This window comes from Marinobacter sp. S0848L (assembly GCF_023016065.1).
Classification (GTDB): domain Bacteria; phylum Pseudomonadota; class Gammaproteobacteria; order Pseudomonadales; family Oleiphilaceae; genus Marinobacter.
On sequence record NZ_JALKAQ010000002.1, the window covers coordinates 1 to 57,308 of the forward strand.

At 54.4% G+C, this 57,308-nt stretch carries 52 protein-coding genes and 2 tRNA genes (1 of these 54 running past the window's edge); 31 read left to right on the top strand and 23 right to left on the bottom strand.

Translation table 11 applies throughout. The features are described from left to right. Positions 1-108: 108 nt before the first annotated feature. The gene (locus tag MWU64_RS03075) at positions 109-390 is read left to right on the top strand and encodes a DUF3427 domain-containing protein (RefSeq protein WP_247062009.1); all 282 of its coding nucleotides are present in this window, start codon (positions 109-111) and stop codon (positions 388-390) included. A gap of 42 nt (positions 391-432) precedes the next feature. On the opposite strand, the gene MWU64_RS03080 is transcribed toward MWU64_RS03075, so the two are convergent. The 3 genes from MWU64_RS03080 to MWU64_RS03090 form a co-directional block, all read right to left on the bottom strand. Next, on the bottom strand, positions 433-1,164 hold the full coding sequence (locus tag MWU64_RS03080) for a transporter substrate-binding domain-containing protein (protein WP_247060798.1): 732 nt from the start codon (positions 1,162-1,164) through the stop codon (positions 433-435). A 64-nt stretch (positions 1,165-1,228) separates the two neighbouring features. Then, the gene (locus tag MWU64_RS03085) at positions 1,229-2,050 is read right to left on the bottom strand and encodes a transporter substrate-binding domain-containing protein (RefSeq protein WP_247060800.1); all 822 of its coding nucleotides are present in this window, start codon (positions 2,048-2,050) and stop codon (positions 1,229-1,231) included. 116 nt (positions 2,051-2,166) lie between these two features. Further along, positions 2,167-3,351 carry an aminotransferase class I/II-fold pyridoxal phosphate-dependent enzyme gene (locus MWU64_RS03090; RefSeq protein WP_247060809.1) on the bottom strand — a complete coding sequence of 395 codons (1,185 nt, stop codon included), beginning with the start codon at positions 3,349-3,351 and terminating at the stop codon, positions 2,167-2,169. 109 nt (positions 3,352-3,460) lie between these two features. On the opposite strand from MWU64_RS03090, the gene selD reads away from it, so the two are divergent. Next, on the top strand, positions 3,461-4,498 hold the full coding sequence (gene selD, locus MWU64_RS03095; RefSeq protein ID WP_247060819.1) for a selenide, water dikinase SelD: 1,038 nt from the start codon (positions 3,461-3,463) through the stop codon (positions 4,496-4,498). 53 nt (positions 4,499-4,551) lie between these two features. Here selD and rnk read toward each other — a convergent pair whose 3' ends face one another. Beyond that, positions 4,552-4,938 carry a nucleoside diphosphate kinase regulator gene (rnk, locus tag MWU64_RS03100; protein WP_247060829.1) on the bottom strand — a complete coding sequence of 129 codons (387 nt, stop codon included), beginning with the start codon at positions 4,936-4,938 and terminating at the stop codon, positions 4,552-4,554. Positions 4,939-5,197: 259 nt separating this feature from the next. On the opposite strand from rnk, the gene MWU64_RS03105 reads away from it, so the two are divergent. Next, a complete protein-coding gene (locus MWU64_RS03105; protein ID WP_247060831.1) occupies positions 5,198-6,112 on the top strand; it encodes an AEC family transporter in 915 nt (304 codons plus the stop codon). Here the strand turns inward: MWU64_RS03105 and MWU64_RS03110 are convergent. Continuing rightward, complete coding sequence (locus tag MWU64_RS03110; protein WP_247060840.1) at positions 6,101-6,994, bottom strand: zinc ABC transporter substrate-binding protein; 894 nt, start codon at positions 6,992-6,994, stop codon at positions 6,101-6,103. The two genes, MWU64_RS03105 and MWU64_RS03110, sit on opposite strands and share 12 nt — an antisense overlap. 139 nt (positions 6,995-7,133) lie before the next feature. Between MWU64_RS03110 and gltX the strand changes: the two genes are divergently transcribed. The 3 genes from gltX to MWU64_RS03125 all read left to right on the top strand — a co-directional run bounded on the left by gltX (position 7,134) and on the right by MWU64_RS03125 (position 8,890). Then, complete coding sequence (gene gltX, locus MWU64_RS03115; RefSeq protein ID WP_247060842.1) at positions 7,134-8,615, top strand: glutamate--tRNA ligase; 1,482 nt, start codon at positions 7,134-7,136, stop codon at positions 8,613-8,615. Positions 8,616-8,731: 116 nt separating this feature from the next. After that, positions 8,732-8,807 (top strand) — tRNA-Ala (locus tag MWU64_RS03120). 7 nt (positions 8,808-8,814) lie between these two features. After that, a tRNA-Glu gene (locus tag MWU64_RS03125) sits at positions 8,815-8,890 on the top strand. A 131-nt stretch (positions 8,891-9,021) separates the two neighbouring features. On the opposite strand, the gene MWU64_RS03130 is transcribed toward MWU64_RS03125, so the two are convergent. Next, entirely contained in the window at positions 9,022-9,873 is an 852-nt protein-coding gene (locus MWU64_RS03130) for a 6-carboxytetrahydropterin synthase (RefSeq protein ID WP_247060844.1), read from the bottom strand. A 99-nt stretch (positions 9,874-9,972) separates the two neighbouring features. Here MWU64_RS03130 and MWU64_RS03135 point away from each other — a divergent pair, with 99 nt between their 5' ends. Then, positions 9,973-10,581, top strand: a complete 609-nt coding sequence (locus tag MWU64_RS03135) for a nucleotidyltransferase family protein (protein WP_348645544.1) — start codon at positions 9,973-9,975, stop codon at positions 10,579-10,581. On the opposite strand, the gene MWU64_RS03140 is transcribed toward MWU64_RS03135, so the two are convergent. From MWU64_RS03140 to MWU64_RS03150, 3 genes are all read right to left on the bottom strand, one after another. Further along, positions 10,570-11,637 carry a response regulator gene (locus MWU64_RS03140; protein ID WP_247060848.1) on the bottom strand — a complete coding sequence of 356 codons (1,068 nt, stop codon included), beginning with the start codon at positions 11,635-11,637 and terminating at the stop codon, positions 10,570-10,572. The two genes, MWU64_RS03135 and MWU64_RS03140, sit on opposite strands and share 12 nt — an antisense overlap. 54 nt (positions 11,638-11,691) lie before the next feature. Beyond that, positions 11,692-12,972: a PEGA domain-containing protein gene (locus MWU64_RS03145; RefSeq protein ID WP_247060850.1), complete on the bottom strand. Its 1,281-nt coding sequence runs from the start codon at positions 12,970-12,972 to the stop codon at positions 11,692-11,694. Between the two features lie 114 nt (positions 12,973-13,086). After that, positions 13,087-13,548: a hypothetical protein gene (locus MWU64_RS03150; RefSeq protein WP_247060852.1), complete on the bottom strand. Its 462-nt coding sequence runs from the start codon at positions 13,546-13,548 to the stop codon at positions 13,087-13,089. Between the two features lie 100 nt (positions 13,549-13,648). Between MWU64_RS03150 and MWU64_RS03155 the strand changes: the two genes are divergently transcribed. Beyond that, entirely contained in the window at positions 13,649-16,573 is a 2,925-nt protein-coding gene (locus tag MWU64_RS03155) for an insulinase family protein (protein ID WP_247060854.1), read from the top strand. 64 nt (positions 16,574-16,637) lie between these two features. On the opposite strand, the gene MWU64_RS03160 is transcribed toward MWU64_RS03155, so the two are convergent. Beyond that, a complete protein-coding gene (locus tag MWU64_RS03160; RefSeq protein WP_247060856.1) occupies positions 16,638-17,453 on the bottom strand; it encodes a pyruvate, water dikinase regulatory protein in 816 nt (271 codons plus the stop codon). 114 nt (positions 17,454-17,567) lie between these two features. Here MWU64_RS03160 and ppsA point away from each other — a divergent pair, with 114 nt between their 5' ends. Both ppsA and rraA read left to right on the top strand, forming a co-directional pair. Next, the gene (ppsA, locus tag MWU64_RS03165; RefSeq protein ID WP_247060865.1) at positions 17,568-19,940 is read left to right on the top strand and encodes a phosphoenolpyruvate synthase; all 2,373 of its coding nucleotides are present in this window, start codon (positions 17,568-17,570) and stop codon (positions 19,938-19,940) included. 28 nt (positions 19,941-19,968) lie between these two features. Next, positions 19,969-20,448 carry a ribonuclease E activity regulator RraA gene (gene rraA, locus MWU64_RS03170; RefSeq protein WP_114333427.1) on the top strand — a complete coding sequence of 160 codons (480 nt, stop codon included), beginning with the start codon at positions 19,969-19,971 and terminating at the stop codon, positions 20,446-20,448. 69 nt (positions 20,449-20,517) lie between these two features. Here rraA and MWU64_RS03175 read toward each other — a convergent pair whose 3' ends face one another. The 3 genes from MWU64_RS03175 to MWU64_RS03185 form a co-directional block, all read right to left on the bottom strand. Continuing rightward, complete coding sequence (locus tag MWU64_RS03175) at positions 20,518-20,805, bottom strand: PilZ domain-containing protein (protein ID WP_247060867.1); 288 nt, start codon at positions 20,803-20,805, stop codon at positions 20,518-20,520. Between the two features lie 3 nt (positions 20,806-20,808). After that, the gene (locus tag MWU64_RS03180) at positions 20,809-21,477 is read right to left on the bottom strand and encodes a TIGR04211 family SH3 domain-containing protein (RefSeq protein WP_247060869.1); all 669 of its coding nucleotides are present in this window, start codon (positions 21,475-21,477) and stop codon (positions 20,809-20,811) included. Between the two features lie 141 nt (positions 21,478-21,618). Continuing rightward, a complete protein-coding gene (locus MWU64_RS03185; RefSeq protein ID WP_247060871.1) occupies positions 21,619-21,918 on the bottom strand; it encodes a YciI family protein in 300 nt (99 codons plus the stop codon). A gap of 88 nt (positions 21,919-22,006) precedes the next feature. Between MWU64_RS03185 and MWU64_RS03190 the strand changes: the two genes are divergently transcribed. Then, a complete protein-coding gene (locus MWU64_RS03190; RefSeq protein ID WP_247060873.1) occupies positions 22,007-22,873 on the top strand; it encodes a PHP domain-containing protein in 867 nt (288 codons plus the stop codon). 1 nt (position 22,874) lies between these two features. Here the strand turns inward: MWU64_RS03190 and MWU64_RS03195 are convergent, their stop codons facing one another. Next, on the bottom strand, positions 22,875-23,417 hold the full coding sequence (locus tag MWU64_RS03195; RefSeq protein WP_247060875.1) for a YecA family protein: 543 nt from the start codon (positions 23,415-23,417) through the stop codon (positions 22,875-22,877). Positions 23,418-23,419: 2 nt separating this feature from the next. After that, a complete protein-coding gene (rne, locus tag MWU64_RS03200) occupies positions 23,420-26,395 on the bottom strand; it encodes a ribonuclease E (RefSeq protein ID WP_247060877.1) in 2,976 nt (991 codons plus the stop codon). A 605-nt stretch (positions 26,396-27,000) separates the two neighbouring features. Here rne and rluC point away from each other — a divergent pair. The 3 genes from rluC (at position 27,001) to MWU64_RS03215 (ending at position 29,750) form a co-directional block, all read left to right on the top strand. Beyond that, positions 27,001-28,059, top strand: a complete 1,059-nt coding sequence (gene rluC / locus MWU64_RS03205; protein WP_247060879.1) for a 23S rRNA pseudouridine(955/2504/2580) synthase RluC — start codon at positions 27,001-27,003, stop codon at positions 28,057-28,059. Between the two features lie 5 nt (positions 28,060-28,064). After that, a complete protein-coding gene (locus MWU64_RS03210; protein WP_247060881.1) occupies positions 28,065-28,712 on the top strand; it encodes an HAD-IA family hydrolase in 648 nt (215 codons plus the stop codon). 93 nt (positions 28,713-28,805) lie between these two features. Further along, positions 28,806-29,750, top strand: a complete 945-nt coding sequence (locus MWU64_RS03215) for a S49 family peptidase (protein ID WP_247062011.1) — start codon at positions 28,806-28,808, stop codon at positions 29,748-29,750. A 19-nt stretch (positions 29,751-29,769) separates the two neighbouring features. On the opposite strand, the gene MWU64_RS03220 is transcribed toward MWU64_RS03215, so the two are convergent. Then, on the bottom strand, positions 29,770-30,366 hold the full coding sequence (locus MWU64_RS03220; protein WP_348645545.1) for a Maf family nucleotide pyrophosphatase: 597 nt from the start codon (positions 30,364-30,366) through the stop codon (positions 29,770-29,772). 134 nt (positions 30,367-30,500) lie between these two features. Here MWU64_RS03220 and MWU64_RS03225 point away from each other — a divergent pair, with 134 nt between their 5' ends. From MWU64_RS03225 to putP, 12 genes are all read left to right on the top strand, one after another. Further along, positions 30,501-31,058 carry a YceD family protein gene (locus tag MWU64_RS03225; RefSeq protein WP_247060886.1) on the top strand — a complete coding sequence of 186 codons (558 nt, stop codon included), beginning with the start codon at positions 30,501-30,503 and terminating at the stop codon, positions 31,056-31,058. A 30-nt stretch (positions 31,059-31,088) separates the two neighbouring features. Further along, positions 31,089-31,268: a 50S ribosomal protein L32 gene (gene rpmF / locus MWU64_RS03230; RefSeq protein WP_114333439.1), complete on the top strand. Its 180-nt coding sequence runs from the start codon at positions 31,089-31,091 to the stop codon at positions 31,266-31,268. A 43-nt stretch (positions 31,269-31,311) separates the two neighbouring features. Beyond that, entirely contained in the window at positions 31,312-32,316 is a 1,005-nt protein-coding gene (gene plsX / locus MWU64_RS03235; RefSeq protein WP_348645540.1) for a phosphate acyltransferase PlsX, read from the top strand. Positions 32,317-32,428: 112 nt separating this feature from the next. Next, positions 32,429-33,367 carry an ACP S-malonyltransferase gene (fabD, locus tag MWU64_RS03240; RefSeq protein WP_247060888.1) on the top strand — a complete coding sequence of 313 codons (939 nt, stop codon included), beginning with the start codon at positions 32,429-32,431 and terminating at the stop codon, positions 33,365-33,367. Positions 33,368-33,382: 15 nt separating this feature from the next. Then, a complete protein-coding gene (gene fabG, locus MWU64_RS03245; RefSeq protein WP_247060898.1) occupies positions 33,383-34,126 on the top strand; it encodes a 3-oxoacyl-ACP reductase FabG in 744 nt (247 codons plus the stop codon). 133 nt (positions 34,127-34,259) lie between these two features. After that, on the top strand, positions 34,260-34,493 hold the full coding sequence (gene acpP / locus MWU64_RS03250; protein WP_114333443.1) for an acyl carrier protein: 234 nt from the start codon (positions 34,260-34,262) through the stop codon (positions 34,491-34,493). Positions 34,494-34,618: 125 nt separating this feature from the next. Further along, positions 34,619-35,866, top strand: coding sequence for a beta-ketoacyl-ACP synthase II (gene fabF / locus MWU64_RS03255; RefSeq protein ID WP_247060900.1), 1,248 nt, complete (start codon positions 34,619-34,621; stop codon positions 35,864-35,866). Positions 35,867-35,873: 7 nt separating this feature from the next. Then, positions 35,874-36,692: an aminodeoxychorismate lyase gene (gene pabC, locus MWU64_RS03260; RefSeq protein WP_247060902.1), complete on the top strand. Its 819-nt coding sequence runs from the start codon at positions 35,874-35,876 to the stop codon at positions 36,690-36,692. Further along, complete coding sequence (gene mltG, locus MWU64_RS03265) at positions 36,692-37,762, top strand: endolytic transglycosylase MltG (protein ID WP_247060905.1); 1,071 nt, start codon at positions 36,692-36,694, stop codon at positions 37,760-37,762. Before pabC ends, mltG begins: the two co-directional genes overlap by 1 nt. After that, positions 37,762-38,406, top strand: a complete 645-nt coding sequence (gene tmk, locus MWU64_RS03270) for a dTMP kinase (RefSeq protein ID WP_247060907.1) — start codon at positions 37,762-37,764, stop codon at positions 38,404-38,406. The genes mltG and tmk overlap by 1 nt, the downstream gene beginning before the upstream one ends. Positions 38,407-38,408: 2 nt before the next feature. After that, positions 38,409-39,188, top strand: coding sequence for a helix-turn-helix domain-containing protein (locus tag MWU64_RS03275; protein WP_247060909.1), 780 nt, complete (start codon positions 38,409-38,411; stop codon positions 39,186-39,188). Between the two features lie 302 nt (positions 39,189-39,490). Then, a complete protein-coding gene (gene putP, locus MWU64_RS03280; RefSeq protein WP_247060911.1) occupies positions 39,491-40,981 on the top strand; it encodes a sodium/proline symporter PutP in 1,491 nt (496 codons plus the stop codon). 274 nt (positions 40,982-41,255) lie between these two features. Here putP and MWU64_RS03285 read toward each other — a convergent pair whose 3' ends face one another. After that, positions 41,256-43,850, bottom strand: coding sequence for a bifunctional aconitate hydratase 2/2-methylisocitrate dehydratase (locus tag MWU64_RS03285; protein ID WP_247062015.1), 2,595 nt, complete (start codon positions 43,848-43,850; stop codon positions 41,256-41,258). A gap of 258 nt (positions 43,851-44,108) precedes the next feature. Between MWU64_RS03285 and MWU64_RS03290 the strand changes: the two genes are divergently transcribed. Further along, a complete protein-coding gene (locus tag MWU64_RS03290; protein ID WP_247060913.1) occupies positions 44,109-44,717 on the top strand; it encodes a tRNA-(ms[2]io[6]A)-hydroxylase in 609 nt (202 codons plus the stop codon). Between the two features lie 46 nt (positions 44,718-44,763). Here MWU64_RS03290 and MWU64_RS03295 read toward each other — a convergent pair whose 3' ends face one another. Next, positions 44,764-45,645: a LysR family transcriptional regulator gene (locus tag MWU64_RS03295; RefSeq protein WP_247060915.1), complete on the bottom strand. Its 882-nt coding sequence runs from the start codon at positions 45,643-45,645 to the stop codon at positions 44,764-44,766. Between the two features lie 139 nt (positions 45,646-45,784). On the opposite strand from MWU64_RS03295, the gene MWU64_RS03300 reads away from it, so the two are divergent. Both MWU64_RS03300 and MWU64_RS03305 read left to right on the top strand, forming a co-directional pair. Further along, positions 45,785-46,555: a ferredoxin--NADP reductase gene (locus tag MWU64_RS03300; protein ID WP_247060916.1), complete on the top strand. Its 771-nt coding sequence runs from the start codon at positions 45,785-45,787 to the stop codon at positions 46,553-46,555. Positions 46,556-46,733: 178 nt separating this feature from the next. Next, a complete protein-coding gene (locus tag MWU64_RS03305; protein ID WP_247060918.1) occupies positions 46,734-47,381 on the top strand; it encodes a hypothetical protein in 648 nt (215 codons plus the stop codon). Positions 47,382-47,405: 24 nt separating this feature from the next. Here the strand turns inward: MWU64_RS03305 and MWU64_RS03310 are convergent, their stop codons facing one another. Then, positions 47,406-49,211, bottom strand: a complete 1,806-nt coding sequence (locus tag MWU64_RS03310) for a glycerophosphodiester phosphodiesterase family protein (protein ID WP_247060923.1) — start codon at positions 49,209-49,211, stop codon at positions 47,406-47,408. Between the two features lies 1 nt (position 49,212). Beyond that, complete coding sequence (locus tag MWU64_RS03315; RefSeq protein ID WP_247060926.1) at positions 49,213-51,069, bottom strand: sulfatase-like hydrolase/transferase; 1,857 nt, start codon at positions 51,067-51,069, stop codon at positions 49,213-49,215. Between the two features lie 150 nt (positions 51,070-51,219). On the opposite strand from MWU64_RS03315, the gene MWU64_RS03320 reads away from it, so the two are divergent. Then, the gene (locus tag MWU64_RS03320; RefSeq protein WP_247060928.1) at positions 51,220-52,086 is read left to right on the top strand and encodes a hypothetical protein; all 867 of its coding nucleotides are present in this window, start codon (positions 51,220-51,222) and stop codon (positions 52,084-52,086) included. A gap of 2 nt (positions 52,087-52,088) precedes the next feature. Here MWU64_RS03320 and MWU64_RS03325 read toward each other — a convergent pair whose 3' ends face one another. Genes MWU64_RS03325 through MWU64_RS03335 form a run of 3 tightly spaced genes read right to left on the bottom strand, consistent with a single transcriptional unit; the run spans position 52,089 to position 56,029 of the window. Next, the gene (locus MWU64_RS03325) at positions 52,089-54,773 is read right to left on the bottom strand and encodes a mechanosensitive ion channel domain-containing protein (protein ID WP_247060938.1); all 2,685 of its coding nucleotides are present in this window, start codon (positions 54,771-54,773) and stop codon (positions 52,089-52,091) included. 24 nt (positions 54,774-54,797) lie between these two features. Then, positions 54,798-55,532: a UDP-2,3-diacylglucosamine diphosphatase gene (lpxH, locus tag MWU64_RS03330; protein ID WP_247060940.1), complete on the bottom strand. Its 735-nt coding sequence runs from the start codon at positions 55,530-55,532 to the stop codon at positions 54,798-54,800. After that, complete coding sequence (locus MWU64_RS03335; RefSeq protein ID WP_247060949.1) at positions 55,529-56,029, bottom strand: peptidylprolyl isomerase; 501 nt, start codon at positions 56,027-56,029, stop codon at positions 55,529-55,531. The genes lpxH and MWU64_RS03335 overlap by 4 nt, the downstream gene beginning before the upstream one ends. A gap of 160 nt (positions 56,030-56,189) precedes the next feature. On the opposite strand from MWU64_RS03335, the gene MWU64_RS03340 reads away from it, so the two are divergent. Beyond that, on the top strand, positions 56,190-57,308 hold the 5' portion of the coding sequence (locus MWU64_RS03340; protein ID WP_247060951.1) for a glutamine--tRNA ligase/YqeY domain fusion protein. 561 nt of this gene lie beyond the right edge of the window; the window shows 1,119 of its 1,680 coding nt (coding positions 1-1,119); its start codon is at positions 56,190-56,192; its stop codon lies beyond the right edge, outside the window.

The window sequence follows — 57,308 nt, forward strand, 5'->3', positions numbered from 1 at the left end:
GTCGGAAAAACGTGACTTCTTCATGCAGAATCTCCCTGCGTGTAGCTTACGGAAAATTCTACTTTTAAACACCGCTGTTTTTCGGGGGGATTACCTCGCGATTACGCGATCAATGAAGGACTTTTTCATTGGCAATCTCAGAATGCCTCTCGGCCTGATAAAGGGTTGGGGAAACGCTATCTTCATCATCGCGAGACCAAACAGCGAATATTTCTGTTTGTAAGAGAACAAGTAAAAGACCAATATGGTCGAACTGAAGGTTACGTTAACTACGGTGAGGTTAGCTATTTGTCTCACACGGGTTCTCAGCCCATGAGCATCACATGGAAGCTGCGCACACCTATGCCACATTTTATGTGGCAGCAGGCGGCAAAACTGGCAGTAGCATGATCGCCGTTCCTTGTTATAAATGAAGTTAGTAAGTTGAGGTATCTACTTATTCTGCGTTCGCGCCCGAAAACCCTCCAAAATCTCGTCCTTGATACCTTCGTCTTCAATTTGCTTAAGAACCTCTGGCAGTATCTGCGCTAATTTCCAATGGCGCCGGTTCAAATAATGGTAAAGGTCAAAAGCCTCCAGCGCCTCTGTAATAATATGGAAGTTTGCCAGCTCTTCGGGTTTTAGTGGTGAAAACTGGGCAACAAAGGTAAACAAAGCAACGTCCACCCGTTTCGATTCAAGCAGACTAAGCGCTTGTTCATTGCTATTGGCGTACACCGGCATCATACCCATGTTTTGGGCCGTCAATTCGGAGATGATAATGCCGCGGCGAACGGCTACGGCACGTGAGCGTTCCGGGGGCAGGGCCAGTAAATGTTCGTCGTTTTTGCGAACAACCGCTTGTAAGGTGCCATGAAATAACGCGTGGTCAACGCGCACAAGATTCGGGAACAGTTCGGCCACGCGTTTAATCCGGAATAGGTCGCCGTCTGCCAGCCCGGTATCGGCCATCATCAAGGCTCTGCGTGATGGTGTGATCAGTATTGAAACATCTACGCCTAATCGTTGATAGGCCTCTTTGAGTATTGCAGAACCTACGGCTGTTGTTGGCTCATCATAAATTGCTGTGATTTGGAGCCGATCGAACTGTTCGGCAATCGAGCCGGCAGGGGCGCATATAAATGCGGCCAGAATCCAAGCGTAATAGCTTTTGAAGGTGAGCATGGCTGCGTCACTTATTTAGCTCGATCGGCTGTCCCGGAAAGACAGATTGGGCTGGTCAGTAGGGCTACAAAAAGTATAGCAGGTGGTTTCGCAGCGATTGCGAGTTATTCGGTGCAGAATGAGCATTGGTGGTATCAGCTGAATACTCGTCGTACCATTTTTCTTGTTTGTTGCGGTAGTTGCTGAAAATTTTGGTTCTAGTACCGTTTGTTTCAATATCCTTGAGGATTTTGGGCAGCGCTTGGGCCAATCGTGCATGGCTTTGGTTGAGGTAGTGATAAAGCTTATAGGTTGCAACGGGTTTCGGAAGTACTTCAAATGCCTGCCAGCTCTCGAGTGCAAGTGGACCAAAACCTTCGATGTCGGATACTAAGGCCATATCTACCCGGCCAGATTCCAGCAGTGTGCGAGCTTGTTCGTAGCTGTTGGCCCGGATGGGTTTCAGGCCCATGGCTTTAGCGGTTTTTTCGGCAATGATGACCCCCAGTCGAACCACGGCGGTTTTTGGTTTAGCGCTGGCGCGGTTTAACACGTCGGCATCACCCGGGCGAACGACCGCACGTAACTCGCCGTACAGTAAGGGGTAATCAACTCGAATAAGATTCGGGTAGTCGAAGGCTACTTGCGCGATACGGAATAAATCGCCATCCAGTAATCCTTTGTCGGCCATCATCAGGGCACGGCGAGAAGGCGTGTCGAGGGTTTTCATGTTTACGCCCAAGCGCTGATAGGCGTGTTGCATGAGGTGTGCGGTTGCAGCGGTGATAGGCACATCGATGATGGCTGCGATACGGATATGTTCGGGGTGCTCGGTACTGTGGCTATTGGATGTGATGCACAGGGTCATCAGTATCCATGCGAGAACGTATTTTCTTCCGTGGATCATGGTGCCCCCTCGAGTCCTGTGAAGGGTCGACTTTACTGGTTTGCGTGGGTTAGCAATCAGGCTATTTATAATGTAGTGCGACTTCCCCTTTATTAAAAGGAAGCCGCCACAAACTTCTATCCTAGCGCTTGTGTCAGGTCTGCAATCAGGTCAGCAGTATCTTCCAGTCCAACCGACAGGCGCAGCATGCCATCGCCGATTCCGCGTTTGAGGCGCTCTTCGCGGCTGAGGCCGTGGTGGCTGGTGGCGCTGGGTTGGCTGACCAGGCTTTCAACGCCGCCGAGGCTGGTTGCAAGCAGAAACACTTTGAGGCTGTCGGCAACCCGCGCTGCCGCTGCTTGGCCGCCTTCCACTTCAATGCTGAGCATGCCGCCAAAGCCGGTCATTTGTTTGTTGGCCAAGTCATGGCCTTCGAATGATGGCAACCCCGGGTAGAACACGTGGGTCACTTTAGGGTGGGCTTCCATGGCCTGGGCCACAGCCATTGCATTTTCATTGTGCTGGCGGATTCTGACGGGCAGCGTGCGCAGGCTTCGTGAGAGCAGGGCGGCGGTTTCCGGAGCAATGAGCTGGCCCAGATTTTTGCGCCAGGTGCCTACCGGTTTTGCGAGCTCGGCAGAGGTCATCAGTGCACCCGCGGTAATGTCGCTGTGCCCGCCCAGGTATTTGCTGGCGCTGTGCAGTACCAAATCGGCACCAAGCCCCAGCGGTTTTTGATTGATCGGGCTGGCAAAAGTGTTGTCTACAGCAACCAACGCACCGTGTTTGTGGGCGGTTTCAGCGATGGCATGAATATCCAGAATCGCCATATTGGGGTTGGCGGGTGTTTCGAAATACACCAGTTTTCCGGGCTGTTTCAGGTGATCGGCCAGCTGGTGCTGTTCTTCTCGAAACAGGAAGGTCACCGGAATGCCCAGAGCCTGGCACTGGTCGATTAAAAAAGCCTGAGTACCGCCATAAAGGTCACCGACACAAACAATGCCGTTGCGCCCGTGGGTAAGTAAGGTTGCGGAGATTGCGGCCATGCCAGAGGCAAACGCAAGTGCAGCTTCAGCTTGTTCCAGTCCCGCTAAACCCTGTTCCAGCTCTTGAATGCTGGGGTTGGTGCCCCATCGCGTGTATAAGCAGCCTTCACGTCGGCCTTCAATCATATCGAGCAAAGCAGCGGTGTTATTGAACCGGTAGGTCGTGGTGTTGTAAATCGGTGAGTAGGGACTGCCAAAGCTGTCCTGATGGCGCCGGTTGTGGATGATGCGAGTGGCAGGGCCGTGTTGATCTGGCTTGCTGGCTGGATTGCTCATTGACGTTCCTATGTGGTGGCTGCAGAGTGTACTGAGCTGTAAACTTATGGGCTCTGGGTATACTAGCAAAAACCCAAGCACACTCCGTAACGCGTAGAAGGAAGAAACCTTGTCTATCAAATTGACCGAGTTCAGCCATGGTGCTGGCTGTGGCTGCAAGATTGCTCCAGACGTTCTTGACCGAATTCTTCACACGGACATGCCGGATTTTCATGACCCGAAATTGTTGGTAGGCAACGACAGCCGGGACGATGCAGCGGTTGCAGATATCGGCAACGGTGTGGGCGTTATCAGTACCACAGATTTCTTCATGCCGGTGGTAGATGATCCGTTCGATTTCGGGCGTATTGCAGCGGCGAATGCGATCAGCGATGTGTATGCCATGGGCGGTAAGCCGGTGATGGCGATTGCGATTCTGGGGTGGCCGGTAAACGAGCTGGAACCGGAAGTTGCCGCCAAGGTGATTGATGGTGGTCGTGCGGTGTGTGCCGAGGCGGGCATTGCGTTGGCGGGTGGTCATAGTATTGATTCCCCGGAGCCAATCTTCGGGTTGGCGGTTACCGGTACGGTGAATGTCGAACGCATTATCCGCAACGATACCGCCAAAGCGGGTGATCTTCTGTATCTGACCAAGCCGTTGGGTGTGGGTATTCTGACCAGTGCGTCGAAGAAGGGTAAGGTGTCGCCTGACGATTTGACGGTTGCAGTTGAAAACATGTCTACCCTGAACAAGGTGGGTGAGGTGTTCTCCCAGATCGAAGGCGTCAGTGCCATGACTGATGTCACCGGTTTCGGGCTAGCGGGTCACTTGCTGGAGATTTGCCGCGGTAGTGGCGTGAAGGCCGCGGTTAGCCGTAAAGCTATTCCGACATTGCCGAACTTGCAGCCTTACATTGATGCCGATTGCATTCCGGGTGGTACGCACCGTAATGCGGCGGCGTTCGGCAAGGCTATTTCCGGTATGACCGAGGCAGACAAGCTGTTGTTCTGTGATCCGCAAACCAGCGGCGGATTGATGGTGAGTGTGGCGGAAAGTAGTCGCGAAGCATTCGAAGCAGCAGCCCGTGAGCAAGGCTTGGAGCTTCAGCCGATGGGGCGTTTGGAAGCGGCGGGATCTGAAGAGAGTCTGGTGTTCATCGAAGACTGAATGCCGCATTAAAAAGCCGCGCCGGGTTTGAGCCTGACGCGGCTTTTTTGTGATTATGCGCTGCGGGTGACGCTAACCACCTTCAGGTGAATCGGTTTGCGACCCGCCATGGGCCATTCGATGCTGTCGCCAATACTCAAGCCCAGCATGGCAGCACCGGCCGGAGCAAGAATGGAGACGTTGTTTTCGCTTTCACCCACTTCGTGCGGGTACACCAGCCTCATCTCGTGCTCTTTATTGGCGTCTTCGTCCACGAAGCGGATAATCGAGTTCATGGTAACCACGCCTTCCGGCATTTCGCTCAGAGGCTTTAAGTCTGCGCGGCTAAGTTCGTCTTCCAGGCCGTCTATCACAACGGACTGCCCAGCCATGCGCTCAATCAGTGTGCTCAAGCGGTTGTAATCTTCTTCTGCTACTACGATTGAAGGTAATTCAGCCATAGGAATCTCCTGAAAAGTCTTTTTAAAAACAAGTGTGGTTTAAGCGCTGAATCCGGAGGGAAGTGAGTGTGGATTCAGCGAAATCAGAGGCGTACAACAGCCCTGCCGGTGTTCTCGAAGGAAGACCGCAGTGCGATGATTGGTGTTTGAATGCCGTAAATCGTGGTGTTCACGTTGTTCACATTACGCCGTTTTGGAAAGCAGTACCCTGAATCTAACCCTCGGGGGACAAAATGGCAACGGTTATAAGGTCTATAGCATGCAGGTAGTTGTTCAGGCGCTGGTGCCGGTGTTTGTTTTGATCATGTTGGGGCATGTACTCAGGCGGATTAATTTCCCCGGCGGGGACTTCTGGCCCCAAGCTGAGCGCTTCACCTACTACATTCTTTTCCCGGCTATGCTGGTGTTTAAATTGGGGCAGGCACGGCTTCCCGTGTCGGCCTACGCAGATACCGCAATGCTGATCGTTGCCATGCTGCTGGTTATGACCCTGGCGTTGGTTGTGGTGCAGTTGTTCTGGCGATGGAGTGGGCCGGTCTTCTCGTCTGTTTATCAGGGGGCGATTCGCTTTAACTCCTACGTGGGGCTGGCCGCTGGCGGAATGCTGTTGGGCGACGACGGGTTGTCTCTTACCGCCATCGCCGTTGCCATCATGGTGCCGTTGCTGAACCTGTTATGCATTCTTATGTTTTCTCTGGTGGCCGGCCAAGACAAAGTCAGCGTGAAGCAGGTCTTGCGCGCAATTGTTACCAATCCACTGATTGTGGGTTCGGTGTTGGGGGTGTTGTGGAGCTTCTTCGAAATTGGTTTTCATCCACTGCTGGCGGGCACGCTGGAGCCGCTAAGTAATCTGGCCTTGCCCATGGGCTTGATGACGGTTGGTGCCGGTTTGCAGCTGAGCGCGTTGCGTGGTGCGTCTGCACCGTTTTTGGTGTCGTCCGCTTTGAAACTGCTTGTGTTTCCGATGATGGCGGTTGGATTGGCCTGGATGTTGGGACTGAGCGGATTGCTGGTGCAAGTGGCGGTGCTGCTCGCCACTCTTCCGACCGCCACTTCTGCCTATATTCTGGCGCGCCAACTGGGTGGTGATGCACCCTTGATGGCGGGAATTATCAGCGGGCAGACGTTGCTGGCGATGGTGTCTATCCCGCTGATGCTCAGCTTACTTTGGTAGGCATTCGAGTACCGCGTCAGCAATGGATTGCTGAAATTCGATGTAGCCATTGGCGGTTGATGCAATGTCAGTCGCCAATGGGTCCCAGGTGCTGACGGTTACGTTCAGGCCTTCCGTGATAGAGCGCCACCACTGGCGGTTAAATTGTGGTTCTGTCAGCAGGCAGGGTTGGTTGGATGCGCGCAGTTTATTTTGCACGTCTGCAATGTGCCGGGCTCCGGGCGACAGTTCCGGGTTGAGAGTGAGTACGCCGGCCAGATCGAGGTCATAGTGTTCGGAAAACCGCTCCAGCGCGCTGTGGTAAGCGAATAGACTGGTGCCATCGAGTTGGCCCAAACTTGCTTTGATGCGTTGTTCGGTCGCGTTAAGACGTTGTTCAAAGCGTTCCAAATTGGCATCCAGTTCCGCGGTGTTGATGCCGTCGAGCGTGCTGAGCTTGGCGTGAACGGTCCTTGCCATATCGAGCGCCATGCGCGGATCGACCCATAGGTGCGGATCTTCACCTTCACCGTGATTGTGATGGTGGTGATCATGCTCATGGTGCGCTTCCGTTTCTTCTGAGCTGGCCTCCGTGAAGGCTACCACTTTGCCCGCGAACTCCTCGCCACCAAGCAGACGGTTTAAGAAAGTTTCCATGTCTGGCCCCACCCGGAAAATTGCATCGGCTTGTTCCAGTGCCCGGCGCTGCGACGGCTTCATGCTGTAATTGTGTGGGCTGGAGCCGGGAGGCACGATGGTAGATACGTTCATGTCATCCCCGGCAATCGCTTTGACGACAAGTTCAATGGGTTTTATGGAGGTGACAATGTTGGTGGCGGATACCGGGGTGGTGGAAACCAAGGCGGCCAAGCCCAGGGCAAGGGTGGTTTTGCTGAAACTCATGGTAGGATCCTGGAATTCGGTTGATACGTTATAATATAACATCAACTAGGAGGTTCGTAAAACCGAATCATGCGAAACCGGGGCAGGCCCGTTATAATGCCTAACTTATTTATCGGCCACTTATTTTCAGGATGGTTTCATGACAGTACGTACTCGAATTGCTCCGTCGCCCACGGGTGACCCTCACGTTGGTACCGCCTACGTGGCCTTGTTCAACCTGTGCTTTGCGCGCCAGCACGGTGGCCAGTTTATTTTGCGGATTGAAGATACCGATCAGGTGCGCAGTACGGCTGAATCTGAACAGGACATTCTCAAGGCTCTGCGCTGGTTGGGCCTGAATTGGGATGAAGGTCCCGATGTGGGCGGCCCTCACGGCCCCTATCGTCAGTCTGAGCGTAAGCACATGTACGCCCAGTACGCTGAAGATCTGGTTACCGCAGGTCATGCTTTTTACTGCTTCCGTACTCCGGAAGAATTGGACGCTATTCGTGAAGAACGTAAAGCGAACGGCCAGAACCCGGGGATCAAGGGTGATCTTGAGCTGCCTCAGGAAGAAGTTAAGCGTCGTCTGGACGCGGGTGAGTCCTATGTGATTCGTATGAAGGTGCCTGATGAAGGTGTGTGCGAAATTCAGGACATGCTCCGGGGCACCATCGAGATTGACTGGGCGCAGGTGGATTGCCAGATTCTGTTGAAGTCGGATGGTATGCCTACGTATCACTTAGCCAACGTGGTGGATGACCATCTGATGGAAATCACCCACGTACTTCGGGGTGAAGAGTGGATCAACTCTGCGCCTAAGCACAAATTGCTGTACGAGTACTTTGGCTGGGATATGCCGGAGCTGTGCCACTTGCCGCTGCTGCGTAACCCGGACAAGAGCAAGCTGTCCAAGCGCAAGAACCCCACCAGCATCAACTTCTATGAGCGCATGGGCTTCATGCCGGAAGCGGTGACCAACTACCTGGGCCGTATGGGTTGGTCCATGCCGGACGAGCGAGAGAAGTTTTCTCTGGACGAGATGATTGAAAACTTCGATATCCAGCGTGTGTCGCTGGGTGGACCGGTATTTGATGTTGAGAAGTTGCGTTGGTTGAACGGCCAGTGGGTTCGTGACGACCTGAGCGACGATCAGTTTATGGCCCGCCTGCGCGACTGGTGGTTCAACGAAGATGCGCTCAAGGCTCTGGTGCCGCACATCAAGGGCAGGGCAGAGGTGTTTTCGGATGTCGCCCCGATGGCTCAGTTCATGTTCAGCGGTATGCTGGACTTGAAGCCGGAAGACTTCGAGCATAAGAAGCTGGAAGAAGCGCAGGTGAAGCGTGTGTTGCAGTTTACCCTCTGGCGTTTGGAAGCTCAGCGCCATTGGAGCAAGGACACGATCTTTGCCGACATCAAAGCGCTGGTGAAGGCGATGGATTTGAAGATGGGGGATTTTATGTTCCCAATTTTCGTCGCGATTGCCGGAACACCGAATTCCTGGTCGGTGATGGATTCAATGGCGGTATTGGGTCCGGACATGACTCGCGCTCGTTTGCGCAGTGCGTTGGATGTTTTAGGTGGTTTTTCCAAGAAAGAAACCAAGAAAGTCGAGAAAGAATACGCCGCTTTGGACGTTTGATAAGCGGTTTGTTTGTTAATTGAACGATGGCGACAAGGAAGTCGAAAAAACTTTAAAAAAAGAGGATTTGGGTGTTGACGGCCTAGGGGCGGATCCTTAATATACGCATCCGTTGAGGGGCCATAGCTCAGCTGGGAGAGCGCAACACTGGCAGTGTTGAGGTCGGCGGTTCGATCCCGCCTGGCTCCACCAATTTCTAGTCCCCTTCGTCTAGTGGCCTAGGACTCCGCCCTTTCACGGCGGCAACAGGGGTTCGAACCCCCTAGGGGACGCCAATACGGCTTCACGGTTTAGTCCACCGGGAAGCCATCAAAAAAACCGCCTTCGGGCGGTTTTTTTGTGTCTGAAGGAAAATGGATTCGGGGTCAGGCCCCACGGGTCTGCCCCCATACTCCGAAGCCAAATGTCAGCGAACCGAGATGGCCCCCTTACCAACCCCCTCGTAAGCCTTCACGCGAATCTCGTCGTCAGCAAATTCTGCTTTCAGCACGTCTGCCATGTGGGCCGCAATCAACTCGACAGTGGTGTCTGTCTCCAGCATGTAAACGCGGCTCTCTGGCAGGGTAAGGGCAAACTCGCCCTGATTGGCTTCGTACTCGAAGCTGATGTAATGCTGGCCATCGTCGCCTACAAAGCGCCGGGTAACGTCTTCTTCGGTGCCTACGTAGATGTCTTCCCACAGCTTGGCCCAGCGCTTCTCCAGTTCGGTGTCGCGCTGGCCGTTGCGGTCAATGCGGATGGGGGAGCGGTGTCCGTGTGCGATGCGCTGACAGTTGCCGAGATGTTTCTTCAGGCCATGCACATAGTGGTAGTACGCACCTTCGATGACGTCTTCCCGAAGATTGATCTCAACGGTGGTGACGTTGCCGGGCAGAACGGCTTTTAGCTCTTTTTCCAGCAAGGCTGCTACAGCAAGCCTCTCCACGCGCTCGGAGGATAGCCAGACAACGGCTTCATCCGGTGAGGTGTGGATTATGTGGCTACCGTCTGTCAGATCCCAGCGAAAGGTGTGTGGCTGATCTTCATGCCAGTGCAGGCCTTCGTAGCCTCTGGGGATGACCAGCCGGTGATCAACTCGTTCGTCAATAACGCGCTTTATGGTGCGTTTCACATTGCTGAAGTCAAAGACCATGCCTTGGTCATCGAGTTCGCCGCCGAGGACCACGTCGGCAATCCAGCTTTCGCCTACCAGCCCTCGTGCCGGGTCCAGGTATGCGAAGTCAATCACGGTGAGGTTGTCGACGAAAAGATGGTTCATGAATGGCCTGACTATATTGGTTGCATGGTGGCGTGATTCTAGCAAAAATCGTTCTCATCAGCAGTTTTCAAATGAGAGCGTCTAACAGGAGGTCGCATCATAGCCACGAACAGCTCGCAGCTCGATCAGCAGTTTCCGGCATTGGTGTTGGCGGCGGGCCGGAGTGCGCGCATGGGGCGAGCCAAGCAAATCCTTAATGTCCCTGGCCAAGGTACGTTGCTAGGGCATGCGATCGGCCAGGCGAGGGTGTTATCGGATAGCGTCTCGGTGGTTGTCGGTGCGCGCTATCCTTTGATTCGGTACCGAACCAGGCAGCCGCCTTCTCGCTGGATCTACTGTGCTGATTGGCAGCAGGGCATGTCGGCCTCTTTGGCTGCAGGAATCAATTCCTTGAGCCCAAGGGCGCGAGGTGTCTATGTGCTGGTTGGTGATCAGCCGTTACTGAGCGAGCAGGGGCTTTTTCGGCTTCGCCAAGGCGTTCTGCGGGCACCTGAGGAAGTGTGGGCAGCGGATTATGGCTTACGTGTGGGTGTGCCGGCCTGGATTCCCCGCCGGCTGTGGTCTGACGTGCTCAGCTTGAAGGGGGATGCGGGGGCAGGGCGTGTGCTGAATCAGGTCGAGGCTAATCCGGTGCAGATTGCGGGAGTGGAGCTGGATGTAGACACTCCCGCGCACTGGCAACGAATAAAGCGGGCGTTAGCCGAATAAGCCCGAAAGCCACGCAATTCCAACGCTGAAAATGCCCAAACTGACAGCCAGGCCGAGCGTGTAAATGCGGGAGTGAGCGGATTTTTGCTGGGCGACGTAAAGATCGATGGTGCGCTGGGCAATGTCTTCGGCCGTTTCACGGGAAATTTCGTGGGCTTGCTGAACGGCTTCTGACTGAAGGGTTTGCCAGAACTCGGTATCAATCGTTTGTACGCTGGTGATGTGGTCTTTCAGCTCGGCCATGTGCTCGGCGGTGAACCCCGAGTTTTTCGCCATTTCCTTACGCGAGATCGCCAGCTCACGACTCAGGTTCATGTTGATTTCGGCGGCCACTTCGTCGCGAAGGTTTTTGGTGCGTTCGTCCACCAGCGCCGTCAACGTGTTCAGGTGCTCTTCAATCCGCGCTTCTTGTTTCTTCTCGTTGTCTTCGAATGCCCGTTTTACGTGCACGTATTGCTCGTCAAACATGTCATTGAGCAGCTCGTGCAAGCGATTGTTTATGTGGGTCTTTACGGCGGATCGTGAAATTTGCTCGATCAGATCTGCGGTTAAAGGCACAGAGCTTGCGTCAGCTGCACCGTTGGTGCTTCCCGCTGCACTGGTTGTGGGTAGTGTGATGGCATCTTCATCGTCTTCGGCCGGCGATGAGAGGCTTTCTGGCATGGGCAGCGTGCCGCGTTCAATGTCCGTTGCCAGTTGCTCCAGCATAATGGTCAGCCCCTCGCTTTGGGGGGGCTTGGTAAGAATGCTGTATATACCGAAGTTCTTCGCTTCATCCGTGAACGAAGAGGACTTCTTCGATGTGCACATGATGATCGGGATGCCGGCGGTGTCGGGATTGCTCTTGATCGCCTTTGCAGCTTCGACGCCGCTCATGCCCGGCATCAAGTGGTCCATGAAGATCACGTCCGGCGCTGTGTTTTTACTCAGGAAATCCAGAGCTTCCTCGGCAGAGCTTGCCATGTTTACGTCCATGTCTCGACTCTCAAGGATTTTGCTCAGGGCGAACCTGGCAACCTTGGAATCGTCAACCAGCAAAGCATTTTTGATTGCCATCTCACTACCTCAACCTGTTACTGCAAACTCGTTGGTGTGGCGACCGGGGGTTTACTACCAGCCTTCCAGTTGCGGGCATTGCGTTGCCCGATAGCTTTTGTCCCGATAGCACACGCCGGGCTCAGTGGTGCGGGCGGTGAACACTTCGCCGGCCGCTGTCGTCAGGCGTACCTTTCCATAGGGTTCGCCGTGGCGGAAAGTCGCTTCAATGGAGCTACCATTGGGATTGCGTAGCAGTCCTGCGCCATGAAATTTGCCTTCCATATATTGGCCATCGTATTTTTTGCCGTCGGCAAAGATTTCCGAGCCTTGGCCGTGGAAGCTGCCGTTCGAGAACTGACCCTCGTAGGAGCGGCCATCCGGGTAGGTCAATGTTCCCTCGCCATGAAATTCGCCATTCCGGAAGGTGCCGACATACAAGAGGCCGTCTGCGGTGGTCAGAGAGCCCGGCCCCTGCATTTTGCCTTGCGCCCAGTTACCCGTGAGTATGTCGCCATTGGCTTTGGTCAGTGTGCCCTGGCCATGAAATTCGTTGCGTTCAAAGCGGCCGGTGTATTGAGCGTTATCGGCACCACGCCACTGGCCTTCACCATGTTGCTGGCCCTTTTTCCAGTCGCCGTCATAGCGGCTGCCGTCTGGGTACCACGCTGTGCCTGAGCCATCAAACAGACCATTTATGAAATGGCCCTCATAGCGTAGACCAGTTTCATCGACCCAGCTGCCGTCTCCGGTTTTTATGCCACCCACCCAGCGGCCGTTGGCAAAATTGACCGTGGTGTATTGCTCAAGCTGCCCGACCAAGGTCAGTTCCTGGCCAGCTTTCAGTGCAATCGTTTTCTCCCACGGTTTATGCCCCGGCTTTTGGATGCTGATGTCGTAGCGGCCGGGGTCCAGTTCTAAATCAAGCCGGGTAGCTCCGTAGTTATTGCCATTGATCGTGACTTGGTCGCCCACAACGTTAGAACGAAGCACCAATTTTCCGGTTGTAGCTGGCTTCTGTTTTTTGGCTGGTGGAGCGATTTCAGTTTGGGTTGGCAATACAGACGGCTCTGCGAACGCGACTGTTTCAAGGCTGTCAGGAAGTGGTTCAACTTCGAACGCTTCGGCCGTGATGGAGGGTTCCGGCGGCTGAGTGACGGGGGTTGGCTGCGCTGGTGGTTTCTTGGGAGCTGCGGCTGGCGGTGGTAAAGAATCCACCTTTGGTTGCTGTATGGCGACGGATGGCTTTCCGCTACCTTCCAGTACCGGACCCTTTTGCACTGAGGCAAAGCCCGCTGTTACAAGTAACATCAGCGCAAGCGCATTGACGAACATCAGCGGTCTGAAATCGACCATGGTTGAACCTCTTATCCCAACTTCCTGGATACTTTTATTATGGAATCATCTTAACCACTGTCCGCTACGTTATGTAACAGAAAGTGTCTGAAGTTGGTCAGAATGCAGGCCAAATCACATTTTGTCCGGTAACTGGTCATGATTGAGCTGTTCCCATGACTTCATGTATACATCCGCTTCATATTGGTAGGGCGACCGGAACGGAGTCAACACGAAATCGAATACCAGGAAAAAGCTGCCAATCGAGAACCAGGCAATCAGCAGCGTGCTGATGGTGGTGGCTTGTTCCTCGGGGTTGGAGTCGATAAAACTTTGCAGGACTGGGATTATATCTGTGGCCAGCACCACAGGATTGAAGCTGGCCATTACGAAGGGGAGCCAAAACGCGATAAACACCGGGAAAAAGCCGTAAGACCAGAGTAAGCGCCTCAGAAGGTATACACCGACTTCGCGCCAAAACTTATGGCGAATCTCGGGGACTTTGCGTATGCGCTCCAGATATTGGCGGCGTTCGGCCCACCAAGCAGCTACTTCGGGGGCGTCAATGGCTTTTGTTTTGGTGGTTTCGTCTGTCATGGATCGGCAGGCTACCTAGTTGAGTTTGTTCGATGCATCATATCCGATAGTACGTGTTACCCTGTAATTCTCCAATTGTTCAATGCATAGGATCGTTTTAATGGCGGCAGTGACAGACAACGTAATCCATCCGGCTTTCGAGAAACTTCGCAGTCACCGGATTAGCACCCTCAATTTGGATGTTGAGGAATATCGCCACAAAAAGACCGGTGCGCGTCATTTGCATCTGGCGGCAGATAACGAAGAGAACGTATTTTTCGTCGCCCTTCGTACCTTCCCGATGGATTCCACCGGGGTGGCTCACGTTCTGGAGCACACAGCGTTGTGTGGCAGTGAGCGTTTTCCGGTGCGTGATCCGTTCTTCATGATGATTCGTCGTTCGCTGAACACCTTCATGAACGCGTTCACCAGCAGCGACTGGACGGCCTACCCCTTTGCAAGTATGAACCGGAAGGATTTCGATAATCTGCTCACGGTGTACTTGGACTCAGTATTTTTCTCCAAGCTTGATCCGCTGGATTTTGCCCAGGAAGGGCACCGTTTAGAGTTCGAAAAGCCGGATGACCCAAACAGTGACCTGGTCTATCGGGGTGTGGTGTATAACGAAATGAAAGGCGCGATGAGTGCGCCCACCTCGCAGCTTTGGCAGAACCTGTCCAGCCACCTGTTCCGGACCACGACCTATCATTACAACAGTGGCGGCGAGCCCGATCATATTGTGGACCTGAGCTACGACGATCTGGTGAAGTTTTACCGCCACCATTACCACCCGAGCAACGCGATTTTCGCGACTTACGGGAATATTCCCGCCCATGAGCATCATGAAAAATTCGAAGAGCTCGCGCTGAAACGGTTCGAGCGGCAGGATATCAAACTGCCGGTGCACGATGAAAAGCGCATGTTCTCTCCAGTGCGCGTAGAGCAGGGCTACGCGATCAGTGAGGGCGAAGACATCGAGAGCAAAACCCACATTGTGATGGGGTGGTTGCTGGGGCACAGCTTTGATCTGCAGGAGAACCTGGAAGCTCAGTTGCTGGCATCGGTGCTGTTTGAAAACAGTGCGTCGCCCATGATGCGGGCACTGGAAACCACAGACATTGGCCATGCGCCGTCGCCTATGTGCGGGCTTGAGGACTCTAACCGTGAAATGACGTTCGTGTGCGGCATTGAAGGCAGTGAGCCGGGCCGGCGCGAGGATCTGGAAGCTCTGGTTGAAGAGACACTGGCGAAAGTAGTGGAAGAAGGGGTAAGCCCGGAACGGCTCGAAGCCATTCTTCACCAGCTGGAATTGCACCAGCGCGAAATTGCCGGCGACGGCTTTCCGTATGGTTTGCAGCTGATCATGCAGTCCATTTCGCCGATGGTTCATGGAGGCGATCCGGTTGAGTTGCTGGATCTGGAACCTGTGTTGGCCACGCTGCGCGAAAAAATCAAAGATCCGGAGTATGTGCCGGGCCTTATTCGCCGCAAGCTGCTGGAAAACCCGCACCGGGTTACCTTGACCCTGCGCCCGGATGAAAAGCTGGAAGGCGCCCATCAAGCCGCGTTGAGAGAGTCATTGGCCAAACGTAAAGCCAGCCTCACCAATGAAGAAGTGAAGCTGATTGTGGAGCGTGCAAAAGCTCTGGAAGAACGACAGCTTCGTAAGGACGACGACTCGGTCCTGCCCAAGGTAGGTTTGTCCGATGTGCCGTTGCAAATGCCAGAGCCGGAAGGCAAATTCGACGCCGAAACCGGCGCCACTCTCTATGCCCGCGGCACCAACGGGTTGGTCTACCAGCAAATTGTGTTGCCTGTTCCGGCATTGAGTGAGGAAGAGTTGTTGCTGTTGCCTTACTACACCACGCTGATTTCCGAAGTCGGGTGTGGCGAGTTGGACTACCTGCAAATGCAGGATCGTATTTCGGCGGAATCTGGCGGTATCGGTGCTTCGTTCCTTGCTAAAGGGAAGATCGACGACGTTCAGGCCATGTCCGGCTATCTGATTTTCAGCGGTAAAGCGCTGGCCCGTAACAGCGGTGCGCTGACGCAGCTGCTTAAAGACGTGTACACCGGTGCCCGGTTTGACGAAAAAGATCGGGTTCGGGAGATCATTGCGCAGGTACGTGCGCGTCGTGAGCAGGCCGTGACGGGCAGCGGTCATGCTTTGGCTATGGGGGCAGCTGCCCAAGGTTTGAGCCCCGGTTCCTGGTTAAGCTTCCGCCTGGGTGGCCTTGCGGGCATTCGAGGCACTAAGGAGCTCGACAAGTCATTGAATGATGCATCCGCGCTCGCTCAGTTCTGTGACAGCCTTGCAGCGTTGCACGAAAAGATTCGCAAGCAGGGGCGTCAGTTCCTGTTGATTGGCGAAGAGGCGCAGCTGGCACCTATGCTGGATAGCGTGAAAACCTGCTGGCAAAGTGGCGAAACTCAGGTTGAGGGCGACTGGTCAATGCAGCCGGTGAGCTACAAAACGCAAGAAGCCTGGCTGACCTCCACACAGGTGAATTTCTGTGCCAAAGCCTATGCAACGGTTGCCGTTGACCACCCGGATGCCGCTGCTTTGACGGTGCTGGGTGGCTTCCTGCGCAACGGATACCTGCATCGGGCGATTCGTGAGAAGGGCGGTGCCTACGGTGGTGGTGCCGGGCAGGATAGCGTGAACGGTGTGTTCCGCTTCTTCTCCTACCGCGACCCGCGCTTTGCGGAAACTCTGGATGATTTTGATGCGGCGCTAAACTGGTTGCGCACGGAAGAGCACGACGAGCAAGCGCTGGAAGAAGCAATTCTGGGCGTGATTGGCCAGCTGGACCGTCCGCACTCTCCGGCTGGAGCGGCGCGACATGCGTTCCACAACAATCTGTTTGGTCGTACCCCCGAGCAGCGCGCCCGGTTCCGCGAGCGGGTGTTGAACGTAACGCTGGATGAAATGCGCCGGGTAGCCGATACCTGGCTGAAGCCGGAAGGTGCCAGTGTGGCGGTCATCACCAGCCCGGATAATCGAGGCGTGGCGGAACAGCTGGGCCTGAGTATTCAGGAGCTGTAAATCTGAAGTGCGAAGTAAAGGTAGGGTGGGGGACGAGCGTCGCCCACCCTTTTTGTTGGGCGGTTTACCGATGACGCTTGAGCCCGGTTGACACCATGATCCTTGTGGAGATTTCTTCAACCGAGTAGGCCGTGGTGTTCAGATAGGGAATGCGCTCCCGTTTGTACATCAGCTCGATTTCCTCCACTTCATGCATGCATTGCTGCATGGACGAATAGCGGGAGTTAGGCCGACGCTCGTTACGGATGGTGGCCAGGCGTTCCGGCTGGATTGTCAGCCCGAACAGTTTTTGCTTGTGGGGCCGCAGTGCACTTGGCATTTTCTGATCGTCCAGATCTTCTTCGGTGATCGGATAGTTTGCCGCCTTGATGCCGTATTGCAGTGCCAGATACAGGCAGGTGGGTGTTTTACCACTTCGGGATGCGCCAATCAGGATAAGATCGGCTTCATCGTAGTGACGGGTTCTGGCACCGTCGTCATTGTCCAGCGCGAAGTTCACGGCGTGGATCCGGCGTTCATAACTACTCACGTTGTCGATGGCGTGGGATTTGCCGACGGAGTAAGAGGACGACGAGTTCAGCTCGCGTTCCAGCGGATTCAGGAAGGTGCCAAAGATGTCCACCATGAATCCTTTGGCACCGCTTACGATCTCGCGAATAGCGCTGTTTACGATGGTGTCGAACACCAGAGGCCGTTCGCCATCGATTTCGGCGGCGGTATTGATGCGCTTAGCCATTTCCCGGGCCTTTTCTTCATCGTCGATATACGGCACGGTAATGCGTTCAAATTCAATCTTTTCAAACTGGGCCAAGAGCGCGTGTCCCAGCGCTTCCGCGGTTAGGCCTGTGCCGTCCGAGATAAAAAAAGCAGTTCTTTTCATGGTTTCATCCACTCAGGTTTTGAGGCGGTTCCCTAGGTAATTTCCGCAGCTTACAGTATTATACTCGCCAGTTTCGAGACTCCGCGCCACTCAAGATACAAGGGAGACCACGCTTTGGAAGATTACATTATCTGGTTTGACCACCTAGGAATGTCCGATGTTGACCGTGTTGGGGGTAAGAACGCGTCCCTCGGTGAAATGATCAGTAATCTGGCCAATGCAGGTGTTACCGTCCCAGGCGGTTTTGCCACTACAGCACATGCATACCGAGAATTTCTGGCGACAGACGGGCTGAAAGATCGTATCGATCAGGCTCTGGATGCGCTGGATGTAAACGACGTAAATGAGTTGGCCCGGGTTGGCTCACAGATTCGTCAATGGGTTATTGATACCGACTTCCCCGAGCCGCTTGAAAACGCTCTGAAGGAAGCCTACGAAAATCTTCGCGCCGGAAACGACGCCATGGCTGTGGCCGTGCGTTCGTCCGCAACCGCCGAAGATCTGCCAGACGCTTCGTTTGCGGGCCAGCAGGAAACCTTCCTGAACGTGGTTGGCCTTGAGCAGGTACGCACCTCCGTCAAAGAAGTGTTCGCCTCTTTGTTTAACGACCGCGCTATTTCTTACCGGGTTCACCATGGCTTTGATCACAAGCTGGTTGCGCTGTCTGCCGGTATTCAGAAAATGGTGCGCAGTGAAACCGCGTCCAGTGGCGTTATGTTTACGCTGGATACCGAATCCGGCTTCCGTGACGTTGTTTTCATCACGTCGTCTTACGGCTTGGGTGAAACTGTGGTTCAGGGCGCTGTAAACCCTGACGAGTTCTATGTCCACAAGCCCACCTTGGCGGCCAACCGCCCTGCGGTACTGCGTCGTAACCTGGGCAGCAAAGCCATCAAGATGGTTTACCACACAGAGCCCGGTGAAGGTAAGTTTGTTGAAACCGTGAAGGTGGACATGGAAGAGCGCACGCGCTTCTCCATCACCGATGCGGAAGTAGAAGAATTGGCCAAGCAGGCCATGATCATCGAGAAGCATTACCAGCGTCCGATGGATATCGAGTGGGCGAAAGACGGCGACGACGGCAAGATTTACATTGTTCAGGCCCGTCCGGAAACCGTTAAGAGCCGCGCTTCCGCCAACGTGATGGAGCGTTACCTGCTGAAAGAAACCGGCAAGGTTCTGATTGAGGGCCGCAGTATCGGCCATAAGATTGGCAGCGGCCCGGTCAAAATCATCACCAGCATTAACGAAATGGATCGGGTTCAGCCCGGCGATGTTCTGGTGACAGACATGACAGACCCGGATTGGGAGCCTGTCATGAAACGTGCGTCTGCCATTGTGACGGACCGTGGGGGCCGTACCTGCCACGCGGCGATCATTGCCCGCGAATTGGGTATCCCGGCAGTTGTGGGTTGTGGCGATGCCACCGAAGAGCTGAAAGACGGCCAGAACGTAACGGTTTCTTGTGCCGAAGGCGACACTGGCTTTATCTACGACGGCGCTCTGGATTTTGAACTGCGTGAAAATACTGTAGATTCCATGCCCAACATTCCGTTCAAAATCATGATGAACGTGGGCAACCCGGACCGTGCGTTTGATTTCCAGTCCCTGCCCAGCGAAGGCGTTGGTTTGGCACGACTGGAATTCATCATTAACCGTATGATCGGTGTGCATCCGAAGGCACTGCTGAACTACGACGGCCTGCCGGGCGACATCAAGCAGACCGTAGATAAGCGTATTTCCGGTTACAGTTCGCCAGTGGATTTCTATGTCGACAAGCTGGTTGAAGGTATCTCGACGCTCGCGGCTGCGTTTGCGCCGAAGAAGGTGATTGTTCGCCTGTCGGACTTCAAATCCAATGAGTACGCCAACCTGATTGGCGGCACCTTGTACGAGCCAGACGAAGAAAACCCGATGTTGGGCTTCCGTGGCGCGTCTCGCTACATTTCGGAAACCTTCCGTGATTGTTTCGAGCTGGAATGCCGTGCGCTCAAGAAAGTGCGGGATGAAATGGGGCTGACCAACGTTGAAGTGATGGTTCCGTTTGTGCGGACCGTTGGTGAAGCTGAGCAAGTCGTCCAGTTGCTGGCTGAGAACGGCCTGAAGCGCGGTGAGAATGGCCTTCGCCTGATCATGATGTGTGAGCTGCCTGCGAACGCGATTCTGGCCGAGCAGTTCCTGGAGCACTTTGACGGCTTCTCGATCGGCTCGAACGATTTGACGCAGCTGACGTTGGGGCTCGATCGTGACTCCGGTATCATTGCGCACCTGTTTGACGAGCGTAACGACGCGGTTAAGGTACTGCTATCTAACGCCATTCAGGCTTGCCGTAAGGCCGGTAAGTACATCGGTATCTGTGGCCAAGGGCCGTCCGACCATCCGGATCTTGCCAAGTGGCTGATGGACGAAGGCATCGATACGGTCTCTTTGAACCCGGATTCCGTTCTGGATACCTGGTTCTTCCTGGCTGACGAAAAAATCGACTGAACTGAAAACGGGAAAGGAGAACGAAAGCGTGAGCAACATTATTACTCCGGATCTGTGCGATGAGTTTCCGGAAGTGCAGGTGGTTGAGCCTGGCTTCAATAACTACGGCGGTATTCGTCAGTTCGGCGGTGAAATTGTCACCGTGAAATGTTTTGAAGACAACTCGGTTGTGAAAGAGCAGGTGGGCTTGCCGGGCAACGGCCGCGTCATGGTGGTTGATGGCGGGGCGTCAAAGCGCAACGCCTTGCTGGGTGACATGCTGGCGGAGAAGGCTGCCGAGAATGGCTGGGCTGGACTGATTATCTATGGCTGCATTCGTGATGTGGACGAGATTGGTCAAACCAAACTGGGCGTTCAGGCGCTCGGCACGGTGCCCCGCAAAACGGAAAAGCGCAACATTGGTGACCTGAATATCCCGGTGACCTTCCACGGCGTGACCTTCCATCCGGGCCAGTACGTTTATGCCGATAACAACGGCATTATCGTCTCGGAGAAACCTCTGGTGTAAGCCAGGGGTTTCACGGTAGATACAAAAACGGCGACCCATCAGGTCGCCGTTTTTTTGTGCCCGCGAAGGTTAGCGGACTTCCAGTATGTTGATGCCCAAAGTATACCCGGTGTCGCCTGGCGCACAGCGTAAAACTTCACCCACGGTTTCGAGGGGCGGAAACTGGTCCCCGGCGGCTTCCATAACGGTTTTCACCTCGGCACCAACCGGAAAAGGACGATCTACCTGAAGCTGCATACCCGCCGCGCTGAGGTCTTGGCAGATTCCAGTGATGGTTTCACCCTTGCTGTCGGTGATCTGGATGGTGCTGTTGACCTGCATCCGGTAGAAATCGCGCTTTTCCGAATAGTCTTTCATGGTTTAGGCCCAGTTATCGGTTTTCCGGGTTGGCTTGAGCATGGGGATGATCAGCGCCAGTAGCACGCCGCCGAACACCAAGCCTGCTCCCAAGAGCATGAAATCAGAGTCGCGGCTTGCTTCCAATCGTTCGTTCTCGGCGGTGAGTATTTCCAGATCGTTCTGCAATCTCTGGTTTTCTTCCCGCAATTCCCTGTTGCGACGCTCCAGGTTGATCGAGTCGGAAGCAATGCTTTTTATCTTGGTGAGTTCATCTTGCAGGTTTTTGGTCTGGCTGGACAAGTTGTTTTCGGTACTTTGTAGGGTGTCACGCTCTTCAGTAACAGCTGATAACTGTTCACGAAGGCTCGCGACGTCTTGTTTTGCCTTTTCAAGCTCGCGGGTGGCACGGGCAAGCTGATCTTTGGCGACCGGGGTTTTGCTGATGTACTGAGAGGAAACCCAGCCAACCGTACCCTTGGGGGTGCGAACTTTCGAATATCCTTCTTGAGTTTCAATCAGCTCAAGTGGTGTGCCGGTTGGCACAGCGTTTTCGATGATACGAAACTGAGTGCCGGCACCTGATCGAACGGGAAGGTACAGTTGGTCGTCAACCCATACGGTTCGCGCCTGAGCTACGGAAATGGAACTGAAGATAATAAGAAAGCTGAGAGCAAGGCGGAGCGGTGTCACTGGTTGCATTCCCTGAGTCTGACGATAGTTAGATTATATAAGGCAGCAATTTTGTCACAGCTTGACCTGTATTCAAGCAGTCCCGCGTTACAATCCGCTCATACTGTGTGCTGCCGCTTATATTGAAGGATTTCGGTAAGGTTAAGGCAAGACCACTTTGTACGGTTTTACGGTAACCGATTGATAAACACCTGCCTCAACATAGGGGTCTGCATCGGCCCAGGCTTGTGCGGATTCCAGAGAGTCGAATTCGGCAATGACCAGGCTGCCGGTAAAGCCGGAGTCGCCGGGGTCTTCTGTGTCGATGGCAGGGTGCGGGCCGGCCACGAGCAAACGGCCTTCGGCTTTCAAGGCTTCCAGCCGGGCAAGGTGTGCCGGGCGGGCCTGTTTACGGAGTGCCAGGCTGTTGGGTACGTCTTCGCTCATGATTGCGTAGTACATAGGGTGCTCCAATGTTGTTTAGGCCAGTGTTAGGGCGTGCCGGACAAGGCTGATACACTGGTTGCCACATTATTATCAGGATTGGTTTGTGACTATACCTCAAGACCCAAAACCATGCATTGATCTGCATTGTCATAGCACCGCCTCTGATGGCGCGCTTGCGCCGGCAGAATTGGTTGCCCGTGCCCTTGAAAAGGGTGTGAGTCATCTTGCCCTGACAGACCACGATACGATTTCCGGCCTGCCGGAAGCCAAAGAAGCGGCCGGGGCCGGCGGGCTGACGTTGATCAACGGTGTGGAGTTGTCCTGTGTATGGCGAACTTACACCATTCATGTGGTTGGGCTCGATTTTGACGAAACCAGTCCGGCTTTTCTGAAAGCCCTGTCGATTCAGAACGAGAATCGGTGGCGGCGCGCCCGGATGATTGCCGATAAGCTGTCCCGCCTTAAAGTTGATTCGTTGCTGGAAAAGGCAACGGCTTTGGCCGGTGGTGATGTGCCGGGACGCCCGCATTTTGCTCAGGCCTTGGTGGATGCCGAAGTGGTTCCGAAGGTGGCTCATGCCTTTAAGCGTCATCTGGGAGCCGGCAAGCCCGGCGATGTGAAGGCCTGTTGGCCTGAGCTGAATGAAGTGCTGCAATGGATTCACGATGCTGGCGGTATTGCGGTTTTGGCGCATCCGCGAAAATACAAGCTGTCCGCTACCCGGTTGCGAGAATTGGTGCACGATTTCGGTAAAGCGGGAGGGCGTGCTATTGAGGTGTCAATCGCCAGTCAGTCGAGCGGGGATTTGGGGTTTGTGGCTGAACTGGCCCGGCGGGAGGGCTTGCTAGCTTCTCAGGGCAGCGATTTTCATTTCCCGGGAGCGGGCTGGTGTGAGCTTGGCCGCATAACAAAAATGCCAGAGGGGCTGGAGCCCGTCTGGCATCATTTCCGTGAACCTGTTCGCGGGTAGTTTACTCCGGCGCGTGGAACAACAGATACAGGTCGGTGAGTGAGTCCGGGATGGCCTCAGCCATTCGGCTGGCCACCTGCTCATCTTCACGGGCGCGCTGGAAGTCTTCGTCTTCGAACAATCCTGACAGAGTCAGGATGGGCACCATCAAATCGGCCACTTCCTCTTCACCGGCTTCTTCCATCCACTTGTCTTCGTTTTCGAGGAAGGTTTCGACAAAGCCCGCACACCAGTTTTCCAGTGCGTTCATCGGGTCGCCGTCTTCGGGTTCAGGAAGCTCCAGCGCATGACCCATGTCCAGAGACTGGGTCATGTCGCGGGTGAGACTGCTAACGCACTGAGCGAAAACCTCGGGCACTTTGCCGTCGGGCAGAGTGTCGGAACCTGTGGCCAGGCGGAAGAGGTCTTCCACCTGCAGGTTGACCGGCCCGATCACGCTGGCGCATACGGCTCCGTGCAGACCGAAGAAGTCCAGGGCTTCATCGCCCCAAGGCTCGGCAAAGAGGATGTCTTCCAGTGCTTCGATGTCGGAATTGGTCAGCATAATCAATTATCCTCGGCCTTTTTGGCTGCTTCGGCTGCAAGCTTGCGCTTACGGACTTCTCTTGGATCGTTGTAAGCGCGACCTGGCGTTACCGGCACATCAACAGCGCTGGGCGCTTCCGTTTTCGCGGGTTCTGCTTTAGGTTCGGTCTCAACTTTAGCTTCAGCTTCAGGCTTCGGGTCAGCCTTAACGGTTGCTTTTGGCTTTTCATTCGCTTCCGCTGGCTTCTCAGCCTTCTCAGCCTTCTCAGCCTTCTCAGCTTTCTCAGCTTTCTCAGCTTTCGGGGCTTCGGCCTCAGGTGCTTGCGCTTTAGCTTCGCCGGCTTTCACTTCAGGGGCAGGTTTTGCCTCTGCTGTGGTAGTTTCTGCCAGCTTGCCGCCTGCCTTGTCCTTGCTATCGGCTACAGGTTCGCTTGCCTTAGGCGCTTCGCTGGTTTGCTCCGCTTTGGCTTCCTTTGCGGCCTGAGGCTTGCGCTGACGAGAGGCAGGTTTGCGCTTCTCTGGCTTGCTCTCGTCCGCTTTAGCCTCTTCTTTTGCCTTGGGTGCAGTATCCTGCTCTTTGGCTTCGGGCTTGGCTGTTTCAGCTTTCGGCTCAGTAGCAACAGGCTTGCTCTCTTCGGCTTTCGGGCTTTGCTCCGCAGGCTGTTTGACCTGAGGCTGAGCATTAGCGTCCTTGGCTTTCGCGTCGGTTGCTACCGCAGCTTGTGGTGCTGAAGAGGTTTTTTCTTCAACGGCCTTTTCTGGCTGCGTATCTTTCTGATGCTTGTCGCTACGTTCTGCTTTACGGGCGGCGGGTGTGGATGCCGGCGTTTCCGCAGGAGAGCCATCACGATTGCGCTGGCGACGTGGCTTGCGGCGCTTGTCATCGCCGGATTTGTCATTTGATGGACCTTTCTGATTGGATTGGTTGTCCTTCTGGTCCTTCAGATCTTTTTGATCTTTGGCATCGCGCTGCGGACGGTTACGCCCTTGACCGCGGTTCTGACCGTCTTTGCGGCCGTCTCTGCGGTTGTCGTTGCTCTTGTTGTCAGCCGGTTTGTCTTGCTGATTCTGGCGACCTTGAGCACCGCGGTTCTGGTCGTCGTTCCGGTTAGGACGGTTGCGGTTGTTCTGGCGACGTTCGTTGCCATTGCGGTTGCCTCCGCGCTGGTCATCACGTGCTACCCGTGATTTCCGGCGATCCTGACGGTCCGGGCGAGCTTGCGGGCGACGGTTGTTGCCGGCGCTCTTTGTCGCTTGCTTGTCGCCAGAGTCGGTTCCAGCTTCGCCGCTAAAGAAACTGGCGATTTTCTTGCACAGTTTGCGGAACGAGCCTTCGTCGGATTCTACCGGTTCGGCTTTGGCTGCCGCTTTGGCGACCGGGGCAGGAGCAGGGCGGATGGCTTTAACCGCGGCTTGCTCACGTACAGGCTTTTCGGTGCTGGTCACTTCAACAACGGATTCTTCTTCACGCTCGTTGTATTCGTGGGCCACCTGGTGGCTGGAAATGTGCTCGGGTGCCGTTTCGTCCTGACGCATACGAATGATTTCGAAGTGCGGGGTTTCCATATTGGGAACCGGAGCGACCACGATGGATACGCCTTGACCGGCTTCAATGTCGGCCAGCTGCTTGCGCTTCTCGTTCAGCAGGAAGGTTGCTACAGAAACCGGCACGATAGCGCGTACTTCTGCAGTTTTCTCCTTGGAGGATTCTTCGTAGATCAGGCGCATGATGCTCAGCGCCAGAGATTCAATGCCTCGAATGGTGCCTTGGCCTTCGCAGCGTGGGCATACTTCACTGCGGGTTTCACCGAGTGAGGGGCGCAGGCGCTGGCGGGACATTTCGAGAAGGCCGAAGCGAGAAATTTTACCAACTTGCACGCGGGCGCGGTCAATTTCCAGCGCTTCACGCATCTTCTGCTCAACTTCGCGCTGGTGCTTGGCCGGTGTCATGTCGATGAAGTCGATGACAATCAAGCCGCCCATATCGCGTAAGCGCAATTGGCGAGCGATTTCTTCGGCGGCTTCGAGGTTGGTCTGAAGGGCAGTTTCTTCGATGTCGTGGCCTTTGGTGGCACGCGACGAGTTGATGTCGATTGAAACCAGCGCTTCGGTTGGGTCAATAACAATGGAGCCGCCAGAAGGCAGTTTGACTTCACGCTGGAAGGCCGTCTCGATCTGGCCTTCGATCTGGTAGCGGCTGAACAAAGGGATTTCGTCTTTGTACAGTTTGATCTTGTTTTCAAACGTTGGCATGACAGCGCGAACGAAGCTCAGCACGTCTTCGTAGACGTTTTCCGAATCGATCAGTACTTCGCCGATGTCCTGACGGAGGTAGTCGCGCACGGCACGGATAATCAGGTTGCTTTCCTGGTGAATCAGGAAAGGAGCTTTGCGCTCATCGGCGGCCTGAGTGATGGCTTCCCAGAACTGGACCAGGTAATCAAGGTCCCACTGCAGCTCTTCGGTGGTGCGACCGATGCCGGCGGTGCGAACGATGATACCCATAGATTTAGGTACCTGAACGCCATTCATCGCTTCTTTTAGCTGAGCGCGGTCTTCGCCTTCGATTCGACGGGAAATGCCGCCTGCGCGAGGGTTGTTGGGCATCAGCACCAGATAACGACCGGCCAGAGAAATAAAGGTGGTCAGGGCTGCGCCTTTGTTGCCGCGCTCTTCTTTGTCAACCTGAACGATGACTTCCTGGCCTTCAGAAAGCACATCTTTGATGTTGATTTTGCCTTCGATCTGACTGGGAGACTTCTTGAAGTATTCTTTGGAGATTTCTTTCAGGGGCAGAAAACCGTGGCGATCGGCGCCAAAATCGATGAACGCCGCTTCCAGGCTGGGCTCTACGCGAGTGATTCTGCCTTTGTAAATGTTGGCTTTTTTCTGTTCGCGGGTGCTGGACTCGATGTCCAGATCAAACAGTCGTTGGCCGTCTACCAGTGCTACGCGCAACTCTTCAGGGTGAGTTGCATTGATCAGCATTCTTTTCATGGGAAAAGTGAGTTCCTGTCGTTTGTTAAGACAGGAAACCGGAGACGTTCGCATCAGCGAATCGGGATGTGCGTGCCGCGGGCCCTGAATTAGCAGGGCAGGCCGGCGGCCAGACGAGTCATACCTTTTCGGGTTTTGACCCTGTATGTCTGAAACCACCGCTGATTCTTCGGCTGCCTGACGGCAGAGAAAGATCGAATAGGGTGAGTGTCTGTTGACGCATAATATCCGTTTTCAGGTTCACACAAACTCCTAGGTCTCACGTCGTGTTGGTAAGCTGACGGCCCGGTTTTGCGTGGCAGTGATTCTTCGTGATGTTCCCGTCCGACGGTTTCCCGGTCGGTTTTTTCTTCTCCCGAGGAGGTAACAGCCACTCTGGGGTCTGCCCTGTATGTCGGGAGTTTGTCTCACGCCGGGCCCGGTAATGATTGGGTATTCGGCGTTCAATCTATTAATCAGTGTCGGTATACTGCTGCCGCTCCGGCTTCTGAACGAAATTCTTCAGGCCGTAGACAAACGGCAGAGCACGTCGGAATATAACAGTAAACCCGTAGCTGTACAATCCTGTATCCAAGCGCCCGGCGCAAGCCGGTATAAGGTATTTCATGTCTCAGAAACCGGCTTCCCGGAAACGCCCGCAAAAACCTCGCCCAGCGCAGCGCTCTGCCGAAAGCCGTGGCGCCAGATCCGTCGCGGTGGCGCAGCCTGGTGGGCAAGTTCAAAAGGGTGTTCAGTTTGTTGAAGTTGATGCCGATATGGCGGGGCAGCGGGTTGATAATTTTTTGCTGGCCCGGCTGCGTGGTGTTCCTAAAAGCATCGTGTATCGCATCGTTCGAAAAGGCGAAGTTCGGGTGAATAAAGGGCGAGTGAAGCCAGACACTCGCGTAAAAGAAGGTGATGTAGTTCGTATACCGCCCATTGTTCAGCAGGCTAAGCCGGATCAGCCTAAGCCTGGCGACCGCGTGCAAAATGTTGTGGAGGCGGCGGTGGTGTTCGAAAACGACGAGATGCTGGTGGTCAACAAGCCTGCTGGTATTGCGGTGCACGGTGGTAGCGGGCTCAGCTTCGGGTTGATCGAGGTGTTGCGGTCGTCTCGCCCGCAGGCAAAGTTCCTTGAGCTGGTTCATCGGTTGGACCGGGATACTTCGGGGTTGGTGATGGTGGCCAAAAAGCGTTCGGCGCTGCGTTTTTTGCAGGATGAGTTGCGCCATAAAAGAATGCGCAAGCGATATCATGCGCTTGTTATCGGTTCCTGGCCAAAAAAGTTAACCCGTGTTGCTGAGCCGTTGTTACGCTACGAAATGCCGAACGGCGAACGACGCGTAAAGGTAAGTGCCGAAGGCAAAGAATCGCTCACCTTATATAAGCGCTTGGGCGATTACGATGGTTATAGTTTGGTAGAGGCTTCGCCGGTAACCGGCCGAACCCATCAGATTCGCGTACACAGCGCGTGGGGCGGGCACCCGATTGCGGGTGATGACAAGTACATGGATGATGCAAGCCTGAAGGCTTTTCGAAAGATAGGGGGTGAGCGATTGATGCTTCATGCACGCTCACTGGAGTTCCGGTTGCCCGGTACTGAGGAGTCTATGTTCCTCGAAGCACCGTATGATAAGGCGTTTGGAACGCTTATTGATCAACTAACGCGACGCAGTAAGGATTAACAGAAATGAACGTTAAAGCAGTGATTTTTGATTGGGATGGAACGCTGATCGATTCTGTTGATCATATTGCTGAAAGCCTGCAGCAGGCTGCCCTGGAGTTGGGGTACCCGAACCTGGAGCTTGAAGCATACCGGGATATTGTCGGGCTGGGCATGATTGAAGCGCTTCACAAGCTATATCCCGGTGTGAGCGATGAGGAGATTGTTCGTATTCGCGAAGGCTATGCAGGCTATTTTTTCAAAAAAGTGACAACCCCGCAAAACGTATTCGACGGCATGGCCGATGTGGTTGCTGATATTCGCACATCTGGCAGGGGGTGTTCCGTGGCTACCGGAAAGAGTCGCCGCGGCCTTGCTCAAGCTTTGACAACCAGCGGCTTGGGCCATCACTTCGATACGTCTCGGTGTGCTGACGAAACGCGTTCCAAGCCAGATCCGTTAATGCTCGAAGAGATTCTTGAGTTCTACGGTTTTCAGCCCGAAGACGCAGTGATGATCGGGGATACTCATTACGATCTGGAAATGGCGCGGCGTATTGGTATGCCTGCTGTTGGGGTGGAATGGGGCGCGCATTCAAGAGAGGTGTTGCTGGACTGTAAGCCTCATGCGGTGGTCAGTTCCGTGGGTGATCTGCGCCGTGTTCTTGGGCTGTAAAGAGTGTTTTTTGGGCGTTTGCGAGTTAAGGAATAGCTAATGAGTGATTCGGAATCGGGTAAGGGCGGTATTTTTGGCTCCAAAAAGCCGGCGATGCCGCCTGAGTCGAACCGCGACTGGAAGTTGATTGAAAAGCTGGTGATGTCGCTTCACGCGGAGAAAAAGCGTAGCCGACGTTGGGGGATATTTTTCAAGCTTCTCACGTTCATTTATTTGTTTGCGCTGATTGTGATGATCCGGTCGCCAATCGGTGAGGGTATGGGAGTGGTGCCAGAGCAGCACACTGCGCTGGTTGAGCTGAATGGCCCTATCGCTGCGGATGAACTGGCAAGTGCTGACAATTTGGTGGGTTCGCTGCGCGCTGCGTTTGAGGCAGAAAATTCTAAAGCGGTGGTGTTACGGATAAACAGTCCGGGCGGTAGCCCGGTGCAGTCAGGTTATGTGTACGACGAGATTCAGCGTCTTCGGCAGGAGTACCCTGAAAAGAAAGTGTACGCAGTGATCGCAGATGTGGGTGCGTCCGGTGCTTATTATATTGCCGCAGCGGCTGACGAAATCTACGCGAACCGCGCGAGCTTGGTGGGTTCGATTGGGGTTGTCGCCGGCGGGTTCGGTTTCAATGCGTTGATGGAGAAACTGGGCGTGGAGCGCCGTTTGTACACCGCTGGTGAAAACAAAGCGTTTCTGGATCCGTTCACTCCGGAGCGTGAAGAAGATGTCGAGTTCTGGCAGAGCGTGCTGGAGAACACGCACGAGCAATTTATTGCGGCTGTTAAAGACGGGCGTGGCGACCGGCTGGCGAACGATGAAAGGTTGTTCAGTGGTTTGGTTTGGAGTGGCGAGCAAGCGCTGGAGTTGGGCTTGATCGATGGCTTGGGCAGCAGTTCCTGGGTGGCCCGTGAGGTTGTTGGGGCTGAAGAGTTGGTAGATTACAGCCGTGGGCCTTCGCCATTTCAACAGTTTGTTGAGCAGTTAGGGGTGTCGTTTGGCGAAGGTGTGGCTGCACATTTGCTGGAGTCCCGGCTGGAATTGCGCTAATTCGTGGCAGCGCGCTTGCTCATTGTGAGAGAAGTGGGTTTATGCCGAATTCGCGCAGCATGGTGCTGAGAGCTATAAGGGGTAAGCCGATCAGGCTGTTAGGGTCTTCGCCTTCCAGTCTTTCGAAGAGGGTGATGCCTAAGCCTTCCATCTTAAAGCTGCCTGCGCAGTCGTAGGGCTTTTCTTGGTGCAGGTAGCCGGTGATCTCTTCTTGTGACAGGTGCCGGAAATGCGCAGTGAAAAGTTCGCAGTGGGTTTTCAAGTCGCCGGTTTGGGTGTCCAGCACGGCCAAGCCGGTGCTGAACTGTACGCTCTGTCCGCTGCTGCGGGACAATTGTTCCACCGCTTGTTCGTGTGAGCCCGGTTTGTTGAGCAAGCTACCATCGGGCAGGCTGGCTACCTGATCCGATCCGATAACGAGTGTGTTGGGGTTGTTGTTCGCCAGAGCTTGTGCCTTTTGAGTGGCTAGACGTACGGCGAGTGCTTCCGCATTTTCAGCCGGCGCGGGTGTTTCATCGATGTCTGGGCTGGCGCAAATAAAGGGTAAGTTGAATCGTTCCAGTAGTTGTTTTCGATAAGGTGATGATGAAGCGAGCAAAATAGTACGTTTCATAATGGCCTGATTGCTATGTGTTCGTTGTGAGGTCTGCGGCGAATATCGTAGAATACCCCTACTTTAACGGGAAGGCTTGCCATAAAAGCGATTAAGTCTTTGACAGCAGGCGGTCTCCTCCCTAAAATTGCGCGCCTATGACTAAAGCGCCGAACGCCGAACTGCCAAAATCTGTCGAGCCTATCCGGCTGGCAGAACAAAAAGCGACACTTGAGGGGGTAATTCCGCTCGAGGGTCTTGCTCGTTTTGGAGAAGCGGTGGGTGGCTCGCAAGATGGCCGCGAATGCCACGCAAAGCTGTCCTTTTATCAGGATAGTGAGCGCCGGAGGGTTGTATCAGGAGAGCTGTCGGCTCCGGTCACTCTGGTGTGCCAGCGTTGCATGAACGACATGCAGGTCACGTTGACGTCGAGCTTTGATTTGGGTCTGGTCAGCAGTGATGAGCAGGCTCAACGGTTACCCAAAACGTTGGAGCCGTTCCTTTGTGAGGATTTCACAGCGGACTTGTGGGCAATGGTGGAGGATGAGCTTCTTCTGGTGTTGCCGCCGTTCCCGCTTCATGAAAGGGACGAGTGCCCGGCGAAAGAAGACCTTGAAGCGCTGGAGCCGTCAAACGCTCCGGCTGAGCCCGAGGCAAAGAAAAGAGATGATAATCCGTTCAGCGTGCTGGCGGGTTTCAAGACGACTAAGCATTAACGTTTTCATAAATAGGTCAGGAGTTTAACCATGGCTGTACAGAAGAGTCGCAAGACCCGTTCCAAGCGCGGCATGCGCCGTTCACACGACGCGCTGCCAACTTCCGCGCTGTCCACTGATGCAACAACTGGTGAAGTTCATCGTCGCCACCACGTATCTCCGGATGGTTTCTACCGCGGCAAGCAGGTTGTTGAAGCGCGCGACGAGTAATACTCGACGCGATATCTTCTGACCTGTGTCATATGGACGAGCGGTGAGTAATCCAATCACCATTGCCGTCGATGCCATGAGCGGTGATCGTGGTGCCGAGGTGGTCGTCCATGCTGCGCTGGAAGCAGTGCGTGAAAATGAGGCCTTGAGTCTTGTTCTGGTAGGTATCCGGAGCGAGCTCGAGGCCTTGTTGCATGGTGGACATCCCAAAATCCGCATAGTGGAAGCGGCTGATGTGGTGCGCATGAATGAGCGCCCCTCCCATGCTTTGCGCCATAAGCGCAATTCCTCTATGGCTATTGCTCTTGGCCTGGTACGTGACGGCGAAGCGCAAGGCTGTGTCAGTGCCGGTAATACCGGTGCTTTGATGGCGTTCGGACGTTCCTTGATACGCATGTACCCCGGGATCGAGCGACCGGCTATCGCCAAGCTCATTCCCTCTCTTCGTGGTCGCTGTCTGGTTCTGGATCTCGGAGCCAATGTCGACTCCAGTGCTGAAAATCTCTATCAATACGCGTTGATGGGTTCCTTGATGGCAACGGCTGTCTCTGAGCTTGCCGAGCCCCGTGTTGCCTTGCTCAATGTCGGCGAAGAAGAGATTAAGGGCAATGAGCAGGTTCGCCTGGCATCTCACATGCTCGCCCAGTCTGAAACTTTGAACTATATAGGGTATGTCGAGGGTAGCGACCTGTTTCGTAACGTCGCGGATGTTGTAGTCTGTGATGGGTTCGTTGGCAACATTGCGCTCAAAACGGGTGAAGGTGTTGCCGGGTTGCTGATTGAGTTGCTCGAGCAGGCATTTACTCGCTCTGTTTACGGGCGCATGGTGGGTTTGTTGGCTCGGCCGGTAATGGGGCGGTTGTTGCAGTTGATGGACCCCTCCCGGCATAACGGTGCCAGCCTTTTAGGGCTGCAAGGTGTCGTTATAAAAAGTCATGGAAACGCCAACGAGCGCGCTATGTTGGCTGCTATACGGCAGGCAGTGTGCGAAGTGACTCACGAAGTTCCCCGCAGGATTAATGAGCGGCTTGATGACTTGTTGTTTTAGGTCGTTTGAGACTAAAGTCGGCCCACATTAACTTACTTTATCGCGAATAATTGGCCGGGCTTGTACTATTGGCTAATCTCCTCCAATCCCCAATAACGATAAGATCGCTCCTATGAAATCAGCGTTTATTTTTCCCGGACAAGGTTCTCAGTCGATTGGCATGTTATCAGGTGCTGCTGAAGCATGGCCGATGATCGCTGAAACCTTTAGTGATGCTTCTAATGTGCTCGGCTATGACCTCTGGCATGTATGTCAGAACGGCCCGGCTGATGAACTGAACCAAACCATGGTTACCCAGCCCGTACTGCTGACGGCCAGTGTTGCTCTGTGGCGCCAGTGGTTGGTGTCTGGCGGGCCGCAGCCTAATTTTGTGGCCGGCCACAGTCTGGGCGAATACAGTGCACTGGTGGCTGCTGAGAGTCTCGATTTTGTTGAAGCGGTGAAGCTTGTGCAGTTGCGCGGTGAGCTGATGCAAGAGGCCGTGCCGGCGGGCGAGGGCAAGATGGCCGCGATATTGGGGCTGGACGATGCCGAAGTGATTGCCGCTTGCGAAGAGTCTGCGCAAGGAGACGTTGTTGCTGCGGTGAATTTCAATGCGCCGGGGCAGGTTGTTATCGCCGGTTCTTTGGCGGCGGTAGAGCGGGCTATCGAGGCGTGTAAGGCTCGTGGCGCGCGCAAAGCCATGCCGCTGCCTGTCAGCGTGCCTTCTCATTGCGCGCTGATGAAGGGTGCCGCAGAAGAGTTAGCGGATGCACTGGACGATGTACGCTTTAATGATGCTGTCATCCCGGTTGTGCAGAATGTCCATGCCGGTGTTGCGACAGACGCAGATACCTTGAAATCTAACTTATTGAAACAGCTCTACTCGCCTGTGCTCTGGACGGATTCAATCCGTACGCTGACCAGCGAAGGTGTCGGAGTAGCGGTTGAATGTGGTTCTGGCAAAGTTCTGGCCGGTTTGGTCAAGCGCATTGAGCGTGGTTTGCCGGTACATGGTATTGAAGACCCTGATTCTATGGCGAGTGCAATCGAAGCACTCAGTCAATCCTGATAGGCGGAGTAGGTTATGTCGTTGGAAGGCAAGGTAGCGCTGGTTACCGGGGCAACCCGGGGCATTGGTAAGGCCATTGCTCACGAATTGGCGCGCTTGGGTGCCGAAGTTGTTGGTACCGCAACAAGTGCTGAAGGCGCTGACTCTATCTCGGAAGGGCTGAAAGCGGCTGGTTATAATGGCTACGGTCTTGTGATGAATGTCGCTGACCCTGAAAGCATTGATGCGGGATTAAAGCAGATTGCCGAAAAATCAGGCGCACCGCTGATTTTGGTCAATAATGCGGGTATAACTCGTGATAACTTACTGATGCGTTTAAAAGATGACGATTGGGCATCGGTACTTGAAACCAATTTGTCCAGCGTTTACCGCACCAGCAAGGCCGTGCTGAGAGGCATGGCCAAAGCGCGCTGGGGCCGGGTGATCAATGTCAGTTCGGTGGTTGCCAGTATGGGCAACCCGGGGCAGGGCAACTACTGCGCGGCCAAAGCTGGTGTTGAAGGTTTTACCCGCAGTTTGGCGAAAGAGATGTCAAACCGGGGCATTACCGCAAACTGTGTTGCGCCGGGCTTTATTGATACCGATATGACTAAAAAACTGGACGAAAAGCAGCGCAACGCTATGCTGGAAATTATACCGGCAGGGCGTTTGGGTGAGCCGGAGGAAATTGCTTCCGTTGTGGCTTTCCTGGCATCTGATGGTGCTGCTTACGTAACAGGTGAAACGATTCATGTGAATGGCGGCATGTACATGGGGTGAGCCGCGTTTCGGGCGGTAATGCAACCCCTTGTCGTACAACATGTTTAACAGATCGCCCTGCTTGTCTGCAGGTAGGGTTTAAACTAAACTGGCAATCATTGAGTTGCTTGGTTGACACTAAAGTGAGGACATTATGAGTACAGTTGAAGAGCGCGTTAAGAAGATCGTATGTGAACAATTGGGCGTTAAAGAGTCCGAAGTTCAGAACACATCTTCTTTTGTAGAGGATCTTGGCGCTGACTCACTGGACACTGTTGAGCTGGTTATGGCCCTTGAAGAGGAATTCGAAACTGAAATTCCTGACGAAGAAGCCGAAAAGCTGGGCACTGTTCAGAACGCGATCGACTACATCGTCGCGCACACCTGATACTCTGCTGATCAGATTGCCAGGCGAAAGCCGTCCTTTTTGAAAATTGAAGGACGGCTTTTTTATTGGCCAAACATCAGTAACGTTGACGGAAATTTTTCAAGAACAATCAGGTGAATGAGGATATGAGCAAACGACGGGTTGTTATCACGGGCATGGGAATGCTTTCACCGGTGGGGAACGATGTAGCGTCCTCATGGGATGCAGTGTGCGCCGGGCGGAGCGGTATTGGCGCGATCGATCGCTTTGACGCAACCGACTACAACACTCGCATTGGCGGTGCCGTCAAAAATCTCGATATAGAGCCCTGGTTGTCCAGCAAGGAAGCGAGAAAGCTGGATGCTTTCATCCACTATGGCTTGATAGCTGCACAGCAAGCCGTAGATGACAGTGGGTTGGAGCAGTACGACAAGCTGGACCGTGAACGTGTCGGAATTGCTATTGGCTCCGGTATTGGCGGTTTGGAGTTTATCGAAAAGAACATCATTCAAATGGAGAAATCCGGGCCCCGCAAAGTTTCTCCTTTCTTTGTGCCGGCATCGGTTATCAACATGATTTCGGGTAACGCCGCCATCCGGTTTGGCTACAAGGGCCCGAACATCGCCATTGTCACGGCCTGTACGACAGGCACTCATAACATCGGCTACGCCGCACGGACCATCGCTTATGGTGATGCGGATGTCATGCTGGCGGGTGGTTCTGAAATGGCCACCACGCGTTCGTCGGTTGCAGCCTTTTCTTCGGCGCGGGCGTTGTCAACGCGTAACGATGAACCAGAAAAAGCCAGTCGCCCTTGGGACAAAGAACGTGACGGCTTTGTTTTGAGTGACGGTGCGGGGGTGTTGGTTTTGGAGGCGTTGGAGCACGCACAAGCCCGCGGAGCTACCATTTACGGTGAGGTTGTCGGGTTTGGTATGAGCGATGATGCCCACCACATTACGTCACCCCCGGAGGGTGGTGAAGGTGCGGCGCGATCCATGGCTAATGCGGTGCGGGATGCCGGGCTGTCGGTGGATCAAGTGGATTACATCAACGCCCATGGCACCTCTACGCAGGCCGGGGACGTTGCCGAAGTGGCAGCGGTTAAAACGGTGTTTGGCGAGCACGCCAAAACACTGGCCATGAGCAGCACCAAATCGATGACAGGGCACCTGTTAGGTGCGGCGGGTGCGGTTGAAGCAATATTTTCGGTCCTGGCCGTTCGGGACGGTATTTTACCGCCCACCATCAATCTGGATAACCCGGATGACGGATGTGATCTGGATTTCGTGCCGCACAACAGTCGGAAAGCGGATATTAAAGTGGCGTTGTCCAACTCTTTCGGCTTTGGTGGCACCAACGGCACGCTGATTTTCAGCCGATTTGAGGGCTGAGCCAGCCGTGGTCACACTATATTGGGCGGAAGACGGTGCTGTTCCGCCCGGGGATCGCGGGTTGGCCTACGGTGACGGGCTATTTGAAACCATCCGGGTTGACGGCGGCAATGCGGGTTTGAAGGCCTACCATTTGGACCGGATGACACGGGATGCGGCTCGTCTGCGCATTCCCGTTGACCGGGCCGAACTCGAGCGCATACTTGAGCAGGCCCTGATGCGGTATACGGGCCAGTATCCTGCAGATTCCTGGGTGCTCAAACTTACGCTCACCCGAGGCTCGGGAGGACGAGGCTACCGGCCAGCTCCCGAGCTACAACCCAACCTTCTGGTTTCTCACACGGCTTTGCCGCCTTTACCGCCTGCCACGGGTGTCGTGGCTGATTTCTCTCGTGTGCCACTCACCGTGAACCCGCTGTTATCCGGCATAAAATCCTTGAACCGGCTTGAACAGGTTATGGCGGCATCCGAGCTTCAGGACGGTGTGTTTGAGGTGCTGATGGCGAACGCTCAGGGCCATATTGTTGAGGGCACGCGCACCAATCTTTTCATCGAAACGGATCAGGGCTGGCGTACGCCGGCATCTGACACCATCGCCGTAACGGGCGTGATGCGAAGGTATGTTTTGGAGCGCCTGAGAGCGAGTGCGGAGCAGGTTTATGAAGCTCCCGTTTTGCTGGAGGACATGCTCGCATCCAGTTGCCGGGGCGTTTATTTAACCAATAGTGTCTTAGGTGTGGTTCCTGTGCGCACATTAGCTGGACAGGATTTGCCTGTTACCGGCCGGCTTGCGACAATCTGCGGCTCAACTCCAACAACGGAATAATGCGTGTGTTCAGGAAGTTATTAGTTTCAGTTTTCGCTCTGGGTGTGATTGCGGCAGCGGGCATCGGGCTGTGGGTATGGCAGGGCCTGGAAACACTGAAAAGCCCGGTTGCACTGGAAGAGCCGGTTTTGTTCAGTGTCGAACATGGCACCTCTTTCAATCGCCTGGCGCGCGAGCTTGCTGAACAAGAATTGGTTTCCGATTCGCTTTGGTTGAGGTTGTATGGGCGTTTAAAGCCGGAGCTTACTCGCATCAAGGCCGGGGATTATGAGTTAACGCCAGGAATGACCCCGCTTGAAATCATTGATTCGATGGTTGAAGGCAAAGTAAAGCTTTGGGCCGTGCAGTTTATTGAGGGTTGGACATTTGCAGAAATGCGTAATGCGCTGGCGAAGTCCGATAACCTGAAAAAAGTAACGACAGACTGGACTGATCAAAAAATCATGGAAGCCGTGGGCGCGAAGGGCGAGCACCCGGAAGGGTGGTTTTTCCCGGATACCTATATGTTCAGTAGCAGCGAAACGGATTTGGACATTCTGAAACGCGCCTACAATCGAATGACCAGACTGCTGGAGCAGGAATGGGCCGAACGCGCTAAAAACCTTCCCTACGATACGCCATACCAGGCTCTGATTATGGCCTCCATCGTTGAGCGTGAGACCGGCGCACCTTATGAGCGAGAGCAGGTGGCGGGTGTTTTTGTTCGACGATTGCAGAAAGGCATGCGACTTCAGACCGATCCAACTGTTATCTACGGTATGGGCGACAAATACGACGGTCGAATCCGCCGGCGCGATCTGCGCACGCACACGCCCTATAACACGTATCGTATTAATGGCTTGCCGCCTACGCCGATTGCACTTCCCGGGCGGGATTCCATTCATGCTGCGTTGCACCCGGATGACGGTGATGCTTTGTATTTTGTCGCCCGCGGTGACGGCAGCCACAAATTTTCAAAGACTCTGGCGGAGCACCAGAAAGCGGTCAGGGCTTTTCAGCTAAATCGCAAAGAAGGATATCGGTCTTATCCGGTTCCGGATGCAAAATCTAACAACGGCGGAGACAAGTAATGGCAGTTCGAGGCCGTTTTATTACCTTTGAAGGAACCGAAGGCGTGGGCAAGTCTACGCAGATGAAAAACGCTGCGCAGACACTGGAATCTCTGGGGATAGACTACCTGGTGACTCGAGAGCCGGGCGGTACGCCAATGGCCGAGACGATCCGTGAGGTGTTGCTGGCATCCCGCGCGGAGTCGGTACATGAAATGACCGAATTGCTGCTGATGTTCGCGGCTCGCGCTCAACATCTGCATACCCGAATCTTGCCGGCACTGGACGCCGGGCAATGGGTTCTGTGTGATCGCTTCACCGATGCAACCTTTGCCTATCAAGGCGGCGGCCGAGGTGTTTCTAAAGAGCGCATTGCAGTGCTGGAATCATTGGTTCAGGGTGACGTACGCCCCGATCATGTCATTTTGCTGGACGCGCCGGTAGAAACCGGAATGTCGCGAGCAAAACATCGCGGAGAACTTGACCGCTTTGAGCAGGAAGACATCGAATTCTTCCAGCGTATTCGGGACACTTACCTGGAACGCGCTACGGCTTCTCCGGCTCAGTACCACATCGTTAACGCGGCACTGCCTCTCGAGCAGGTTTCAGCCAGCGTGGCCGCTTTACTAACCGCATTGGTCAAAGCGCCTCAGCAGGTCGGGTAGTCATGCTAGATGCCAGAATCATAAAGCTCCCCGCCAACACACAACAGCATCACCACGAGCATCATCAGGTTGTTGTCGGGGTTCGCGGTGCGGCCGAGTTGTGTGTTGACGGGCTAGGGGCGTATCTCGATAACTGGAAAGCGTGTCTGGTGCCCACAGAGATTGAGCATGATTACTGTGGAGATCAAAAAAACCATGTTCTGGTGATTAATCTTGACCCGCAGAGCCGGGCGTTTGCGTCCTCGGCCCATCGGGAATACGAGCGACTGGCCCGAATGTTCGAAAAGCCCAGTACAGTTCAGATGGACCACCGCTTGCAGGGCTTGGTGCAATTTGCCGCAGGTGAATTTGACCGGGCGCCCGATAACGTGCCGCTGCACCGGCATCTGGCGGCAAGTATCTTGTATAGCATGGCGGACCGGATGGTCGATGGCACATCGATCAAGCCACCTCGACACAGCGTGAACCCGGAAGCGACACGCCGTTTTATTTTGGAGAACCTGCACCGGAAAATCACCGTTAAGGACTTAGCCGGCCAAGCCTGTTTGAGCGTCAGCCGGTTTCATGAAATTTTCCGGGAAGTTGCAGGGATTACTCCGCACCAGTTTTTGCTACAGACCCGCCTCGAACAAGCGTCCAGCTTGCTCGCTAGCAGTCAGCTGTCGGTTTCTGAAATCAGTTACCGAACGGGCTTCTCCTCACAGAGTGCTCTTACCAATGCGTTGCGAAAATACAAAGGAACAACGCCCTCCAGGCTCCAAATTGGCGAACATGTCGCATAATTCCGGCACAAACGGTGAGTACCGGAGGATTGTGCAAAAAAATCGTAGGATTTCGTAAGCCCTGAGTGGGTAGTAATACTAACTTGTGTCGCCTGAAGTCCCGTATTGCCGACTTGTTGTTGATTTCAGTCGCAAAATGCTGAAGTTTAACTATATTGAAGGAGTATCCGTGCGAGGTACGCTTCGCTCCAACGAGGATGGAATTCGGCTAAACAAGAATAACGGCGCAGTGGGCTGGCTTGAGCGCCAGGGCTGTGCTTAGAGAGCGGATCTAATCCGACTCATTAAACCGGAGGAGCCTTATGGCTATTGGTGTTTGGATCAGTCTTTTTGCTTACTTTGCGCTCATGATTGCCATCGGCATTTATGCAATGCGCACGTCGACGTCTTCGTCCGAAGACTACATGCTGGGTGGGCGAGCTCTTAGCCCGAAAGTGGCGGCCTTGTCGGCCGGTGCGTCTGATATGAGTGGCTGGCTGCTGCTGGGGCTCCCGGGCGCGTTGTACGTGTCGGGTCTGGCTTCTGCCTGGATCGGTATCGGCCTGTTCGTGGGTGCGTTTTTCAACTGGGTGCTGGTAGCACCTCGTCTTCGCGAACAAACGGTTCATTATGGAAATGCCATTACTATCCCTTCGTTCCTGGCCAATCGTTTCCCGACGAAAGCACTGTCGCTCAGGACTGTATCTGCGATCGTTATCGTGGTGTTCTTCGCGGTATACACCGCTTCTGGTCTGGTTGCGGGTGGCAAACTGTTTGAAAGTGCTTTCGCCGGCATCTTTAACTTTGGCGGGTTGAGCGACTACTCGGTTGGCATTGTCATCACCTTGGGTGTGGTTCTGGCCTACACTGTTGTGGGTGGCTTCCTTGCGGTGAGCATGACCGACTTCGTTCAGGGCTGCATCATGATGCTGGCACTGGTTATCATGCCGGCGGTTGTGCTGTTTGGTGAAGGCGGGGGCGGTTTTGCCCAGGCTTCACAGACCCTTAATGAAGTAGATCCAACCTTGTTGTCCTGGACCGAAGGCCTGACCTTCATTGGCTGGTTGTCAGCAGTTACCTGGGGCCTGGGCTACTTTGGCCAGCCGCACATCATCGTTCGTTTCATGGCGATCCGTTCGCTGAAAGACGTACCAACTGCCCGTAACATTGGTATGGGTTGGATGGGTATTTCCCTGATCGGTGCGATTTCTCTGGGTGTGTTCGGTCGCGCTTACGCGGTTCGTAACGGCCTGGATGTTGCCGATCCGGAAACCATTTTCATCATTCTGTCTGACTTGCTGTTCCACCCGCTGATCACAGGCTTCCTGTACGCAGCGCTGTTGGCCGCAGTTATGAGTACCATATCCAGTCAGTTGCTGGTGTCGTCTTCTTCTTTGACTGAAGACTTCTACCGCTTGTTCCTGCGCAAAGAAGCCACGGATCGTGAGTGTGTGAACGTAGGTCGTGCCTGTGTTGTAGCGGTTGGTCTGGTGGCGGCAGTCATCGCTTCTGACCCGGATTCTCAGGTTCTCGGGCTGGTCAGTAACGCCTGGGCAGGCTTTGGTGCCGCCTTTGGTCCGCTGATTCTGCTGTCTCTGATGTGGTCCCGTACTAACGGTGCTGGTGCCATTGCCGGCATGGTAGTGGGCGCTGTGACCGTTATGGTCTGGATCTCTCTGGGCTGGAATGGCAGCTTCATGGGTGGTCCTGGCGTTTATGAAATCATTCCTGGCTTCGTTGCTGCGTTCATCGCCATTATCGTGGTGAGCTCTGTGACAGCAGACGCCGGTGAATACCAGCATATCGAGCGGTAATCGTAAGGGTTACAGAAAGGGTATGCAGAGGGCTCCTACGGGAGCCCTTTTTTATGGACCAGACAATCTAACAGCGCGGAGTGAGGCGCCGGTATGGGGTAGCTTTTCTGAAGGGAAAAAGATGTCTGAGCGAAGCGAGTTATTTTTACCGAAAGAAAAGCTACCCCACGGCGGTGCCGGGACACTAATAAATGAGTAAGTTTTCGTGCAGGCACAAAAAAACGCCAGCCCGAAGGCTGGCGTTTCATTGGAGCTAAACCGAAAAGGTTAGGTCTTAAGCGACAGTCGCTTCAGACGCCTTCTTGGTGTAGTTCTCCATCTGGTCAAAGTTGAGATACTTGTAGATCTCAGCTGACATGCTGTCCAGATCTTTAGCGTACTCCATGTACTCCGCAGGAGTCGGGAGCTTGCCAAGGATTGCGCCAACAGAAGCCAGTTCTGCAGAGGTCAGGTACACGTTGGCACCATCACCCAGACGGTTCGGGAAGTTACGAGTAGAGGTCGACAGAACGGTAGACTTCGCAGCCACACGTGCCTGGTTACCCATACACAGTGAACAACCCGGCATTTCGGTGCGAACACCGGCAGTGCCGTAGATGTTGAAGTAACCTTCTTCCATCAGCTGCGCCTGATCCATCTTGGTCGGCGGAGACATCCACAGACGAGTGTTCAGGGAGCCTTTGTGCTGGTCAAGCAGCTTACCAGCGGCGCGGAAGTGACCGATGTTGGTCATGCAAGAACCGATGAACACTTCGTCTACCTTGTCGCCAGCCACTTCGGACAGGAACTTGGCATCGTCCGGGTCGTTCGGGCAGCAAACGATCGGCTCTTTGATGTCAGCCAGATCGATTTCGATAACGTGAGAGTACTCAGCGTCTTTATCTGCACGCATCAGCTTCGGATCAGCCAACCAGGCTTCCATCTGCTGGGCACGACGCTCCAGAGTACGTGGGTCGCCGTAACCTTCAGCGATCATCCAGCGCAACATGGTGATGTTAGAACGCAGGTACTCGGCAACAGAGTCTTCAGACAGGTTGATGGTACAACCGGCAGCAGAACGCTCGGCAGAAGCGTCAGACAGTTCGAACGCCTGTTCAACAGTCAGGTGCTCAAGACCTTCGATTTCCAGGATACGACCAGAGAATTCGTTGATCTTGCCTTTCTTCTCAACGGTCAGCATGCCTTGCTTGATGCCGTACAGCGGGATCGCGTGTACCAGGTCACGCAGGGTGATGCCCGGCTGCATGTTGCCTTTGAAGCGAACCAGAACAGATTCAGGCATGTCCAGAGGCATAACACCTGTTGCCGCGGCAAACGCAACCAGGCCAGAACCGGCCGGGAAGGAAATGCCCATCGGGAAACGGGTGTGGGAGTCACCACCAGTACCCACGGTGTCTGGCAGCAGCATGCGGTTCAACCAGGAGTGGATGATACCGTCGCCCGGACGCAGGGAAACACCGCCACGGTTGCGGATGAAGTCCGGCATGGTGTGCTGCATTTCAACGTCAACCGGCTTCGGATAAGCGGCGGTGTGACAGAAAGACTGCATAACCAGGTCAGCCTGGAAGCCCAAGCAGGCCAGATCTTTCAGTTCATCACGGGTCATCGGACCAGTGGTGTCCTGAGAACCAACGGTGGTCATATGCGGCTCGCAGTAAGTGCCCGGGCGAACGCCTTGGCCTTCTTCCAGTCCACATGCTTTACCAACCATCTTCTGGGCCAGAGTGAAGCCCTTGTCACCAGCTTCCGGATCTTCCGGCAGGCGGAACAGATCGGTCGGGCCCATGCCCAGTGCGGTGCGTGCCTTGGCGGTCAAACCACGGCCAATGATCAGCGGAATACGGCCGCCAGCCTGAACTTCGTCCAGAATAACATCAGATTTGAACTCAAACTCGGAGATAACGTCACCGGCTTCGTTCAGGATCTTGCCTTCGTACGGACGAATTTCAATTACGTCGCCCATGTTCATGTTGTCTACCGGAGCTTCGAATACCAAAGCGCCTGCGTCTTCCATAGTGTTGAAGAAGATTGGGGCAACTTTGTTACCGATACATACACCACCAGCACGCTTGTTGGGAACGCCCGGGATGTCGTCACCGAAGAACCACAGAACAGAGTTCGTGGCAGACTTACGGGAAGAACCGGTACCTACAACGTCACCAACGAAAGCAACGGGCAGGCCTTTGGATTTGATTTCTTCGATCTGGCTCATCGGGCCAGTTACGCCAGGCTCTTCCGGCTTCAGGCCGTCGCGTTCCATCTTATAGGCAGCGCGGGCGTGCAGCGGGATGTCCGGGCGGGACCATGCGTCCGGAGCCGGAGACAGGTCGTCGGTGTTGGTTTCGCCGGTTACCTTGAAAACAACCATCTTGGTGCTTTCAGGAACCTTATCCTTTTTGGTGAACCACTCAGCGTTGGCCCAGGACTCAACAACAGACTTGGCAACAGCGTTGCCAGCGTCCATTTTTTCTTTAACGTCGTTGAACGCATCGAACATCAGCAGGGTGTGCTTCAGTTCTTCACCGGCCAGCTCGGCCAGCTCTTCGTTGTCCAGCAGGTCAACCAAGGTTTCGATGTTATAACCACCTTGCATCATACCCAGCAGCTGAACGGCCTTTTTGCTATCGATCAGCGGAGAGGTCGCTTCACCTTTAACAATGGCAGTCAGGAAGGCAGCTTTAACGTAAGCGGCTTCGTCTACTCCTGGTGGTACACGGTTTTCCAGAAGATCAACCAGCGTTGCTTCTTCACCGGCGGGTGGGTTTTTCAGCAGATCTACCAGAGCAGCGGTCTGCTCGGGGTTCAGCGGCTTCGGGGGGATGCCCAGAGCTGCACGTTCGGCAACGTGTTCACGATAAGCTTCTAACACGATATGGACCCTCATCAGTTGAAATTTTCCTCGCCGGTGGCATGCCGCCTGGCGGGTGTTTTTTTACGAAAAGGCCGAAGGAGCCTCTGAATAACGCCTAAATTGGCCGGTGGGGTATTCAGATTCTATTCAGAGACACCTTGATCCGGCGCTGCATTCTATAGGAAAGCACGTATAAAGTTAAGTTGGACAGAGGTCGGAGCTGTCTGATAGCTGCGGTATACTCTCGCGTTTTCGAACCTGACCAGATTCAATGATATGACTGATGCCTTGAAGGAAATACATGACTTTCTGCCGTGCCGCACGCCTCAGCAGTGGATTGAGAATGCATTGGCGAACCAGGATTTGTTGCTGATCGACCATGCTCACTGTGAGAAAAAGGCAGCCTCGACCGCGCTCAGTTTGATGTATCGGTACGTTGAAAATACCGAGCTGCTGAACAAAATGTCGCGTTTGGCCCGGGAAGAGCTTCGGCATTTCGAGCAGGTGTTGGCGATTATGCAAAAACGCGGGGTGACCTATACGCATCTGACGCCAGCACGTTACGCGGGTGGCATGAGGGATCTGGTGCGCAAGGACGACCCGGGCCGATTGGTGGATGTATTGATTGTGGGGGCGATTATTGAGGCCCGTTCCTGTGAACGTTTCGCCGCCTTGGCGCCGTTTCTTGACGAGAAACTGGCCGAGTTTTACACCGGATTGTTAAAGTCTGAAGCGCGCCACTATCAGGATTATCTGAAGCTGGCTGTTCAGGCCAACAGGGCGCCGGTCGATGAACGAGTTGCGGAGTTTATGGCCGTGGAGAAAACGCTGATTGAAGAGGCGGATACTGAATTCCGGTTTCACAGCGGGCCCGTACCCGCTTGATGCGGAAGCCCGAACCTCGAAAAAGAGGGTGAGGCTCGGGCGCCCGTTAAAGCTGCTTGCACAGGTCTATCCATTGGGCGATACCGGCGCTGCGGTATTTTTGCTTGTGCAGAATAAAGTAAAACTGCCGTTTAAATGAACGGTGTTCCGGCATTGCAAGTGGCACCAGGCTGCCACGCTTGAACGCGTCAGCAAGCACCACCCATGACAAACAGCCGATGCCGAGATTGGCCTCGACCGCACGCTTTATGGCTTCGGTGTGTTCCAGTTCTAGCAACACGTTGAGGTCGGGTAGCAGGCCTTGCATACCTCGCTCAAAGCTTTGTCTGGTGCCGGACCCCTGTTCCCGCATAATCCAGGTTGCTTCGCGTAAATCGTCATCGGTTAGTTGTTTTTTTTGGGCCAGCGGGTGATTGGGCGCACAAAAAGCAATGAGTTCGTCTTCACGCCACGGCATAACTTCAAGTTCGGTGGCCTGCAATTCACCTTCGATTAAGCCAATATCCAGTTCAAAGTCTTTAACCCGCCGGGCGATGGTGCTGGTATTGGCAACCTCCAGTGACACTTTCGGCCGAGTAGGGGTGTTCATGTATTGAGCCATAACGCCAACGGCGAGATAGTTCCCTATAGTTAGCGTTGCACCGACTTTAAGTGCGCCTATTTCCGAGTGCTTGCTGAATGCTTGTTCTAATTCTGTAGCCTGAGCGAGCAGCGCTTCAGCTTTCGGGCGGTACAGTCGGCCAAGCTCGTTCAGTTGCAGCCGCTTGCCCACCCGGTCAAATAACCGGATATCGAACTGGCTTTCAAGTTCTTTCAGTGCGCTGCTGGCCGCAGATTGGGACATGGATAACGATTCTGCAGCCCGGGTGATGTTCTGAAAATGTGCGGCAGCGAGAAAAACTTCTAATTGGCGAAAGCTGTATTTCATGGTTTGGCTACCAAGGTATAATCTGTTTATTCATAAAATCGAATAGCATTATGAAAGCATCCCGTTTTGTCGATTTCAAGAAAAAGCTTACACTGAAGGCATCCTAAATTCTTAACCATTGCTAGCTTGCGAGGGCATCATGAGTAAGTTGATGAAAGAAACGGTGACCAGTGTCCATCACTGGAACGACACCTTGTTCAGCTTCAAGACAAGCCGGGATCCCGGATTCCGTTTCAAAAACGGGCACTTCGTGATGATCGGGTTGGAATCTGAAGGCAAGCCGCTGATGCGTGCCTACAGCATCGCCAGCGCCAACTACGAAGAAGAGCTTGAGTTCTTCTCTATAAAAGTGCCTGACGGCCCGCTTACGTCCCGCCTGCAGAAGATTAACGTGGGTGACGAAATTCTCGTGAGCCGCAAGCCGACCGGCACCTTGATTCTGGATAATTTGCTACCCGGCCGTAACTTGTGGCTGATCAGCACCGGTACCGGGCTGGCGCCGTTTATGAGCATCATCAAAGACCCCGAAGTGTATGAGGCTTATGACCGGGTTATTCTGACCCACGGTGTGCGCTACGTGTCGGAGTTGGCGTATCAAAGTGAAATTGAAGGCTTGCCGGACAACGAGTACTTCGGTGAGATGGTCAAAGGGAAGCTGTTGTATTACCCAACGGTGACACGCGAGGCGTTCCGCAACCAGGGCCGACTGACAGAAGCCATGGAAAGCGGCAAAATCACCCGTGATCTGGGCCTTCCGGAATTTGATATTGAACAGGACCGGTTCATGATCTGTGGCAGCCCTAGCATGCTAAAAGACACCTGCGCCATTCTGGATAACAAAGGCTTCAAAGAGGCTCGTGGCGGTGATTTGGGTCACTACGTAATCGAGCGCGCATTTGTAGAGCAGTAGCCTTACCGGTTTAGTTCAGTGCAGTAATCGAAAAGCCTCTTCGACATCCGTCGGGGAGGCTTTTTTTGTTTTTGGGCGGTTAAATAATTTGTAGCTTTACCATGTGTTAATGGCGGTGGGGCCTGTGTGGCCGGGAGGCTATACTCTCCGTAAATTGCATCTGTAAGGGAGACAGACAATGGGTGTCACCGAATGGTTTGCCGCGAATGCGCAATGGATCGCACCGGTCACCAGTATCGGTACGATGATGATATGGATTTTTTACGCGCAACTTTTATACAGCAGTTATGCTCGTCAGGCCCGGGCTCGAATTCTGATTAACCGGGCGGTGGGAGAAGAAGGTTTGGATTCGCCTTGTTTGGTGTGCAACATGAGCAGCGAATCTGTTTACGTGTATTTCGTTATGGTGCGGTTAGAGACATCGGATGGCGAGTTTTTTGTGCCTGCAACCGACTGTGGGCATGTTTCGGCGGAGCGAGATCAGGCCGATCTCAGTCGCCGAACACACCAAGGGCCGCTAGCATCCGGTTGTTGTATGCAGCTGTGTTCGTTCAAAGACACGCTGGACCGGGCAGCAAGGATAGCGGGGGCTCCCATAAAAGACGGCCGGCCGACAGACCCCGACGTTGAGCTTAACGCTATGGAATATCATGTGATCTGCATTTACGGCTCGGACAAGCGTCCGTTTGGTGCCATTCGGCGGTTTGAAACGAAGCCCGATGACAATGATCAATACCATTTGGTGGCGACAACGACCGATACCGAGAAGCGCTCGTCCTTAAGATATCAGAAACAAATTGCTCAGTGGCTTCAAAACCATGGTTGATGGCCGTCCCCATTTTTTTAAACGTTATCGCAACCAGTTGTGAAGCATGCTGGCCAAGCGTTCACTATCTGTCATCTCTGATCGTTTCCGCAGAAGCTGAGAAAGCACATCCGGGCGATCGGTGATGATGTTGTCTACGCCCATGTCAATAAAACGTGACATTGCTTTTGGCGAGTTTACCGTCCATACGAACAGTTCATTGCCCGCGTTATGGGCCCGTGCGACCATTGCCGGGCTGGCCCGGTTCGAGCGTATTCCCAGAATGTCGTAGCGGTCTTGCCACAGAGGGCCGACCACGAATTGGGCGAGCAGGGCTGTTCTGAGATTCGGGTCCAGCTCTTTTGCCCGTTCCAGAATAGGCCAATCGGCGGCCGCAATCACCGTGCCTTCAACCGCATCCTTTTCTTGCAGCACCGTCACCACCGCGTTGACCAACGCCTCTTCATTCCGGTTCGGCTTAAGATCAACCAAGAGATTTGCTTTGCCTCGAGTTGCTTCAATGGCTTCGGCCAGAGAGGCAATTCGTTCGTCCGCAAATGTTTCGCTAAACCAGGATCCGGCATCCAGCTTGCGCAATTGCGGGTACGACAGATCGTTAATTCGTTCGGGCAAACCAAAGATCCGCTGCATATCGGTGTCGTGCCAAAGCACCGGCACACCATCGGCAGTCAGCTGCACGTCAATCTCGATGTAGTCCGAGCCATCATTGATTGCTTGCCGAATGGCGCTGACGGTATTTTCCGGAGCAAGTGAGGCGTTGCCACGGTGTGCGGTAATCCCGACCTCAGTGCTATGGTTGAGCGAGCTGATGATCGGGTAACTTTGCGCCAATACCACCGCCACCACAATGGCTTCCAAAACCCAGGCTCGGCGTACCAGGGCCGTAGCGTCTTCAGGGACGGACGGTGTCGGTCTTTTGAATGGGTAGCCCGAACGCTCTTCGTAGTAAGCCATGATCAGCGTGCCGAAAGCCGAAGTGGCCAGAAAGGTGACGGCCAAACCAACTAACACGTAGCTCCCTACGAGCGTGATAACAGCGGGGAACAGATAGGCTCGGTTGTCTGGCAGAACCTGGAATATGCCCGTTGCAAGTGCATTGAAGATCAGCGTGATTAATGGCGGTATGGCAACCGTAAAAGCTGCGCCCAACGCCAGCGTTGTTGCGGCGTGTCTTGAGCGCTTTCGGGTGAGGTGATAACTCGAACGCAGGGCCGCTACCGGCTTGGCGCCGTTAAGCATGAGTCGGGGGATGGCCAGGCTCCAACGCACAACCAAGGTGCCGTTGGCGGCGACAAGGGCTGCAACCATGGAAAGGCAGAAAGCACCGTACCACCACAGTACCGGTGGGCGTTCAAGATTGAGTAAATAAGGGTCGTAATGATGGAGCAGCAGTTTTGATGCGCCGATGATGGCTGCGAGAAAAGGCAGCGCTGTCAGAAAATGGCCGAGGGTCAGCAGTAAAGCGAGGGTCGTCAGTCCAGTGATTCTGCGCACCACACCGAACAACGCGCGGGCGATACTTTTCATAGGATGCTGGTCATTTTGGGCAACGATCAGCGTGATGCCCGCCTGCTGGTAAACGATAATAGTGACCGTGACGAACAACGTAAAAGCTGCCCAGGTAACCCCGCCGGGCGAGGTCAAAAACCGGATCAACCCCGCCGTAGTGATTGCAGCTTCGCCGGTGAGCGGGCGTATGGCGGCCAAAGCGGCTGTCACCAACGAGGGCAGCAGGGCAACCGATACCCCGGTGATGGTCAGGTGCAAGGCAAGAAGTGCGCGGCTGTGTTGGCGTAGGAGTGCCAGAGTTCGATAGGTAAGCTTGAGCATATCAGTTGCCGATGGTGGTCAGCTGGTTCGCGTTTTCTACCAGTGCCAGCCGCTCTTCTAAAGTAAGAAAGGGCTCTTCGTCGGTTTCGGCTAAGGTGCCAAAAATTCTCTTCGGGTCGAATGACCAAGTCTGGCAGCGGGTCATCAGCTCTGTGCAGGCCAATAACTTTCCCTGATTTCTCAGGAAGTATTTCATGCCGGTATACGTATCCGCTAACAGAAGGTCGCGAGTTGGGTTGGAGTCCATGGCCAGCAAGCTGGTGCCAATCATTCCCCCCGCTGTTGATCCATGGCCGCTGGCATCGAGGATTGAAATGGCGATGTCCAGCTGAGAAATGAGCGCACTTTCCGGTGCGTAGTATGAAAGGCTGTCTTGCGCGGCTGGCTTCACCGCTAACATACCAACGTTGTTGTTCAGCGGAAGAGTTTCGTGGTCTTCGCGAATAAATCCGCCAGCTTCGTCGGACGTGACGATCACCAGGGTATTGTCCAAAATGCCCTCCTGCTCAAGCTGTCTTAAAAAGCTGTCGAGGGTTTCGGCCATCACTTTCATGGCGTTGATGCGTGCGGTTTGAGGCGAAGGGATCGGCAGAATGGTTTCGTTATCATCCTCCGCTTTTTGTGAGGCGAGTCGTTGCTCGGTTTTCTGGCCGATGTTGAACGGGTGGTGAGTGCCTACGTTCAGTGTGGTTACGAACCAAGGCTGGTGCTGGCGGTTGAGCGAGCGCAGTCTGGCTGCAATATCCTCGAAGAATATCGGGTCGGGCGGTCCCCAGCCTTCGATTTCGTTCTGAGTGGTAAACACTTCGGCACCGGTAACGTCCATGTAGCCGGCCTGAGGCATAAACTCGTCTTTGTTCATATATTCGATTGGCGCGGCCTGCCAGTAGGCAGTGTGATAGCCTTGGTTTTTCATCTTTTCAGGGAGACAATCCGGGCTCGCGTGTTGGCCGGCAACCAGGCGCACTTTTTCCGAGGCGCGCCTCAAGTCGGGGTAGCGGCCGCAGGTTAACGTAAAGGTTCCCCGGTCCGTCTGACGTTCCATACTCAGAACATTCCTGTAAATACGAAAGCCGAAATCGTTGAAGGTCTGTTCCAGATTGGGCAGCGAGACGACTGGCGAAAGCCCGTGAAAGCGGCTCACCGATGGCAGGTAGCCGCCGGACATGCCCTCGATCATGATGACAAGGACGTTGGGCGGTGGCGAGATGTTACGGCCACTGACTTGCTGGTGGAAAAAATGGGTCCGGTTTTCCAGGCTGGGGCTGACCTCTACTTCGTTGTTGCCAATCGCAGTGCCAACCGGGTTGATCAGTGCGCCCGGAATTTGGGCCAAAGTGCTTACCACCAAATTGTTAGCAGGGGTGGTCAAACTCGGAAATGACAGGGAGTAGATCATCAACGTCGCCGCCGCAGCGCCGGCAAACGGTAAGGCTTTGGGCCGGGAAAGGGGAACCCAGCGCCGGTGTAAATAGTGTAAAAGCCACGCCAACGCGAGGTAAACGGGCAGGGTGATCAAGTATACGTTCAGCAGGCTCCCGGTGATGAACGTGCTGTCCATACCTTTGCCGGCAAACGCCAGTTGAAACAGCGTGCCATGGGCGGTCAGATGCATGCCGGCAACGTAAAGGGCGCAGCCCAGCGCTGTAATAACCAACCCACGCAGCATACCCCGGCTTCCCTGCAGAATAAGCGTCAGCAGCACCGCGCCGGCAATGTCGCCACCCAGCATGCCCGGCATACTGGGAATTACGCCACTTTGTAGAACCAACAAGCCCCGAACCAACAAAAGCCAGCCGAAGGACAGCAAGAAAGTACGCGTTAGGGCATGGCCGGTAAGCTGCTGAGGTTTGATCATACGTAATGTCTGTTTTGAGTCGTCAAAGGTACAGTATGGGCAACCGTTTGAATGCTTCAACTGTTCATGGCTACGGGATTTTCAGTCGGTGTTCGTTATCTTTATGTGTATTGAACTGTTTTTAAAAGAAATTTCTCGTCAGGAGCTTGTGTGCCCAAACAAGGTGTCCATATCGTAATCGATCGAAAAGTGCGTTCGTTGTTTTGGGTGGCGGCTACTATGGTGGCTGCGCTTGTGCTGGTGTTTCCAGCGGCCGCCACGACGGTAGACCAGCGGCGCCCGTTAGGATTAAGCCCCGCAGAACTGGCGTGGGTGGGGCAGCGGATATTTCAGAATGAATGCGCGGGGCGACGGGAATGCCTTGTGCACTGGAATAAAGGCGAAGCCTTCCCCTCATTGGGTATTGGACACTTTATCTGGTATCCCGAAGGCGTGAGCGGCCAGTTTACCGAGAGCTTTCCAGCATTGCTGGCGTTTATGCAACAGGAGGGCGCCGATATTCCCGTTTGGGTGGCTGATGCCAAAGGCGCACCCTGGCCCAATCGACGCGCGTTTTACGAAGCGGCTGCTCAATCTGATCGTGTTCAGGTTCTTCGGGCCTTTTTGTACGATACGCGGGGCCTGCAAGTTCGGTTTATACAACAGCGCGCGCGCGCTTCTCTGAAAAAGGTGGTAGCCGCGGCCCCGGACAAACAAAAGCAAGCCGTTGGCAAAAAGCTAGCGGACCTCATGCAGACCCCGGGAGGGGTTTATGCAGTGATGGATTACGTGAACTTCAAAGGTGAGGGGGTGTCGCAAACCGAACGGTATCAAGAGCAAGGTTGGGGATTGCTGCAGGTTTTGCTCGAGATGCCGGAAGCGCCCGCGCGCCCTTTGATGGCATTTCGCGAGGCGGCCGCGGAGGTGTTAACACGCCGAGCGCGCAATGCCGACAACCCCATTGAGCGGGAGCGCTGGCTGCCGGGTTGGCTCAAGCGCTTGCAAACCTACAAGGAACCGGTCGAAGAGCGCGATTGAGTTCACGAGGGAGCGTCTTGCGAGGGCGGCTCGGATTGTGTTTTCGGTGACGTTTCCGACAACGAGTGAATGCGGATATCCCTTTGCGGGAAGGGGATGGTCACACCTGCGTCGGTCAGCGTGCGCGTGATAGTTGAATACAGTTCGTGGTAGAGCGGCATCATATCGGGCAGGTCTTTGACAAACACCCACACCTCGAAATCGATGCTGCTTTCACCAAGCCCGACACAAAAGACAGCCGGGGCCGGGTCTTCCATCACTCGATCGTTGTTAAGGGCAGCGGCGGAAAGCAGTTTTTGCACCTCGTCCACATCGGAGCCGTAGGCCACGCCGACAAAAATTTTGAGTCGAATGGTGGCATCCGACAGCGTCCAGTTGGTCAGGTCTTGTGTCACGAAGGTTCTATTGGGAACGATTTGTTCTTTTCGATCCCAGTCGACCAATGTGGTGGCACGAATACGGATGCGCGACACTTTACCGGTAATTCCGCCAATGGTTACGGTATCGCCCACTCGGATCGGGCGTTCAAAGAGCAGAATGATGCCGGACACAAAGTTAGCCACTATTTCCTGCAGACCAAACCCGAGCCCAACCCCAAGTGCTGCGATTAACCACTGCAGCTTTGACCACTGTACGCCGATAACACCCAGGCAAACGATGACACCCAAGAAAACAAGAAGGTAGGTGGTGATGGTGGTGATCGCGTAGCCAGCGCCGGGCTGAAGGTCCAGTCGGCTAAGCAGTGTCACTTCCAATGTGCCGGGAAGGTTTTTGACGGCCATGACGGTGCCCGCGCCAACAAGAAGGGACAAAAGCGCATCGGCAAGAGTGATTGGCAGAGGGTCGCCACCCTCAAGATCCGTGGCGATGGTCCACAAGGTAATATCATCGAACAATTGCAAGGCTGGAATGACGTCGGTCCAGAGAAGAAGCAGGCCGGTTATGGCCACAGCGGAAACCAGAATGCGCAGTAAAGACGAGCTTTGCTCACTGATGTCTTTCAGGTTCATTTCCGGCATTTCCGGGGTGATAAGCGCACCTTCGCCGGAGGTGTCGGACGTTTCTCTGGCCTCTGCCTGTTTACGTTCGGCCTCGCGTTGTTCGATCAATCGTTTGAGCGTAAGCCGCCGCTCGCGAACGGACAGTGCGCGCAGGCCAGTAAAGTAGAGCAATGCCGAAAAGGCCAGCCAGCAAATGGAAATAAATAAATTGCGTTCGAGCTGCAGCGCGGTGTAGTGGTAGCCAATCGTTGATGCGACAGCAAGCAGAATAGGTGCAGCGACGGCGATCAGGTGCAGAACAATAAAAAGGCGATGGCGAGGTTGTTCGTCTCGAACGGCGGACATGATTCGCTGAGCAAAGATAGCAAGCGCGACGGAAACGATGATGAACAACAAACGACCGAGGCTGTCGTCGTATTCAGCGCCGTCCGGAGATGCGCTGATGGCCGTCATGACAACAGTGACGGGTATGACGCAAGCCATCAGGAGCAGCAGTTCCCGCCGGATGGCGCGCAATGAGCAGGGGTTCCAGTGAAAATGTTTTTCGCCCAGGCCGTCCTTGGTGGCAACATTGCGAATCAGCGCAAGCAAAAACATGATGAATGCCGCCGCCGTAAACCCTTTCGACAGTGCTGCAAAAAATGCATTACCTTCCATTAGCAGCAGGGCGGCCAATGAAAATGCCAGAACACCGGGTAACGCCAGTAAGGTGCTGTTTACCAACGCCAGCAAAGTAAATGCCGTGCGGTCCATGCCTACATGGCCAACGTATTGTTGATTGGCGTGCAGGTTGGTTTTGATTTTCTTGCGCTTGATCAGCAATACCAGCAGGAAAGACGCAACCAACGCAATTCGTCCACCGCGCTCTTTGACCGATTGGGAAACCGAAGCGCTGAGATCTTCAACTCTGAGCTGAGATACCAGCCACTGTACCGACTCGACAAGCTGTTCGCTGGTGTCGATGGATATGATCTCCGCACTGGGCAGCCAGAATAAACGCTGTTTCAACAGCGTTTGGTAGTTTTTTACCTGGTCCTGAAGAGCGGTCACCGTATTGAAGTACTCGTTGAGTACGTTGATGTGTTCTGTGACGGCTTTGTGCAATTCGCGTAACAGCTTAGAGCGAAGGCTGCGTAGTTGGCTTCGGGCATCTTCGCCCGGATCTGTTATCGCCTCAAACTCCTCCAGCCGCAGTTGTTCTTCCCGGGCTGTAGCCAGTTTGTCTTCAATGCCACCGATGAAATCACTTGCAACACTCTGTTTCTGCAGCCGTTCGAGCCTCTGTTTAAGTAATTCCGCATAATCTGCTGTGAGGTTCAGCCCGGCGTTTTCCAGGCGCAGCTCAAAGCTTTGGTATTCACCCTCCAGGCGGGACAGAATCGATTCGGCATAGGCCAGGCGCTCCTGGCTTTCCGACAAAGCGGCACGTCGTTGTTTGAGTGACTCCCGGAGCGTTCGAATCTGTTCCCGGATGTCCGAGTTAGCGGAGTCGGGAAGTTCGGTTTGGGGTGGCATATTCAAGCTTTGCTGCAGTTCGGGTTGAACGGCTGGCAGAGCTTTCTCTGTGGGAGGATCGTCCGGTTGTTCGGGTGTTTGCGCGACTGCGGTGGCAAATGTAAAACAGAATATGAGAAACCCTGTTAGCCGCATGATTGGAAGCGTCCGGGACAACAGGGTCTTTCTCATAATTTTGCTCGCAAGGTGGAAGGGTTACACGCTATCCAGCGGTGTCTTCTTGAGCTCTAGCGGTTGATCGGCTCGCGCAACGAGCCACCAAACGTTTTTATCCCAATCGCCCAGTACAATGCGGCGAGCAGGGCGGCCGTTCGCCTCGAGTTCGTGGGTGGCAGGACGGTGCGTATGGCCATGGATCATCAATTGCACATCGTGGCGTTCGAACTCGCTCACCACTTCATCAAGGTTCACGTCCATGATGGCCTCAGCCTTACCTTGATTCTTCGCCATGGAAATTTCCCGAAGTTGCCGTGCCATCAGTTGTCGGTCTTTCAATGGCCTGGCCAACAGCATTTCCACGGTTTTCGGGTTGCGCATGTTGGCGCGGAATTTTTGGTATTCCACGTCATCGGTACACAGGCTGTCGCCGTGCATCAGCAGGGCGGGGGTGCCATAGAGGTCGATTACGGTAGGGTCATCCAACAGGATGGCCCCCGCTCTTGCGCAGAAGTCCTCGCCAATCAGAAAATCCCGGTTGCCGTGCATCAAGTAGATGGCCGTGCCTGAGTCGCGGACACCTCGAAGAGCCGCTGCAACTTGCTCCTGAAGTGGAGTTCTTTCGTCGTCGCCAATCCAGGCTTCGAAGAAATCGCCGAGAATATAGAGGCGTTCAACGCCCATGGCTTCAGCTTCAAGGAAACCAAGAAAAGCGCCCGTGATGTCCGGGCGCGATTCTTCAAGGTGTAAATCCGAGATGAACAGTGTGCTCACGCGGCCTCCACGACCTCAGCTTTGATAATCACAATGTCTTCAGCGGGCACGTCTTGATGGCCGGAGCGCATAGTCGTGCGCGTTGCGCGGATCTTGTTCACGGTTTCCATGCCTTCAGCGACTTTGCCAAATACACAGTAGCCCCAGCCTTCCGCGTTCTTGCCAGTGTGGTCCAGGAAGCCGTTGTTCTCAACGTTGATGAAGAACTGGGCCGTTGCCGAGTGCGGGTCCATGGTGCGGGCCATGGCGACGGTGCCGACCATGTTGCTCAGACCGTTATCTGCTTCGTTCTGAATCGGATCGCGGGTTTGGCGCGGTTTCATGCCAGGTTCAAAACCGCCGCCCTGAACCATAAAGTTGCTGATAACCCGGTGAAAAATGAGGCCGTCGTAAAAACCGTCGCGAACGTACTGTTCGAAGTTTTTAGCGGTTTCGGGGGCGTTTTCGTAATCGAGTTCCAGTTTGATATCACCGAGATTGGTTTGCAGCAGAATCATCAGGGCATCCTGTAATTGGGTGTATAAAGGTTCAAAGTAGGCATTGTACTGAAGAGTTTCGTCCTGTGCATGAGTACTGCAAGGAATTGTGAGTATAATAGGCGGTTTCACGGAGCCTCTGAATAGCTCCCACAATTCATTCCCTGTTGACAGAGATTGTATGAGCGCCGAGTCGAAGAAAGCCCATAACTTTATTCAGAGCCTGATCGAAGATGCCGTCGCCAAGGGCGAGCACACGGGCAAAGTCGTTACCCGGTTCCCGCCTGAGCCCAATGGCTACTTGCATGTTGGTCATGCCAAATCAATCTGCCTGAACTTCGGCATTGCTGAGACGTTTGAAGGCGAGTGCAACCTCCGCTTTGACGACACCAACCCGGAGAAAGAAAGCCTGGAATACATCAACGCCATCAAGCGGGATGTAGAATGGCTGGGCTTCGAGTGGGCAGACGAAGTGCGTTACGCCTCGGATTATTTTGATCAGCTTTACGCCTTTGCTGAAGAGTTGATCGAGAAGGGCAAGGCTTATGTCTGTGCGCTGACGGCCGACGAAATGGCCGAGTACCGCGGTTCCCTGAAAGAGCCGGGTAAGAACAGTCCTTACCGTGACCGTCCAGCTGAAGAGAGTTTGCAGCTGTTCCGCGACATGCGGGATGGAAAGTTCCAGAACGGTGAGTTGGTGTTGCGGGCCAAGATCGATATGGCGTCTCCCAATATCAATATGCGGGACCCGATTCTGTACCGTATTCGATACGCTGATCATCATCAGACGGGGGATAAATGGTGCATCTATCCGATGTACGATTTCACGCACCCCATCTCGGACGCGCTCGAAGGCATTACCCATTCTCTGTGCACCCTTGAATTTGAAGACCATCGTCCGCTCTACGACTGGGTGTTAGACAATATCACCATTCCTTGTCATCCGCGGCAGATCGAGTTTGCCCGTCTGAACTTGAACTACACCGTCACCAGTAAGCGTAAGCTGAAGCGGTTGGTTGACGACAACGTAGTGGATGGCTGGGACGATCCGCGTATGCCGACGATCTCCGGTATGCGTCGCCGTGGCTTTACGCCGGAGTCTATCCGGACCTTCTGTGACATGATCGGTGTCAATAAGGCTGGCGGAACAGTGGATGTGGGTATGCTTGAGCATGCCATCCGCGAAGATTTGAACGCCCGCGCACCGCGCGCAATGTGTGTGATGCGCCCGATCAAGGTGACGCTGACCAATTACCCGGAAGGCCAGACCGAAACACTGACCCTGCCGGTTCACCCGCAA

What these genes read in the sequence shown, in the direction of transcription:
- MWU64_RS03080 (WP_247060798.1), bottom strand. Translation starts at nt 1,164, where the DNA reads ATGCTCACCTTCAAAAGCTATTACGCTTGGATTCTGGCCGCATTTATA.
- MWU64_RS03085 (WP_247060800.1), bottom strand. Translation starts at nt 2,050, where the DNA reads ATGATCCACGGAAGAAAATACGTTCTCGCATGGATACTGATGACCCTG.
- MWU64_RS03090 (WP_247060809.1), bottom strand. Translation starts at nt 3,351, where the DNA reads ATGAGCAATCCAGCCAGCAAGCCAGATCAACACGGCCCTGCCACTCGC.
- rnk (WP_247060829.1), bottom strand. Translation starts at nt 4,938, where the DNA reads ATGGCTGAATTACCTTCAATCGTAGTAGCAGAAGAAGATTACAACCGC.
- MWU64_RS03105 (WP_247060831.1), top strand. Translation starts at nt 5,198, where the DNA reads ATGCAGGTAGTTGTTCAGGCGCTGGTGCCGGTGTTTGTTTTGATCATG.
- MWU64_RS03110 (WP_247060840.1), bottom strand. Translation starts at nt 6,994, where the DNA reads ATGAGTTTCAGCAAAACCACCCTTGCCCTGGGCTTGGCCGCCTTGGTT.
- gltX (WP_247060842.1), top strand. Translation starts at nt 7,134, where the DNA reads ATGACAGTACGTACTCGAATTGCTCCGTCGCCCACGGGTGACCCTCAC.
- MWU64_RS03130 (WP_247060844.1), bottom strand. Translation starts at nt 9,873, where the DNA reads ATGAACCATCTTTTCGTCGACAACCTCACCGTGATTGACTTCGCATAC.
- MWU64_RS03140 (WP_247060848.1), bottom strand. Translation starts at nt 11,637, where the DNA reads ATGGCAATCAAAAATGCTTTGCTGGTTGACGATTCCAAGGTTGCCAGG.
- MWU64_RS03145 (WP_247060850.1), bottom strand. Translation starts at nt 12,972, where the DNA reads ATGGTCGATTTCAGACCGCTGATGTTCGTCAATGCGCTTGCGCTGATG.
- MWU64_RS03150 (WP_247060852.1), bottom strand. Translation starts at nt 13,548, where the DNA reads ATGACAGACGAAACCACCAAAACAAAAGCCATTGACGCCCCCGAAGTA.
- MWU64_RS03155 (WP_247060854.1), top strand. Translation starts at nt 13,649, where the DNA reads ATGGCGGCAGTGACAGACAACGTAATCCATCCGGCTTTCGAGAAACTT.
- MWU64_RS03160 (WP_247060856.1), bottom strand. Translation starts at nt 17,453, where the DNA reads ATGAAAAGAACTGCTTTTTTTATCTCGGACGGCACAGGCCTAACCGCG.
- MWU64_RS03175 (WP_247060867.1), bottom strand. Translation starts at nt 20,805, where the DNA reads ATGAAAGACTATTCGGAAAAGCGCGATTTCTACCGGATGCAGGTCAAC.
- MWU64_RS03185 (WP_247060871.1), bottom strand. Translation starts at nt 21,918, where the DNA reads ATGTACTACGCAATCATGAGCGAAGACGTACCCAACAGCCTGGCACTC.
- MWU64_RS03195 (WP_247060875.1), bottom strand. Translation starts at nt 23,417, where the DNA reads ATGCTGACCAATTCCGACATCGAAGCACTGGAAGACATCCTCTTTGCC.
- rne (WP_247060877.1), bottom strand. Translation starts at nt 26,395, where the DNA reads ATGAAAAGAATGCTGATCAATGCAACTCACCCTGAAGAGTTGCGCGTA.
- rluC (WP_247060879.1), top strand. Translation starts at nt 27,001, where the DNA reads ATGTCTCAGAAACCGGCTTCCCGGAAACGCCCGCAAAAACCTCGCCCA.
- MWU64_RS03210 (WP_247060881.1), top strand. Translation starts at nt 28,065, where the DNA reads ATGAACGTTAAAGCAGTGATTTTTGATTGGGATGGAACGCTGATCGAT.
- MWU64_RS03215 (WP_247062011.1), top strand. Translation starts at nt 28,806, where the DNA reads ATGCCGCCTGAGTCGAACCGCGACTGGAAGTTGATTGAAAAGCTGGTG.
- MWU64_RS03225 (WP_247060886.1), top strand. Translation starts at nt 30,501, where the DNA reads ATGACTAAAGCGCCGAACGCCGAACTGCCAAAATCTGTCGAGCCTATC.
- rpmF (WP_114333439.1), top strand. Translation starts at nt 31,089, where the DNA reads ATGGCTGTACAGAAGAGTCGCAAGACCCGTTCCAAGCGCGGCATGCGC.
- fabD (WP_247060888.1), top strand. Translation starts at nt 32,429, where the DNA reads ATGAAATCAGCGTTTATTTTTCCCGGACAAGGTTCTCAGTCGATTGGC.
- fabG (WP_247060898.1), top strand. Translation starts at nt 33,383, where the DNA reads ATGTCGTTGGAAGGCAAGGTAGCGCTGGTTACCGGGGCAACCCGGGGC.
- acpP (WP_114333443.1), top strand. Translation starts at nt 34,260, where the DNA reads ATGAGTACAGTTGAAGAGCGCGTTAAGAAGATCGTATGTGAACAATTG.
- fabF (WP_247060900.1), top strand. Translation starts at nt 34,619, where the DNA reads ATGAGCAAACGACGGGTTGTTATCACGGGCATGGGAATGCTTTCACCG.
- mltG (WP_247060905.1), top strand. Translation starts at nt 36,692, where the DNA reads ATGCGTGTGTTCAGGAAGTTATTAGTTTCAGTTTTCGCTCTGGGTGTG.
- tmk (WP_247060907.1), top strand. Translation starts at nt 37,762, where the DNA reads ATGGCAGTTCGAGGCCGTTTTATTACCTTTGAAGGAACCGAAGGCGTG.
- MWU64_RS03275 (WP_247060909.1), top strand. Translation starts at nt 38,409, where the DNA reads ATGCTAGATGCCAGAATCATAAAGCTCCCCGCCAACACACAACAGCAT.
- putP (WP_247060911.1), top strand. Translation starts at nt 39,491, where the DNA reads ATGGCTATTGGTGTTTGGATCAGTCTTTTTGCTTACTTTGCGCTCATG.
- MWU64_RS03290 (WP_247060913.1), top strand. Translation starts at nt 44,109, where the DNA reads ATGACTGATGCCTTGAAGGAAATACATGACTTTCTGCCGTGCCGCACG.
- MWU64_RS03295 (WP_247060915.1), bottom strand. Translation starts at nt 45,645, where the DNA reads ATGAAATACAGCTTTCGCCAATTAGAAGTTTTTCTCGCTGCCGCACAT.
- MWU64_RS03300 (WP_247060916.1), top strand. Translation starts at nt 45,785, where the DNA reads ATGAGTAAGTTGATGAAAGAAACGGTGACCAGTGTCCATCACTGGAAC.
- MWU64_RS03305 (WP_247060918.1), top strand. Translation starts at nt 46,734, where the DNA reads ATGGGTGTCACCGAATGGTTTGCCGCGAATGCGCAATGGATCGCACCG.
- MWU64_RS03310 (WP_247060923.1), bottom strand. Translation starts at nt 49,211, where the DNA reads ATGCTCAAGCTTACCTATCGAACTCTGGCACTCCTACGCCAACACAGC.
- MWU64_RS03315 (WP_247060926.1), bottom strand. Translation starts at nt 51,069, where the DNA reads ATGATCAAACCTCAGCAGCTTACCGGCCATGCCCTAACGCGTACTTTC.
- MWU64_RS03325 (WP_247060938.1), bottom strand. Translation starts at nt 54,773, where the DNA reads ATGAGAAAGACCCTGTTGTCCCGGACGCTTCCAATCATGCGGCTAACA.
- MWU64_RS03335 (WP_247060949.1), bottom strand. Translation starts at nt 56,029, where the DNA reads ATGATTCTGCTGCAAACCAATCTCGGTGATATCAAACTGGAACTCGAT.